Origin of the sequence: Catenisphaera adipataccumulans (assembly GCF_014202755.1) — a bacterium.
Taxonomy (GTDB): domain Bacteria; phylum Bacillota_I; class Bacilli_A; order Erysipelotrichales; family Erysipelotrichaceae; genus Catenisphaera; species Catenisphaera adipataccumulans.
In genome coordinates, this window is sequence record NZ_JACHHK010000003.1 from 287,463 (window position 1) to 339,782 (window position 52,320).

A 52,320-nucleotide genomic window follows, 5' to 3' on the forward strand; every position below is an offset into this window, starting at 1 on the left:
ACCGCGATCGGAATGATCAGTGCCACGAAGAAGGCCAGCTGCCGGTGGATCGTAAACATGACCGCAAATACGCAGATAACATACGATACGTTCCAGACCAGATCCATCAGACGCCACGCAAACATTTCACCGATCTTGCCCGTATCGCTCATGACCCGGGCATGGATCGATCCGACATTGTGCTGGTTAAAATACGTAAAGGACAAGGTCTGCAGATGATGAAAAGCCGTATCGCGCAGATCGCAGTCCAGGCACATCTCGATGCGTCCGCATTGAAACAAACAATAATAATTGTCCAGTTCCTGCAGGATCATCAAGCCAATATACGCACCAATGAACATCGGCATCGTATCCAGCGTCTGTCCGGCAATAAAATGATCCAGCGCGTAGCTGGTAAACAGCGGATAAAACGAATCCGCTACGCTGCTCAGGGTTCCGAGCACGACCATCAGAATCAATGTGCGCCGGTAAGGAATCAAAAAATGACGGATCTTTTTCATTGCTTCTCCTCCCCGCGCATCTGCAGCGCCGCACTTTTCGCATAAAGACCGCCTTGCCGGATCAATTCTTCATGCGTTCCCTGCTCCACGATCCGGCCATGATCCAAAACATAGATCCGGTCAGCATGCATCAAGGTGGCCACCCGATGCGAAATGTAGATCCGGGTCGCGCTTTGTGGTTCTGCACGCAGACGTCTGCGGATGGCTTCATCCGTTTCGGCATCCAGCGCCGAAAAAGAGTCATCGAAAATCATGATCGGCGTCCGACGAATAAGCATCTGCGCAATGGCTGTCCGTTGTTTCTGACCGCCGGACAGCGTGATTCCCCTTTGACCTACATAAGTTTCATAACCTTGCGGAAAGGTTTCCACCGTATGTGTCAGACCAGCCATCGCTGTCACATGATCTATTGCACTGGTCTGATCAGCTGCCAGCAGGATATTGTCTTTCAGCGTGCCGGAAAACAAATAGGGCTCCTGACTGACGATGCCGACATGATCACGCAGCCAGCTGCGTTCAATCTCCGACAACGGTGTGCCGCCGATCGTGATCGTACCTCGATCTGGTTCATAGAACCGATCCAGAAGCATGGCCAATGTAGACTTGCCCGAACCGGTCGCCCCGAAAATTCCGATCGTCGCACCGGCAGGGATCACCATGGACACATCTTCCAGTACCATTTGTTTCCGATAAGCAAATGATACATGGTTGAAAGAAATCGTCTGGTTCATATTCGGTTTCGCAGTGCCGGTTTCTGGTTCGGTCGGCGCTTCCATGATCTCACGCAGACGGCCCAAAGAAATACCGGCCTTGCTTAATTCTGCAATGATCCGTCCCAAGCCGCGCACCGGCATTGCCAGCAGGGCATTATAAGAAATGAATGCGGTAAATTCACCGGCAGTCAGTGATCCGTTGACGCAGAAAATGATACCAGCACTCATGACGATCAGATCCCGCAGCGTCGCGATCACATTGCCCGAGACCCAGAAGGATGCCATGATCTTCATCAAATGGACCCACAGATTGGTATAACCATGATTCTGTTTTTTGAATCGCTCTTGTTCATACGCTTCTTTGCCGAAAGCCCGCACCACCCGAACACCGGTCAGGTTCTCCTGGACAATGGCTGATAATTTGCCTTCCTCCCGGTCGACAGTCTCAAATGACTCGCCGATCCGACGGTGAAAATAAATTGAACCGCCGACCATCACCGGAATATAGGCTGCGGCGATCAGCGCCAGCACCGGATGAATGGAAATCATAAAATACAACGAGAAAGCGATCATCAGTAATATCTGGAACAACTTCGTCATCTGCTCCGAAACAAACACTTTGATCGTTTCCACATCCGAAGTACAACGCTGCAGCAAATCGCCGCTGCGATGCGCAGAACGCCAGGCGGCAGTTGTCCGGGTCAGGTGTTCAAACAGCAGATCGCGCATCCGCCGGGTCAGTGCTTCGGCCCCCTTGGCATTCAGATACTGAAACGCATAACGAAAGGCTGCGGCCGCCATTGCCATCACGACTACCAAAGCAGCCATGGCAGAATAGTTTTTCGCAACGGACAGGCTGCGGATATACCGCATCAGCCCGGAAGAGGCCGATGCTGGTGTGCCGACCAGCGCATCGACAAAATACTGTATAATTTTTGGATTGATCAGATCGAAAAAAGCCACGAAGCAGGCACAGATCATACCGGCAATAAAAAAGCGCTTTGAGCCAGACAGAAAACGGATCATCAAATGTCGATTTTTGATTCGTTCATTTTGTTTATCCATAGCTTATACCATATCACAAAATGATCCGCAGATTCTATAATTATGATATTCTATTCGTATGAAACAAATCACGATCGGTCTGGTCGCCCATGTGGATGCAGGGAAAACGACCACCATTGAAAGTATATTATACGAAGCCGGGGCCATTCGTCATTTCGGCCGGGTGGATCATCAGGACGCCTTTTTAGACTACAATGAACAAGAGCGCAGCCGCGGCATCACGATCTACGCCAAAGAAGCCCGCTTTACCTGGCACGATGCCGAAGTCTGCCTGATCGATACCCCGGGTCATATTGATTTCTCCAGTGAAATGGAACGTACGCTTCAAGTACTGGATGCGGCCATTCTGATCATCAACGGACAGGACGGCGTCCAAAGCCATACCCGTACGATCTGGGACTGTCTGCAGCACTACCACATTCCAACCTATGTGTTCGTCAATAAAATGGACATTTCCTATCAAACACCCGCCCAGCTGATGGCCGATCTGCAGAAAGAATGCAGCGAAAACTGCATTCACTGGAATCAGGAAGACACATGGGAAAACTGTGCCACCATCAACGATGAAATGTTGGAGGCATTCGTTGAAAACGGGACCATTGATGAACCGTCCATCCGTCAAGCTATCCGCAGCCGGGAATTGTTTCCGGTTTGTTTCGGCAGTGCCTTAAAACGCGAAGGCATCAAAGAACTGATCGACCTGGCCGTCCGTTACACTGAACCGCCGGCGGCCAAAGAAACATTTGGAGCCAAAGTATTTCTGGTGACCGAGGATGAACAAGGCCATCCGCTGACTCATATCAAGATGACCGGCGGCACCCTGAAAGTCAAAGAAACGATCGATGAACAGAAAGTCGATCAGATCCGGCTGTATCATGGCACTTCCTATACCGCCGTCGAAGCAGTACAGGCAGGGATGATCTGTGCATTAAAAGGTTTAAAAGATACCTATCCAGGACAAGGATTAGGCAGTGAACCGGACAGCGAGGCCCCGGTTCTGCAGGCGTACATGAGCTACCAAATGATGCTTCCGGAAACGGTCGATCCGCTGCAGATGATGAACGTGCTCGAACCGATCGCCAGAGAAGATCCCCAGCTGCAGATCGAATACGATGAACGCCGCCATCAGATTTCGGTCCGCATCATGGGTGAGATGCAGATGCAGGTGCTGCAGAAAACGATCGCCGATCAATGCGGGGTGACCGTTGGTTTTCAAGCCGGTAAAGTCGTGCTGAAAGAAACCATTGCCGAGCCTGTATACGGCGTCGGTCATTTCGAGCCGCTGCGTCATTATGCCGAGGTGCTGCTGAAGATCGAGCCGCTGCCGCGCGGAGCCGGCATCAAGGTGGACAACCGCTGCCCGATGGAACACCTGGCATACAATTGGCAAAGCGCAATTGTACGCCAGTTAACGGAACGCACACAAATTGGTGTACTGACCGGCAGTGCGCTGACCGATGTGAAATTCACGCTGCTTGGCGGCAAGGCCAATGTCAAGCATACCTCCGGCGGCGATTTCCGGCAGGCAACAAGCCGTGCGGTACGGCAGGGATTGATGAAAGCACAGAATATTCTGCTTGAGCCGTACTATCAGTTTACGATCACTGTGCCGAATGCCGTATTAAGCAATGTGCTCTATGATCTGGATCAACGCGGCGCACAGGTGGACGTTGCCCAAAGCGACAGCCAAATGATCATTACCGGCACCGGTCCGGTCCGTCAGCTGGCCAATTATCAAATGCGTCTGACTGCCATCACCAAAGGCCAAGGCACATTTACCTGCACCCTGGCCGGTTACGAAGAAAGTCCGGATGCCGAAGCATTGATCCAAGCGGCGGAATATGATCCGGAAAGCGACCGCCGTCATCCAACTGGTTCGGTGTTCTGTACCCATGGATCCTCGTTTTCTGTACCGTATGATGAAGTCGAGAATTACATGCACCTGCAATGGGACCATTCAACATCGTCCGGTTCTTATCATGCCGTGCGTTATACGATCAGCGAAGAAGAAGCCAAACGCGTATTCAGCCAGGTCTCCGGCCGTAACCGCAGTGAAAAAAAGATAGACCGCCGGCCAAAGAAAAAAATCGATCTGGAGGCCCAGCCGATCCGTTCACAAACCGTCAAACCGACCTGTATCGTGGTCGACGGCTACAATCAGATTTTTTCCTGGGACAGCTTGAGAGAACTGGCCCGCAAAGATTATGATGCCGCCAGAGACCGTCTGATCCAGGTATTGGTGGATTATCAGGCCTTTCATAATTACCGGATGATCCTTGTATTTGATGCCTATCGGGTGCCGGGCAGCCAGCCGCACGATCAGACCTTGGAAAATACGACCATCGTTTATACCCGCCATGGCCAGACAGCCGACAGTTATATCGAAAAAATCGTCGGCGATCTGCAGAAGGAATACAACGTGATCGTGGCCAGTTCCGACGGCTTGATCCAAAACTCGATCCTGGCGCAGGGAGCCCGACGCATGTCCAGCCGGGAACTGGAACACCAGGCACTGCGGGTCAGTGAACAGGCCAAAGCGTATATAAAATAACGATCGGATATTCATCCGATCGTTTATTCGTTATAGATCAATGCCATGAACACAAGATCCTCATCATATGGATTGGATAAGCCGTGGCTCTGTCCCGGTTCAATGATGCAGCAGTCGCCCGGGCCGACTTTATGCACCGTGCCGTCGGCATCCGTAAAATCACCGTGCCCCGATAAGATGTAATACGGTTCGGTATTGTGAACATGAGTGTGAACGCCGATGCCGGCTTTAGGCGGCATCACTACGCGCGCATACATCGTACCGTGGCCGTACAGCTCTTCTGTTTCCAAAATGTGATAGAACGTCAGTTCGCCGGGGCCGCCTTTCAAGTTCTTTTTAATTTCTTTTCTCTCTTTACGAATCATCTGCTTGTTTCCTTTCTGCTTCGACCTGACGGTCGATATCCATCTGTCCTCTGCGGATCATCTGCCGCATCAGGACCACCATCAGCATCATGATGACCGTTGCGGCAATGATGTCGATCGGCATAGCTGCCGCGGCATCGATCCCCAACGCATCGACGATACCGGTAATGACAAAGAAAAATGAAGCACAAAGCTCATATAAATCAACGGTGTTCATCGTTTGATGCAGCCAGTCCCGGCGCAGAGGTCTCATCTGGCTGCGCAGCCACAAATCGAACAACTGGATCAGCGTAAAAACAAAAACTGCCATGATCATGGCTTGATAATATAAATAAGCCCGCAGCTGGAACGCTGAATATAAGATCACTCCATACATTGCCAGCGCAAGGATCAGCAGATTCCAGCCGATCCGGATAGCGGCCGCCCGCTGACGGTCATGGCTGCCGCGGCGCAGCCTGAGCAAGGCCAGCCGGCAGATACACATCGCGGTATATTCGCAGCCGATCGCGGCGACCCAGATATAATGGTGATGCAGCCCGATATACAAAAATAAAATGGCCAGGATCGGTTCACCGAAGACCCGCAGTACGGCATATAACACTCTTCGGTTCTGACGGTAACGCAGCCCGGCAATTGCTTTGCGCTCGTTCAAAAAACGATACGTAAACTTATGTGCGACTTCGATGACCGTAACAACCGCAAACAGGGCCCAATAAATAAAAACAATGTTACGGACCCATGTTTGTGTTGTCACCATCAGCGCAATCGCACCGATGATTGCCAGACACGTCAGGATCAGATACCCTTGTACGATTTTTATCATACTATAATCATACCATATTCTGCGCGGTTCTTTCCACAGCCCTAATAATCAAGAGCCCTGCGCATCTGATACCATACGGCACCGCCGTGCATCGATAAATCGGTGACTCCTTCATCGATAAATCCAAAACGTGCATAGTACGGGATCATATGCTCTTTGCATGTCAAAACAATGCCGGACCGATGCTGCTTCCGGCAGTCTTCGATGACCGCATTCAGGACCGCTGTCGCATAGCCTTGATTCCGGTATTCCGGCAGCGTGTTGACGCCGAAGATCATTTGCCAGTGGCCTTTTTCATTATGCATTTCGGCATGTTCATACATCGCATCCGTCAAATTCAGATAGTCGGTCACGAAACCGTCCGCAAAACTGACAATGCCCTGTTTTTCCGCCGCCAGCCAAAAATGATTGCCATAGTACTGCACCCGATGAGCGATCTCAGCAGCGCTGGCTGCTTCCGCTTCCGGAAAACAACGTGATTCAATTTGAGCCAGCTGCCATATGTCTCTTTCTGTCGCATGTCTGATGTTCATACTTTTATTGTACACAAAATTAAAAATTATTGAACAAAAAAAATGATCCTTTCGGATCATTTTAACGACTGAAAATACCCTTCTTGGTAGGCCACCAAGCCGGGGATGATCGATTTAATGGAAATATTGGTCGTGTTGACCATCAAATCACACGTCAGTGGATTGCCCCATTCCCGATCGCCGATCAAGTCACGGTAATGTGAGCGATTGCGGTCAGTGGCTTTGATGAATTTCTTGTATTCCCAATCCGTTCGTTCATGCCCGTGATCGCGCCTGCGGCAGCGTTCGATGCGCGCCGCCATTTCGGCATACACAAAAATCCGCAGTGGGTGGTAATCCGCAAGAATGACATCGGCAGCCCGGCCGACGATCACACAATCGGATTTCTCTGCCAGTTCTTTGATGATTTCATTCTGCTGCGCCATGATGTTGTTTTGATAACGGATCGGCTCCAGAGAAAATGAATTTGAGTAAGTGATCGGGTAATAGAAAGAGATCCGCTTTTCGGAAATCCCCTCCAGATATTCTTCCGCCAGTCCGCTCTTTTGTGCCAATGCTTCCACGATTTCCTTATCGTAGTACGCAATATCCAGTGCTTCCGCCAGGCGTTTGCCCAGTTCGCGGCCGCCGCTGCCTAACTCGCGGCTAATGGTAATGATCCGATTCATAAGACCTCCGTAACACGTAATATTAATACAAGCATTGTAACACAATTATAGAAAAAAATACCGCCGATTTTACAGCGGTATTTCATCAATGAATATCTTTGCCTTTAAACTGCAGCCGGGCCAGTGCTCTGGCCATCGCTGCCTGCGAAAGTTTGTATTCCTCGATCGACTGTTTCTGACGCAGACGTTCCCGCGCCCGGTCATACGCTTCCCGCGCCCGGCGGCGGTCCAGCTGCTCCTGCGTCTCACAGGTATCTACGGTCACTTTGGCACTGTTCTCTGAAAACATGACCGTACCCAGCCCGCAGACAACTTCCAGTTCCGAATCATCCGGTTTCCGGATCCGCAGCTCCCCAGGCAATACGGCACTGATCACGGCCGCATGGTCGGCCAGATACTGTGTGCTGCCATTGGGTGTCTGTACGGTCAGACAGACGGCTTGATCATCGTAAAAGACATGATCGCTGGCCAGGACCTTCAAATCAAATGGTTTCATGGTCATGCTTCGGTCTTCGCTTTCTTCAGGACATCATCGATCGTGCCGACATTGAAGAATGCCGTCTCCGGATATTCATCCATTTCACCGTTCAAGATTGCCGCAAATCCCTTGACCGTTTCATCCACCGGTACATACGTTCCCGGAATACCGGTAAATTGTTCAGCGACATGGAACGGCTGCGCCATAAAGTTACGGATCCGGCGCGCCCGGGCAACGATCTTCTGATCCTCTTCAGACAGCTCATCCATACCTAAGATAGCGATGATATCCTGCAGCTCTTTGTATTTCTGCAGATACTGCAGCACTTTCTGTGCGGTCTCATAGTGTTCTTCGCCGACGATGTTCGGATCCAGGATCCGGGAATTGGACTCCAGCGGATCGACTGCCGGATAAATGCCCTGCTCGACGATCTTCCGCGACAGCACCGTGGTCGCATCCAAGTGCTCGAAAGTGGTTGCCGGCGCCGGGTCGGTCAAGTCATCGGCCGGCACATAGACTGCCTGTACCGAGGTGATCGAACCATTCTTGGTCGAGGCGATCCGTTCCTGCAGCTGGCCCATTTCATTGGCCAGGGTCGGCTGATAACCGACTGCCGAAGGCATCCGGCCCAGCAGAGAGGATACCTCACTGCCTGCCTGCACAAAACGGAAGATGTTATCGAAGAACAGCAGCACATCTTTATGTTCCTGATCACGGAAATATTCCGCCATTGTCAGGCCCGTTTCTGCGACCCGCATCCGGGCGCCCGGGCTTTCATTCATCTGACCGAAAACCAGTGCGGTATTGTTTATGACACCGGATTCGGTCATTTCGCTCCATAAATCATTTCCTTCCCGGCTTCGTTCGCCGACACCGGTAAAAATCGAATAGCCGTCGTGTTCTGCGGAAATGTTGCGGATCAGTTCCTGGATCAGCACCGTTTTACCGACACCGGCACCGCCGAACAGGCCGACTTTTCCGCCTTTGGCATAAGGCGCCATCAGGTCGATGACTTTGATACCGGTCTCTAACATTTCCCGTACCGGCGACTGATCGGCAAAAACCGGCGGCTTGCGGTGGATCTCCCACTCTTCAGCATCTGTGATCGGATCTTTGCCGTCGATCGTATCTCCTAATACATTAAACAAACGGCCCAGGTTTTGTTCACCGACCGGCACCTCGATACCGATGCCTTTGGACAAGACCGGCATATCTTTTTGTAAACCTTCGCTGGCCGAAAGCATAATGCAGCGTACGGTATCGTTGCCGACATGTTCGACAACTTCCATGACGGCTTTCTTGCCGTGGTTGTCGACCTGAAGTGCCGTTTTAATGTACGGCAGCGGTTTTTCGTCAAACCGCACATCGACGACCGGCCCCATAACTTGAGTGATTCTTCCGACTTGTATCATTCCGCGAGGCTCCTTTCTTTCTTTTTCTTTTTTGCCAGTTGCTGCTTACGAGCTTTTTCGCCCGCAGCGACTTCCGTGATCTCCTGCGTGATCTTCGCCTGGCGGACACGGTTGTACTGCAGCGAAAGCTGCGCGATCAATTCCTGGCCGTTTTTATTTGCCGCATCCATTGCCTGCATCCTGGCATAGTGCTCGGAACAATAGGACTGGACCAGGGCACTGAAGATATAACCGGATAAGAAATCCGGCACGGCAATATCCAACAGATCGTGCGGGCTTGGCTCAAGCGTGAAATTTTCTTCGTATTTCCCTTTTTCTTGCTGCGCAATGACGACTTCTTTATTCAGCCGGTACAGCGGCAGCAGCTGCATGACGTCTGATGTATAAACGGTACCGGCTTTCATAGCCGTGTACACCAGATATACCTCATCGACTTCCCCATTTTCAAACAGATCCAGCATCCGGCCTGCAATATGGCGGGCGCGCGGAATACTTGGATCCTGAGCAGTATATTGGAAATGCTCATCAATATTGACATGACGATGCATGAAATACTGACGGCCGACTTCACCGGCCACGTACAGGCGCGGATCCTCGCAGCCCTGCATGATCGTTTCCGTCATCTTGATGACATTGTGGTTATACGAACCGGCCAAGCCTTTATCCGCGGTCACACAAATGATCGCACGGCGGGCATGACTGGCATCGGTAAATTCACGGTCATCCAGATACGGGTGTTCAAATTCATCCGGCAGGTTTTGAAGAACTTTGCTTAAGACGGTCTGACTGGCATCGAAATACGGACGGTTGTCCGCCAGTGATTTCTTGGCCTTATTGATTTTTGTGGATGAAATCATGTACATCGCATTCGTGATCTTCATCGTACTTTTGATACTGTTGATGCGATCCCTGATTTCCCGCAAGGCAGCCATCTTACGCTTGGCTCTCCTTAAAGCCGTCTGCCGTCTGTAAAATTTCTTCTTTCAATTCTGGTTCCAGACGTCCGGTCCGCCGGTATTGATCCAGCAGATCTTCGTGTTCCTCATGGAACCATGCGACCATCTTCATCATATACGGACGGACTTCCTTGACCGGCAGTTCCTCCAGTGAAGGATGGTTGGCCAAGATCAACATCAATACTTCATCAACCTGCGATACGGGATGATTCTGCGGCTGTTTCAGCAGTTCCATCAATACCGCACCATGTGACAGCAGTTTTTCCGTCGACTCATCCAGATCGGATGAAAACTGCGTAAATTCTTTCATTTCACGATAACGGGCCAGATCGATCCGCAAGGAACCGGAGGCGGTCTTCATCGCTTTGGTCTGAGCAGCACCGCCGACACGGGAAACCGACAAGCCGACATTGACGGCCGGCCGCTGTCCTTCAAAAAACAAGTCACTTTCCAAAAAGATCTGACCGTCGGTAATGGAAATTACGTTGGTCGGAATATAGGCGCTGACATCACCGTCCTGGGTTTCAATGATCGGCAGAGCTGTGATCGATCCGCCGCCGACCAGACGGCTGCTGCGCTCCAATAAACGCGAATGTAAATAGAAGACATCGCCCGGATAAGCTTCCCGGCCCGGACTGCGGCCCAGCAGCAGCGACAGCGTTCGATAAGCCACCGCATGCTTGCTTAAATCATCGTAAACGATCAAGACATCTTTGCCTTGGCGCATGAAATATTCCGCCAGCGATGTGGCCGAATACGGCGCGATATACTGCAGCGAAGCCGGATCGGCAGCTGTAGAATTGACAACGATCGTATAATCCAGCGCACCGGCTGCCCGTAAGACATTGACAATATTCGCTACGGTACTTGCCTTCTGTGCGATCGAAACATAGATACAAATACAGTTTTGATCCTTCTGGTTCAAAATAGTATCAATGGCAATACTTGTTTTGCCGGTCTGACGGTCACCGATGATCAGCTCACGCTGACCGCGGCCGATCGGGAACATTGAATCAATGGCCAGGATACCGGTTGCCAGCGGTTCGGCCACCGGCTTGCGGGCAATGATGCTTGGCGCCGGTTCTTCGATCGGACGGTACCCGTCGGCATGTATATCCCCGCGGGCATCGATCGGGTTGCCTAACGCATCCACGACCCGGCCCAGGAATTCTTCACCGACCGGCATGCCGGCTTTCTTACCGGTACCGGAAACACGGGTCCCTTCGCCGATGGTGCCTTCGGTATCAAATAAGATCACACCGATCTCATCTTCGCCAATATTCTGCACCATGCCTTTGGTGCCGTTTTCAAAGACCACGACTTCGCCGTACATCACATGATCCAAGCCGCGGATCAACGCAATGCCGTCGCCGACTTCTTCCACCTCGCCGACTTCATTGTGTTTCGCTTCAGCATGAAACCGGTCGATGGCTTCTTTCAGGATAGAGACCAGACTGCCGTCTTCTTCGGCTTTGATCGCATCCGCTTTGGCCTGATCGATCGCATCGACCAGCTGTTCCTGACGGCCGCGGATGCTCCAGTCGAATTCATCACTGCCGACGGTCAGAATGAAACCGCCCTTCACGGATGAATCGATTTCGACATCCAGATCAACATCCTGCGTATGGTATTTTTTTTGAACAAATTGCTTCAGTTGTTCTTCCTGTTCCTCGGTAGGACGAGTAACGCACCGGAGAACGGCGCGCAGACTGTTCGATGTTTCACTCATCGTCTCACCTTCCTATTCATCCATTTCTTTCAGGAATTTATCGTATAATTCTTGATCGCTTTTTTCGTTGGAAATCTTCAACGAAGCATCTTCGATCATCGTGCTGATTTCTTCCTTCGCTTTCTGTTTTTCCTCCATGATCACCAGCTTCGTATCATGACGAGCTTCTTCCAGAATTTCATCCGACTGCTTCTTCGCATCCGCGATGATGGAATCGTAAACTTCGTTCGCCTCACGTTTTGCCTTCCGCACGGCTTCTTTGCGGTTTTGTTCAATTTCGGCCAAACGGGCGTCCGCTTCTTTGTTTTTCGATTGAGCTTCTTCCGTTTTTGTTTTGATATCTTGATAAGTAGCGTCGATTTCTGCGTTCCTTTGGGCAATGACTTTCCGTATGGGTTTAAACAGGAACTTCATCATCAACCAATATAAGACCAGCAGGTTGATGATCGTGCAGATCAGATTGAAGACATCAAAATGCAGCAGATCTACATTTACTGTATCCATTAATCTGTCCTCTATTTACCTAAAATAAAGATAATCAGAAGACCCAGAACGAATCCATAAATGGCGGTTGCTTCCGCCAATGCACTACCCAATAATAAGTTTCTCATGATCTTGCCGTCAGCTTCCGGCTGCTGCGCGATCGCCTTCACTGCGGAGCTGGTCGCAATACCGATACCAATACCGGCGCCAACACAAGCCAGTGCGGCAATACCTACACCCAATGCTGTTGAACTCATATACATTTCCTCCTCTATTCCGTTGCATCTGCAATATACAACGATGTCAAAAATACAAATACGTACGCTTGAATCAAGCCGTCGAATATATCAAAATATAAACTGAAGATTGCAGGGATAATCGCCGGGCAGACCAGCTTGATCATTTCCATGATGACAAAGGCTCCCAACACGTTTCCGAACAATCGCATACATAATGACAGCGGCCGAATGAACACTTCCAGAATATTGATCGGTGTAACGATGGCGATCGGCTGTGCAAAACTCTTCAGCCAGCCTTTGACACCGCGCGCATGCACACCGGCAGCCTCGATCAATACGATGCTCATGATGGCCAGACCGGCCGTAACATTGATATCTTTCGTCGGCGGTTTGAGGCCGATGATCCCGATCAAATTGGCAAAGCCGAGAAACAGCAGCACCGTAGCAATATATCCGCTGTACTGTTTTCCTTTTGCCCCCAACATGCCTTCCGTCAGTGCGTCCAATTTCGTTACGATCACTTCTGCCGCCGCCTGACGACGACTCGGATGCTGTACAGATAAACCATGTCCAAGCCATGCCGCAATCAAAACCATGATCAACATGATGATCCATGTCACGACGACGGATTCAAATATTTTAAAATGAAAAATCGTAAATACCGTCTCGACATTTAATTGACTGACCAGGTCTTGAACAAACTCTTCCACATCCCCACTTCCTTTCCAATAAAAAAACAAAAAAGCGCCAAAAAAAGTTTCCTTTCTTTCCCCGGCACCATTGTCTTTTCTTATGTAATATATTCTTTTTTTATCTACATTTCAAGCTATTTTTATCATAAAAAAAGCCGGATCAGCTATGATCCAGTTTCGTTTCCCGATTCTGCTGCCGCTGACGGCTGAGATACCAGTTACTGGAAGCCGTCCAAACGTTTTTCGTCCAGTTGGAAAACCAGATGCATGAAAACAAATACACGAAGATCGCGATCCGGTTGCCGAACACCGGCACAAGCAGGTGATAGACCGGCAGATCCATATTGATGGCCGGATTCATATTAAACAAATTGATGCCATGATATGGATAAATGATCGCATTCAGCACACCGGCAATCAGGCAGCACGTCAGATAGACCCAGGTGGCCTTGGTGAAATCCTGCGACGGCCGGATCGTCTGCATCCAGATATGGCCGCAGCGCCAGCCCAGATAAATCTGGAAAATATGCCACGAATACGTGTGCGCAATCAGCTGCCACGCAGTATAATGCAGCCCTGTCCCCCCCAGCAGACCGGCGCATCCGCTGACCATCCCGTAGGTCATCATATACCGCAGGATGATGCTTCGATGCTTTTCATTGAGCCAGGGCATGGCCGCCATAAAATACATCGGCAGACTGCACATTTGAAACGGAAAGTGCCACCATGAATAATGACCGCTGATGTATGTTAAAAACAACTGTTTCCAAATCTCGAAACCGATCATGATCAATCCGCAAATTTGTAAGAAACGTACATCCTTCCTTTGCATACCAACATCCTTCCTTTGCATACCAACATAATAAGAAAAAAAATGTCATATTTCAACATACAAAAGCAGGTCATTTGTTGAGTATTTACTCCTTTTGGAAGGATAAATACGCATGATAGGAGCGGTCGCTGCGCCCCTGACAATGCAGATAGCCGCTGTTCATCTCCAGCATCTCTGCTTCATCCCAAGCCGGGACCGACGGCATCTTCAGCCTTTGAAACGGAATGCCCTTCTCCCAGACGATCCGGCGCAGATACGCATCGACCGCGTCCTGGACCGAGATCCCCAGCGGCTCTAAGACATTCGCAGCCGAATGGATCAACGCCGCCGGGACCTCGATACGGCAGGTTTCCATAAGCTCACCTCCGAGCGTTATATACGGTCCGTTGGTGCTTTTGAACAAAATTCCTCACGGGCCGCCGCAACCTGCCGGATATGATCTTCGTCCGTCTGACAGCACCCGCCGACCGCTTTGGCACCGGCTTTCATCCAGATCAGCGCATAATCTTTGAATCGAAGCGCCTGCTTCGCGCCGTACCACTTTTTGGTCAGCGGATCATATTGTTCCCCGCTGTTTGGATATACACTGATCGGCAGCGAGGTTGAGGTTTTCAGTTCTTTGATCAAGGATTCAATATATTTGGGATGTGTGCAGTTGACACCGATCATCCGTAAATGTGGATGTCCTGATGATAGTTCGGCGGCACAATCGGCGATCAAATCGCCTTCATTGATATGTTTTCCGTCCGCGCAGGAAAAACTGATCGCATAATCGGCACCAAGCTGCTCCGCGAGTTCTGCTTCGATCAGCGCTTCCTGCAGCGACGGCTGGGTTTCGATCATCAATACATCCGCACCTGCCTGCCAGAGCAGTTCCATGCGGCGGGCATGAAAGTCCCGGAGGACTTCATCGCTGACGCCATAATGACCGCGGTATTCCGAACCGTCTGCCAGATATGCTCCGTAAGGACCGACAGCGCCCAGGCAGACGGGATAAGCACGCCCGGCAGCCTTGCCCTCCTGCTGCCACCACTCTTCCCGGGCTTCCCGAAAAATAGTGACCGCAGATCGGATCAGCGCTTCCGCTTCTTGTTGGGAGTACCCGCGCTCGATCAGCCGCGGCAGACTGGCCTGATAGCTGTCGGTGATGCCGCAGTCTGCACCAGCCTGAAAATATTGGATATGAACTTGCTTGACCAGGTCCGGCCGGTCGGCCAGTACCTTTGCGGTCCATAAGGTATCGTTTAAATCACAGCCCAGATGTTCCAGACCGGTCGCCATGGAACCATCAATGACCATGACCTGATTCTGCTTTAGTATGGATTCAATCGTGGTGCGTTTCATAACTTGTCTCATCCTTTCCATAAATGACCGGCGCCGGGTGTTCGCCGCGGTCCAATGCCGGTATATATCGATCCCAGAAATCATGGAACAAGCGCATGATTTCTTTTCTCTGCGTATAAATAAAGATCAACGTGATAATAATATAAATGGCCGAAAGAATATCCGTCATCGCCCATAAAGAGTCCGCCTGGATGTTGTAAAAGAGCACGCATGGGATCATATAGTAGACCATGTAGATCCGCGTCGCAATACGGTTGGACCGCGTATCACCGAAGGCGTAATTCACCGATTTTTCACAGCTGTAATACATACCGATGATCGTGGTCCACGCAAAGACGACGATCGCGAGCGACAAGAACCAACCGCCAGCCTGGCCATAGGCCGTTTCAAACGCGACCGTCGTCAGTTCAGCACTGCTCACGTTCGGAAAATCCACATACACATTTGTCAGTAAAATAGACAGTGCCGTTACCGTGCAGACAACGATCGTGTCCAGGAAGACTTCGCCCCATCCCCAGCACGACTGCCGCACCGGGTGATCAGTCTTCGCACTGGCGTGTGCAATGATGCCGTAGCCGGTGCCCGCATCGTTGGAGTAAAGACCGCGGGCCACGCCATAACGGATGGCATCGCGGACGGTCGCGCCCGCAAAACCGCCGATGCCCGCCATCGGTGTAAAAGCTGACTTAAAAATCAGCGCAATCGTTGCCGGCAGGATATCCAAATGCATGATCAGGATCCCCAAACCACCTAAAATATAGACAAAAGCCATGAACGGCACGACCTTTTCCATCACGGACGAGATCCGGTGCAGACCGCCGAAGATCGTCACAAAACAAGTCACACCTAAAACAATGACACTGATCAGCGGATCGATCTGCAGTCCCTCTTGTAAAGAACTGGTCACCGCCTGTGTCTGGACACAGCACGTCCAGGGGCCGAGGATAAAACAAGCCGCCGCCAGCACCACCGCACCGCGTTTCCAGCCTAATGCGTTGCGCATCACAAACGAACGATCACACATATACTCATCGACAGACTTATTGTATTTGACCCGATAACGCTGGCCTAGGATGATCTCACAGGCCTTGGTGGACATGCCGAACAGACCGGAGATCCACATCCAGAAGATCGCCCCCGGGCCGCCGGACACAATGGCGGTCGCCACCCCGCCGATGTTGCCGACACCGATCGTATTGGCCATCGCGGTACAGGCGGCCGCAAAGCCGGAAACGGTACCCGTACCTTCACCGGGCTTGAACATCTTGCCAAAAGTATTGCGGTAGTTAAAGCGAATATTGCGGAAATTGTAGCGGAACCCGAATCGGATCGAAAGGTAGATGCCTGTGCCGATCAGGGCAATGGTCATCGGCGTTCCCCATAAAAAATCCGAAATCTGTGTCAGAATTTTCAAAAGCATAATTTCTCCCTCGTTTCAGTTCATAATTATAACATGCTATAATGAGTCCATGGAATTACCGAAAAGTTATATCCGGCAAATGGAAAATCTATTGCCGGACGAATATGATCGTTATTTTTCATCCCTGCAGGACCCCTCTTATACGGCCATCCGCGTGAATACGTTAAAGATCTCGGTCGAAGAATTCTGCCGTCGTTCACCGTTTGCGCTGAAGCCGGTCCCCTGGACCGCTGACGGTTTTTATGTCGATCCGGATGCACGCCCGGCCAAACATCCGTACTATGCTGCCGGCCTGTATTACATTCAGGAACCCTCGGCCATGCTTCCGGCCCAGCTGCTCCCCGTTAAAAAAGGCGATCATGTGCTGGATACTTGTGCTGCCCCGGGCGGCAAGAGCACGGAACTGGCCTGCAAGCTGCGGGGAACCGGACTGCTGGCAGCCAATGATATCAGCACTTCACGCTGCCAAAGCCTGCTGAAAAATCTGGAATCCTTCGGGACGCGCGATGCGATCATCTGCAGCGAGGATACCAGCCAACTGAAAAAACGATTTCCAAAACAGTTCGATGCGATCTTGGTCGATGCTCCCTGCAGCGGACAAGGCATGTTCCGTAAGGAACACCATCTCATTGACAGTTATCGACAAAAAGGGCCGGCATACTACGCGCCGATCCAGAAACAGATCCTCGATGATGCCGCTGATATGCTGCAGCCGGGCGGCCATCTGGTCTATTCGACCTGTACCTTTGCCCCGGAAGAAAACGAAGAGGTCATCCGTCATGTATTAAAGACGCATCCGGACCTAAAGCTGCTGCCGATCCCGATGACCGAAGGCTTTGTCGGCGGGATCGATATGCCGGAAGCAGTCCGGCTCTATCCACACCGGATCCAGGGAGAAGGTCATTTTGCCGCCTTGCTTCAGAATGCAGGCCAGCCTAAGTCCCATCAGCAGACCGTCAAAAGCGGACCTATCGATGCGGCTGCCCAAGAATTTCTGCGCCGCGTAGATCTGCCGGATCGATATTTTCAAAAGGGCGATAAAATCTTGTGGATGGCAGACCGTCTGCCGGAGCAGAAAGGCTGGCGGGTCTTACGTTCCGGGCTGCTGGCTAGTACGATCAAACGCGGCCGCTTTGAACCGGCACAGGCTCTGGCGCTCGCCTTGAAACCGGAACAATTCGATCAAACGGTTTCTTTTTCGCTTGATGACGAACGGGTCCTTCGTTACCTGCGCGGCGAAACCGTAATGGCTGATACGAAACAAAACGGCTGGACCTTAGTGTGCGTGGAAAATTTCCCGCTGGGTTTTGCGAAAGCTGAATCCGGACGGTTAAAAAATAAGCTTGAAAAAAGCCGGCGTTGGCAATAGCCTAACCGGCTTTTTGAATAGGCACAGGACTGCGTTTTTCAATAAATTTGTGCAGTTGTTCTTTTTGATAATCGTTCAAATCAACTGTTAAAAACGGGATCGTGCCGTCATCAAATGAAAAGATCATCAAATGTTCCGTTTCATCGACAGCTTTTATATCCATATAGCTGCATTTCATAAATGTGCCGCCGATGCGATAATGGATCACTTCCGCAAGACGCACCTGTACTTCAACCTCCTCGCTGCCGTATTCTTTCCGGTAGGTCTTCCGCAGCTGAGAGGCTGAATGACGACGCAGCAAAAACTGTCCGTCCAAATAAAGCATCAGCCCAATGGCCGCGGTCCATACCGCATAAAACAAGCCATTGCCGAAAACCAGGATCACAATGGCGGCTGCCCATGTCAGCAGTGCAGCGATCTTTAGAAAGCGTTCGGTTTTCTTCATCGTTGCGGCAACATACTCATCGATCAGTTCCCTGGTCAGCTTATACTTACATGTAAAATCTCTCTGTGCCATTTACACGCTTCCTTTCAAGACAACATCATCGCGGGTCACCTGCTGATTCAGCATCGGCTTTTCAAAATGAAACCGTTTTTCTTTCCAAAGCAGGATACTGATGGTCATATTATAAATTTTATCCATCTTCGACGTATCGAAAGAAACAATCACATCACCGGCTTTGACCGTATCGCCTACTTTGACGTGGGCGGTCATGCCTCTGCCCTGCAGCTCGACCGTATCGATCCCGACATGGACCAAGATTTCCAAGTCTTCTTCCGTCCGGATGCAGAACGCATGGCACGTCGGATACAGAAGGATGATCGTGCCTGCGCACGGGGCGCATACCTGCTGTTCATACGGTACGATCGCGACACCGTCCCCTAGATTTTTGGCCGCAATGACCTCATCCTGAACATCTGTCACATCGATACAATTCCCTTTACATGGGGAATAAAGCAGAACCGAATGCGGTTCTTTCCGATGCAGCCAATCAAACATATACAATTTCTCCTCACATTCCTATAAGATGATATGACGGTTCCCACAAACTGTCAATTCTCTTGAAACCGATCAAGATCCAGCTGTTTGATCACATGTGCCGGGTTGCCGGCCACGACGGCTCCATCCGGTACATCCTTGGTCACCACCGATCCGGCACCGACGATCGCATGCCGGCCGATTTCCACACCGGGCAGGATGACCGCATTAGCACCGATCCATGCACCTTTGCGGATGATGACCGGTTTACATAATAAAATCTGCCGATCATAGAAATCATGGTTGTTCGAAAGGATCGAGACATTGGCCGCTATTTGGACGTCATCTTCGATCGTTATGGTGCCGCGGGCCATAAACAACGCATTTGCGTTGATGAATACATGAGAACCGATGCAAAGTCGATCAAATGCTGCACCGGCAAACGGCGCAATAATGGTACTGCCTTCGCCCAGGCGGCTGCCCAGCAGCTCTTTGAGCAATGCCGCATATTCTGGCCGGGTCGGCTTCGTCTGCGTCAGACGGAAGACAAGGTCCGCATCATGGGCTGCCTGCTGCCGTTCTTTTTCTGTCGCTTTTCGCATATCATACTTTATTTCTTCACATTCCATGTCGTTCCTCCAACAGAAAAGGAAGAAAGCTATTTGGCTTTCTTCCCGATGGAAAACAGATTCTTGGTGCCGCGCTTCAGGACATCGAAGAAACTCAAGGAGCGGACCATACGGTCAGCGGGGACATAGTTTCGAATAGCACGGAGCATTTTCTTGTTGTCGCGTGCAGAAAACGTGTAGTTGCCGTTTTCTTTGGTCATGATCACGAAGCGGGAGATCTTCCGGCCGCCAAATAAGACGGAGGCGGCGATCAGGTCGATCTCGCTCCACGGAATTTGGACATAATCTTGTACGTTGCGATCATTATAGTATTCGAATGCTTTATCGCCGACCATCGCTTTGCCCACAGAAGTCAGTCCATACAAGGATGACGTCGGCATGGTCAGATCCACTTTGGTATTCTGCGACTGCACAGGCATATCAACACCTCTGTTTCTTTATCTTACAATAATCCGATCACACGACCGACGATACCTACACCAAAAAGGCACAGGATGATGACGATCGGAGATACTTCCTTTTTCAGCAAGTGGCAGATATACAGCGTCAGCAGTAAAGCAGCCAAACCTGGGATCAGTGAATCCAGGTTCTCCTGCAGAGTCGTGACCTTGACCTGATTCAAGGCACTGCTGCCGATGGAATCATACATCGTCAATGCTTCTTTGATGCCTTTGGTACCTTTCGGCAGGTTGCTCCAATCAATATAAGCACCTTCCGACTGCGTTACACGGGATACCACCGGTGTAAAACTGATGCTTACCCAACGCTGAACCAGGGCACCGATGATGAACATACCTAAGATACTTGCACCTTCGGTTACTTTTCCCAGCAGACCGCCGGACAAGTCTTTGGCAATATCGGTTCCGACTTTGTAGCCGAACTCCTGCGTGTACCACAAGAAAGCCACACGGATCACGTTCCATGCGATAAAGAAGATCAACGGTCCGGCGATGCTTCCGCTCATTGCCATAGAAGCACCCAGGGCGCCTAAGATCGGACGGATCGTGAACCAGAATACCGGGTCACCGACACCGGCCAACGGACCCATCATACCGACTTTTACACCTTGGATCGCCTGATCATCGACCGGAGCACCGTTGGCACGCTCTTCTTCCAGTGCCAAGGTAACACCGATGACCGGTGCAGATACATACGGGTGTGTGTTATAGAATTCCAAGTGACGCTTCAAAGCTGCTGCCTGGTCTTCTTTATTGGTGTACAACTTTTTGATGGCCGGGATCATCGCGAAGCACCAGCCACCATTCTGCATACGCTCATAGTTCCAGGATCCCTGAAGGAACTGATGACGGCGCATGACGGCCTTACGGTCTTGTTTTGTTAAGGTAATTTTTTCTGCCATGTTTCATTCCTCCTTCATCCTAGTAATCATTCAAGATATCACCCAACGGATCGCCGGTACCGGTATTTCCGGAACCGCCGCTGTTTTTCGCATTATCTTTCAAGCCTAAGTACAACAGCGCCAGTACGACACCGATCGCGCCCAAAGCGATCAGGGTCAGTTCCTGCAGCGTTGCGAAGACAAAACCTAAAGCGAAGAACGGCCAAGTTTCCTTGGTTGCCATCATGTTGATGATCATCGCATAACCAACAGCAGCGACCATACCGCCGCCAACCGACATACCGCCGGTCAGCCAGTCCGGCATCGCATTCAAGGCATTGGTTACGACCGAAGCCGGAACCAGGCACAATGCCATGGCCGGGATCGCAATACGCAGACCCTGCATCAGGATGGCAATGATCTGCCAACGGTCGATAGCTGCGAAGTTTGCCTTTTCTGCCGCTGCATCCATCGCGTGCACAATCGGGATGGCGATCGTACGGCAGACCATCGTTAAGAACAGACCTGCAACGCTCAGCGGCACAGCTACGGCAATGGATGTATTGATGGCATTGCTGACATCAACATCACCGCCGCTCAAACCTTTTACCATGATGATCGCACTGGCAACAGCGGCCAATGCAGCATCCGGTGCTACGGCAGCACCGATATTTGCCCAGCCCAGGGCAATCATTTGCAGCGAACCACCTAAGATGATTCCTTCTCTTAAGTGTCCGGTTACTAATCCGATCAACGTACATGCGACCAGCGGCTGGTGGAATTCGAACTCATCCAAAATTCCTTCCATGCCGGCCAGCATAGATACGATAAAGACCAGAATAAGTGTAATTGCTGACATTCTTATTCCTCCTATTTACATGCCGAGCTCTTTTTTAGCTTTCTTCAGCAGATCGTCAATATTTTCTTTGCTGTCGCTCGGTACTTTGCGGACATCAAAGGTGATGCCCTTAGCTTTTAATTCTTCTAATGTCTTTACATCATCCGGTCCCATGGCGATGGCGTTGTTGACAACGACTTTACCCTGTGAATGGGCCATTGAACCTAAGTTGACGGTCTTGATGTCGACGCCGCCTTCTACCGCTTTCAGTAAATCCTGCGGTGTCTCAAACAAAAGCATGGCTTTCGTTGCACCAAAACGGACATCTTTGGAAACGTCGATCATTTTCTGGATCGGAACAACGTGCGCTTTTACGCCCGGAGGCGCTGCCTGTTCGATCATGCTTTTACGCAGATCGTCTTTGGCGACCGCGTCGGATACAACGATGATACGATCCGGCTGTACGGCTTTTGTCCATGTGGTCGCAACCTGTCCGTGCAGCAGGCGGGTATCCACACGTGCCAATCCGATCTTGATGTGTCCGTCTCCCAGAACCGTTCCCGGCGGGATGGCGCCCTGCATCTGCGGTGCAGCTCCCGCATTGGCTTTTTCTTCTTTCTTCGGTTCCAAAGAACCTGGCTGCGGTTTGATACCTTCTCTTGCCGATTCGATAATATGCGTGGCAATACTGTGTGCCGTCGCATCTTCCTGCATTCTTGCTGCATAAGCTTCCAGCAGCATCGGCAGATTCAAACCGGTAACGATTGCCCAAGTGTCTTCGTGTCCGTCAATGTATCCGTTGGCTTGGTTGAACGGTGTTCCGCCCCATAAGTCGATCAGGAACAAAACTTGTTCCGGATCATCAAAGGACGCAACCGCATCTTCCATTTTTTTGCGGATATCATCCGGACCTTCACTTGGCATTAAAGTCACAGCAGCGACATTCGGCTGATTGCCGAAGATCATTTCGCCGGACTGTTTGATTCCTTCGGCGAATTTTCCGTGACTTCCGATGATAATTCCTACCATTATTTTTTCTTCCTTTCTCCTCGAGCATCCAAGCAAGTCAAAATAAAAGCCAGCACGGCGGCCATACTTTAACTTACTTATTGTTCGTTATTATCTTAACATCTTTTATTTTGAATTGGAAACGATTTCACTATATTATTTCTGAATTCTCGACATTTTTTCACATAATTTAGCTTATATTTTTCTTCTTTTTTCACATTCATCTCATTATTTCGGATAATTTTATCTGATTTTTTCGTTTTTTTGAACAGATATTGAACTTCATGTTGGATAACGGATTTTCTCATTTTACTTGTCTGCCGCTTCTTCATTTTTTCCCTTATAATAGAAATGAGGTGATCAAATAATGCTCCAAAATATCCTGAAAAAGAAAAACTGCCGGGTGCTGGATCATGTGGAAAACTGGCAGGACGCCGTTCACGCGGCATTAGCACCGCTGCTGGCAGAGGGCGCCTGTGATGAACGATACGAACAAGCCGTCTTCGACAACACTGAAAAATACGGTGCCTACTATGTACTGACCGATGACATGGCACTGATCCATGCATCCAATGAAGCCGATGTATACGATACCCAGATGGCAGTCACTATTTTAAAGAAGCCTGTCCAGTTCACAACGGACGGTCCAGGTATCCGGATCCTGATCGCGTTATGCGCCAAAGACAATTCATCCCACATGGAAGGCATGATGGCCGTAGCAACGATCTTCGGCGATGACGGCAATGTCGGGCCGCTTTTAGAAGCAAAAGACAGCGAATCAATTTATAATGTTTTCATGCAGGCGGCAGAAAAAAATGCGTAACCATGACGGTTTACGCATTTTCTTTTTCCAGTTCTTCCAGGATCTTTGTGCCTGAGCTTGTGCCGATCCGGGTCGCGCCGGCATCGATCATTGCTTTGCATGTCTTCCAGTCTCGGATCCCGCCGCTGGCTTTGACCTCGACCGCATCACCGACCGTATCCTTCATCAAACGAACCGCTCCGACGGTTGCCCCGCCAGTGCCGAATCCAGTACTCGTCTTGACGAAATCCGGCCGCACATCCACGGCGATCTTGCAGACCCACTGAATTTCCGATGGTTCCAGATAACATGTTTCCAGGATCACTTTGATTTTCTTGCCGGCATTGTGCACGATCGTCGTCAAGGTGCGCATTTCGTTTTCGATATACGCATGATCCTGCATCTTCACACGGCCGATATCCAGTACATAATCCACTTCATCGGCGCCCTTTGCGATGGCATCCATCACTTCATACTTTTTCGCATCCAGACCGCCTTGTCCCAGCGGGAAAGCAACGACACTGGTCACATGTACGCCGGTTCCCTTTAACTGTTCATGACAGAACGGCGTCCAGGCACTGCTGACGGCAACGCTGGCGGTATGCATGGCTTTGGCCTCATCACACAGTTTTTGTAAAATATCCTGCGTTGCGAATGCTTTCAAATACGTGTGATCGATCATATGTGCTACGGTTTGTGTTTTCATCCTTATTCTCCTTTTAAAATCTTATGAATTGTTTGATACATCGTTTCTTTATCTTTGCATCGTTCCAGGGCTGCAATATTGTCTTTCTTTGAAAAGACACGCAGAATATCGTTCATCACATGAATGTGCTTGATCTGGTCTTCCGCGCTCAGGCCTAAGATGATCCGTGCTTCCATGCCGTTTTCAAACGGTACCGGATGGCGGAACAGCGTGATTGCCACATCGACTTGTTTCACCCCATTGTCGATGCCGGAGTGTGCCAATACCACTTCATTGGCAATGAACATCTGATGATGGTTTTCCTGCGCCTGTACTACCGATTCAATGTACTGCCGGGTGATCGCATCGTTCATCAGCAGCGGGCGCAGCGCGCGGCGCAGGGCATCTTTCCTGTTGCAAGGTTCGTCGACGATCTGCAGATGGGTCGGTGTCAGAAAATGCAGCAGGCCCAGACCGTAATCACGGATCGGCGGCTGGCTCATCTGACCGTTGGAGAAAGCCGTGCGCAGATCCTTCTCTAGATCCGGCATTTTCGCTTCATCCACATATCGGCTGACGATCTTTAAGATCGTATCCATCTGGATCTGCGTGCTTGGTTCCAGTTCCATGCACTTGCGCAGAATGCTGACCCGGTCTTGTTCCGACAAGATCGGATGCACCAGCAGAAAATCTTTCTCACCGGGCAGATCGACCGTAGAAATGACAACATCATAATTATGATCCGGCCGGTATTGATTCAAGGAAATATTCTTGATCTCGGTCGCCTGCGGCACCATACTGCGGACTTCATTTTTCAGCATATTGCCGGCTCCGATGCCGTTGGGACAGATGATCAAGATCCGGTACGAATGTTTCGAGGACTCCAGCGGCGTCATGAAAGCGCCGAAATGAAGGGCAATGTACGCCACTTCTGTATCGTTGATCGTCATGCCCATTTCCGCTTCCACATTTTCCACCGCACGCTTGGTCAAATCAAACAATTCCCCATATTCCTTTTTGATCGTCTCCAACATCGGGTTGCCCCACTGCACGCCGTATCGGATCCGATAGAGCGAAGATTTTAAATGCGTCGCGATCGCGTTGATCAACTCCTCTTTGTCGTCAAATTCCACACCGGAAAGGGTTTCAAACGATTTTACCATGCTGCGGGCATATTCATAGGCCTTGGATTCGTCCTGCTTCAGGACATGCAGCGGCACTACCTGCAGACGGGAGCCTAACAGGTGCAGTGAAATATAAATTGTTTCCTGATCGGATAACGACGGAAAATATTTTCGGACCAACTGATATTCTTTCGTGCTGATAATTTCTTTGCGGTCCATATCCGAGAAATCGATCACATCGCTGCGGTACTCGATCGTGGACAAAAACGTTGCTAAGCCCGGCAGAACACCGCTGACGTATTCACAGTCCAGCTCTTCTTCGATCTTCTTGAAATTCGAGAGCGCTCTTTGAATACGCTGGTTCTGACTTTCAGAAAAGATCAAGGTCGAGAAATATTTCCAGACCTGCGGATAATAATAGAAGAACATCGCCCGCTTGCGGATCGGATCGCCGAAGATCCGATAACCAGTCTTGATCCGGTATTCCAATGTCAGCTGATTGGTTTCGACAACATCGGCCACCAGTTTCAAGTCTTTGACGATCGTATTCCGGCTGACATCGCACGTTTCCATAAAATCCTCAATATATAAATTCCGGCTGCGGATCACGATCATACATAAAATGATGCTCCGTCTTTCTTCCGGCGTATAGGAAACCTGTTTGTCGGCGCCGCGTTCAAACAGACTCTTGCGGATCATGGCTGCCTGATCCGCATGAATGGCAATGCCTTTGCCGCGTTTCTGTTCCAAGGCGGACAGCGAACGGGATCTCAGCCAGTCATCGATTTTATTGATGTCATAGTAAATGCTGCGCCGGCTGACATCCAACTGTTCAGATAAGTCGCCGATCTGCACATAACCATTCGCATTGACCAGGATCTTCAGGATTTCCTGACAGCGCCGGTCTAAATCAAATGTAATCGGCATACGTCCCTCCTATTCCTGCATGATTTTTTTGATTTTTCGATAATACGGTGTTCCTTTTAAATTCTTGCGGGCCTGCTGCAGTACCTTGAGGCCTTCCTGCTTCCGGCCGGCGTTCAGCAGCTGCACCCCTTCCAGATACTGCAGGAGACCTTTTTTAGAGCCTGTCGTTTCTTCCTCCTGCAGCAGACGCTCAATATACTCAATGTCTTCGCTTTTCTTTTCGATCAATACGCGGTATAAGACTTGATCAAATTCAAATTCATCAACGTTCTTCGTTGATTTCAACGTATCGAGCAGTTCTTTGCACATCGGCTGATCTTCGCGGTCAAGAAAATAATAGTATACCGCATCGGCAATGGCCGTCTTCTTTTTCGCTGAGACCGTGCTGTTCAGGATCTTATGCGTGTATTCCTTCACTTCTGCTTTCCGGTCCAGACCTAGATACAGCCGGATCAGATTTTTATTTTGTTCGTATTCGCCGAACAATGTACGGTACCGGCGGGATTTCAAAGTTTTTTCGGCTTCATCGTATTGCTCCGCTTCCATCGCCTTGGTGAAATGGTTCCATGTAAAGGAACGCAGCGCAAAGGGAATGGCCGCAGCGATCAATACAACTATGATCAGCAGTAAGACAATCATCGTTTTCCTCCTAACAATATTAAAATAGCATCTTTTGCCGACAGTCCGATACCAATTCCTTTCATTTTATTGTGCAATATGTGAAACCAGGCATTGCACAATTGCACATTGAAGACGAAATCAATTGGTCTGGATTTGTATGTGCTTCCTTTGCATAATGAAAGTACGAAAGGAGATCGCTATGATCGATACGATTTTAAAAGAGAAACATTGTGTGATCAAAGATTCCGTCCGTGACTGGAAAGAAGCCATTCACGTCGCTCTGGAGCCTTTGATCCAAGACGGATGCTGCACGGAAGAGTATGAAAAAGCCGTCTTCAAGAATACGGAGGAATACGGTGCTTACTACGTATTGACGGATGACATGGCTTTGATCCATGCTTCCAATGAAGCCGGGGTCAATGACACCCAGCTGGCCGTGACTGTATTGAAAAAACCGGTGCACTTCACCGAGGACGGACCCGATGTACGGATCTTGATCGCCCTTTGTGCCAAAGACAGCACTTCTCATATGGAGGGCATGATGGCCATTGCCAACATTTTTGGTGATGACGGCAATGTACAGCCGATCCTCGATGCGAAGTCCGGAAAAGAAATTTATGATGTGTTTCTCAACGCATCGGAATCATAGCGAGTCCAGAGGAGGAGAAATAGTATATGAGTTTTATCATCAACATTTTGTCGACTCCGGCAATGCTGGTCGGTATCCTGGCCTGCATCGGTTTGATCCTGCAGAGAAAACCGGTCGAAGAAGTCGTCAAAGGAACGGTTAAATGTATTGTCGGATTCCTGGTCCTGAGCGCCGGATCAAGTTTCCTGCAGTCCGGATCTCTGCTGGCATTTGGAGACGTGTTCAACTATGCATTCAATATGCAGGGTGTCGTACCAAACAACGAAGCCGTCGTTTCGCTGGCATTGAATGATTTCGGCCGTGACACGGCTTACATCATGGCCTTGGGCATGATCCTGAACATCGTATTGGCTCGTTTCTCGAGATTGAAATACATCTTCCTGACCGGCCATCATACCTTGTACATGTCCTGCATGCTCGCCGTTATCCTGAGCGTCGGCGGACTGAAAGGCGGCGCACTTTGGATCGCCGGTGCGTGCTTGTTAGCGTTCATTTCGGCAGCCAGCCCGGCTTACTTGGAGCCGACCATGAAAAAAGTCGTTGAAACCGATGAATTGGCATTGGGTCACTTCGGCGGTGCTGGTTATTGGTTCTCTGCACAGTGTGCAAAATTATTCAAAAACAGTGCGGATCAGTCGACCGAAGACATCAACTTCCCGCAGCGTCTGACATTCCTGCGTGATACGACGGTTTCCATCGGTCTGACCATGGTCGTCTTCTTCCTGATCGTTACTGGTATTGCGGTATCGAAAGGAATCTTAGCTGCGGATCCGGATGTGATCCTGAAATCCTATCCGAACTTAGGCGGTTTATTGAACGTCGATGCCGAAACGCAGACGAACTGGGCTGTATGGGCCATTACTTGCGGTTTGAGTTTCTCCGGCGGTGTTTACATTATCTTAAGCGGTGTTCGTCTGATCGTCAGCGAGATCGTTCCGGCTTTCCGTGGTATCGCCGAAAAACTGGTTCCGGGTGCTGTACCGGCCATCGACTGCCCGGTCGTTTACCCGTATGCTCCGAATGCCGTATTGATCGGATTCTTGGTATCCTTTGTCGGCGGTATCGTCGGTCTGTTCGTTCTGGTTCTGTGGAACCAAGCAATCAGTCCGGTCGCATTGATCCTGCCAGGTGTCGTTCCGCATTTCTTCTGCGGTGCAACGGCTGGTGTCTTCGGTAATGCCGAAGGCGGTATGAAAGGATGCATCTTCGGTGCGTTCATGCATGGTCTGCTGATCACATTCCTGCCGGCGATCTGTATGCCGGTCATGGGTGCTCTGAACGTTGCGAACTGTACGTTCTCGGATGCCGACTTCTCCTGGATGGGCATCGTATTCGGAAACCTCGCACAGGTTGTGACCGGAAATGGATTATTGATCATTTGTCTGCTAGTATTCTTCGCACCAATCGTATACAATTATGTTGCACCAAAGCCGAAAAAAGCGGCTGAATAATCAGAAAAGAGGGACATTCAAATGGCAACAATTAAAAAAATCATGTGCTGCTGCGGTTCCGGGCTGGGAAGCTCGATGATGGTTCAGATGAACATTGAAAAAGCTTTGAAGAATCTGGGAATCGAAGGCGTCACAGCGGAACATACTTCACTTTCTGAAGTCACTCCTAAGAGTGCCGACTTGTTCGTTGTCGGAAAAGATATTGCTCCGCAGTTGGCTTCCTATCCGCGCGTTGTTGTTCTGGACAAGATCATGTCCATGAAAGAGCTGACCGCCAAATTAGAGCAGGCTTTTGCCAAGACGGAAGACGAATTCCATATTCAATAATCAGTCAGCAGGTCCGACCGGCCTGCTTTCTGTGCATTGTGCATTATGAAAGAAATTCATACAATTGTCTGCTGCTGCAGTTCCGGTCTAGGAAGCTCGATGATGGTACAGATGAATGTCGAGCGGGTCCTGCAGACTTTGCAGCGGACCGACATTCAAGTCGTTCACTTATCGCTTTCAGATGTCGGAATTTGGTCAGCGCAGCGAAATTCTGTTTTGTTTGTGGTCGGTACGGATATTGCTCCGGCATTGTCGCAAGTACCGAAAATGGTGGTCATGAAAGAGCTCATCAACTACGATGAGCTCGAAGACAAACTGAGCCGTGCGCTTAGTTGTGAAAAAGATTCCTTTCGAATCGAATAAGGCCTTTGATAAGGCCTTTTTTTGCGCAGAAAGTTGAATTGTCCTGGTCTGGTTTTACATCCTTTTTCTGCAAATAATATAGGTAAGAAAAAGGAGATCAATATGGAACAGGAAACAAACAAACAACTGCATGTTCTGGCTGCCAAGATCCGGCGGGATATCCTTGCCATGCTTCTGCACCGCGGCTACGGACATTTGGGCGGCTCACTTTCTTTGGTTGAATACATGAGCGTCCTTTATGGAAAACAACTGCACTATGATCCGAAAGATCCGCAGAAAGAAGACCGGGACCGGGTCGTCTTATCAAAAGGTCATGCCGGTCCGGTATGGTATTCGGCATTAGCCGAGTCCGGTTTCTTTGACCGCGATGTGCTCTATACATTAAATGACGGCGGTACGATCCTGCCTTCTCACCCGGATCGTCTCAAGACCCCCGGTGTTGATATGACCACAGGCTCACTGGGGCAGGGCACAAGTTCTGCGGCCGGCATTGCGATGGGTCTGAAGATGAGATGCTCCGATCGGTACACCTATTTGATCGTCGGCGACGGCGAACTGAACGAAGGCCAGTGCTGGGAAGCCTTCCAATTCATCGCCAACTACAAGCTCGACCACTGTATCGTAGCCATAGATGACAATAAACGTCAGCTGGACGGTTATACAAAAGACATCATGTACCCATTTTCTTATGCCGACAAAATGAAAGCTTTCGGCTTCAACGTCATCGTGGTCAAAGGCGATGACATGGAAGCCATCGATGCGGCCATCGACCAGGCAAAAGCGACCGTCGGACAGCCGACCTGCCTCGTGCTGGATACGGTCAAAGGACAGGGCGTGCCGTACTTTGAAGAAATGAGATCCAATCATTCCGTCAAATTCAATAACGATGCCAATATCAACGCAGCCAAAGAAGCGATCGCCCAATTGGATGCCTATATCGCAAAGGAGGAATCGAAATGACCTATACCTTAACTGAAGACCGCACAAAAAAAGGCAGCGAACTGCGCACGGTCATCATGACTGCCATTCAGGATATGATGGAAACCAATGAAAATATCGTGATGCTTGAAGCGGATCTCGGCGGTGCCAGTAAATCGACCATCGTCCAGGAATCGCATCCAGACCGCTATATCCAGTGCGGTATTTCAGAAGCGAACATGGTCGGGGTGGCTGCCGGCTTATCGACGGTCGGTTTCATTCCCTACCTGCATACCTTTGCGCCGTTTTTTACCCGCCGCGCCCTCGATCAGATTTATCTGTCCGGTGCCTATGCGCACAATACATTAAACATCTACGGCTCGGATCCGGGCTTTACGGTAGCGGCCAACGGCGGCACCCATACTTCCTTCGGTGATGCGGCTTGCATGCGCGAGATCCCGGATGTCGTGATCGTCGATCCGTGCGATGCCGTTCAGATGGACTGGTGTGTCCGTCAGTTTGCCACGATGAAAGGCGTCCATTATTTCCGCGGCAACCGCAAAGCTGTACGCAATGTCTACGAACCAGGCTCGACATTTGAATTGGGCAAGGCCAACGTTCTACGTCCGGGCAGCGATGTGCTGATCGTTGCGATGGGACAGCTGGTCAGCGAAGCCTTAGATGCAGCTGAGCAGCTGGACAAAGAAGGAATTTCTGCAGAAGTCGTGGATATGTTCACGCTGAAACCATTCGATGCGGAATGTATCCTGCGTGAAAGTGCCGGTAAAAAAGCGGTCGTCACATTTGAGAATCATTCGATCTACGGCGGATTGGGTTCCGCCGCGGCAGAAGTCATGGCTCAGCACAACGTCGGTATTCCGCTGAAGATCCACGGCGTCAACGACTGCTTCGGACAGGTCGGTACGGCGGATTATCTGCAGAAGGTCTTCGGCCTGCGGGCAGAGGATCTCATGAATAGTGTCCGTGAGGTATTAAAATAGTCTTCTCTCTTTGACCGCTCCGGCGGTCTTTTTGCATAAAAAAATGCGTGATCTTCACGCATCTGTTCATTAAAAGAACATTCCCAACGCATCGCCGAACAGCAGACCGACCAAGATCCCGGTCGTATAGCTTTCGAAATAATTGTATTTAGCGCCAAAGTAGCCGGCAATGACGCCAAGCACACAGCCGACGACAATATGCGATACTTTCTTCTTTTTCGCATTCGACAATAAAATAAAAGAGATACCGATCAAGATCCACGGCAGCGCTCCGATCCAAAAGTCTTTCATAGATTTCCTCCGATATGAGCATTATACACTTTTCCGGACAAAATCAAAATATGAGTGTGGTATACTTTTGCCATGAACTCAATTATATTTTTTGATCTGGACGGTACATTGACAGAATCCGGTCTCGGCATCACCCGCTGTGTGCAGTATGCCTTGGAAAAACTCGGCCGGCCGGAGCCTAGTTTAGAGAAGCTGCGCGTTTTTATCGGACCGCCGCTGATCGACATGTTCCAAAAATACGCCCATTTGAATGAAGCCGATGCCAAGCGCGGTGTACACTATTACCGCGAGCGCTACAACACCATCGGCATCTTTGAAAATCAACTTTATCCGGGGATCCGGGAACTGCTTCAGGCACTGGATGAGGCCGGCTGTATATTGGCGATCACATCAGCAAAACCCGAACCCTATGTCCGGCAGATTGCCGATTATTTTACGATCACACCATATTTCGATGAAATCGTAGGCAGTACGATGCAGGAAACCCGCACCAAGAAACCGGAAGTGATCGTCGAAGCGATGCGCCGTCTGCATCTGTCCGATCCGGAAGCTGTCACAATGGTCGGTGACCGGGCCGATGATATCCAGGGAGCCAAGACGGTCGGGACCCGATCGGTCGGCGTATTATATGGTTACGGCACACCAGCTGAGCTTCATGAAGCGGACGCTCTGGTGATGACCCCTGCCGATTTAAAGCAATTCCTGCTTGAAAAGAATCTGAAAGACGACTAATATGGAATCCGCAAAGGAGTCCTATGAAAAAATTTGCTTCAGAAATTGACATGTTACATGGGCCGCTGGCCGGCAAGCTAGTTCAGTTTGCGATCCCGCTGGCCCTGACCAATATCCTGCAGCAGTTATTTAATTCTGCCGATCTGGCTGTGATCGGTCAGTTTGAAAATGCTGCAGCCATGGCAGCAGTCGGCAGCAATGCCTCTGTGATCAACTTACTGGTCAGCTTATTCAGCGGTCTGGCTTTAGGAGCCAATGTCGTCATCGCGATGCTCATCGGTCAGGACCGCACGGAAAAAATCAATGAAGCTGTCCATACGGCAATCACTGTTGCGTTAGTCAGCGGCTGGATCGTCTGCGGCCTGGGGGAAGTGCTCGCACCGTACATCCTGCGCTGGATGCAGACGCCGCCGGAAGTCCGGCAGCTGGCCGTTCTCTATCTGCGCATCTTCTTTGTGGGGATCCCTTTTTTATTGACTTACGACTGCGGCGCTTCCGTCCTGCGTGCCAAAGGAGATTCCGCCCGCCCATTGTTCGTGCTCTTGATTTCCGGAACGATCAATGTCGTGCTGAACATCTTCTTTGTCGCAGTCTGTCATTTAAGCGTGGCCGGTGTCGCCATCGCGACCGTGACCGCAAATTTGGTCAGCGCGGTCATTGTGCTGTATTTTCTCATGCATGAGCAGGAGGCATTCCGTTTTTCTTTCCGGAAGCTAGGGATCCGCGGGAATTATCTGCGGCGGATCATTGCAATCGGCGCCCCTGCCGGACTGCAGGGCATGGTCTTTTCGCTTTCCAATGTGGTCATCCAGTCGGGCATCAACAGTTTCGGTTCTGCCTGCATTGCCGGCAATACGGCAGCCCAGAACTTTGAATTCATGTGCTATTTTCTGATCTTTGGCTTTGCGCAAGCAGCCACGACCTTTACCAGCCAGAACTTTGCGGCCGGCAATATGGATCGCTGCCGGAAGATCTACCGGCTTTCTCTGCTGCTTGGATGCGGTTTCACGTTCCTTTTAAGTCTGTTTTTCTACTGCGGCAAAGAAACGCTGATCCGGTTTTTCACCAACGATCCCGCTGTCATTTCTTATGCTTATATCCGTTTAGCCTACATCAGCAATTTTGAGCTGCTGACGGGTACATATGAGATCCCAGGCGGCTGTATGCGCGGTATGGGACGTTCACTGACACCGGCATTGATCACGATGATCTGCTGCTGCGCCTTGCGGCTGGTCTGGATCGCGACCTACTTTCAGGCTCATCATTCCATAGAAACGCTGCTGCTCATCTATGTCCTTTCCTGGATCGTGGCTGGCGTGATCATGCATCTTGCGTATTTTCATTTTCGAAGATCAGAATTTTATCATCTTTCTGTCTGATTTGGTTCCGTTTCAGAACCATTTTTCATAATATGTATACCAGCTTAATATTTTTTCATGCAGGAAAGCACTATATATGTTAAAATTATATTATTAAGACTCTAATATATTGAAAGGGATGATCAAGTCAATGATCGAATTTAAGCATGTTGTTAAGTCTTACGGCGATAAAGTGATCCTCCATGATTTAAACTTTACCATCGAAGACGGTCAATTCGTTTGTCTGATCGGCAAGTCCGGATGCGGAAAAACCACAACCTTAAAATCCATCAACCAGCTGATCCCCATTGACAGCGGAAAGATCCTGATTGACGGCAACGATGTCAGCCAGGCCAATAAGGCCGAGCTGCGCCGGCATATCGGTTATGTCATCCAGCAGATCGGTCTGTTCCCAAATATGACCGTTGCCGAAAATATTCAAGTCGTACCGCGTCTACTGAAATATGATGACCAACAGTGTCAGGAAATCACGGATCGGATGCTCGGTCTGGTGCATATGGAATCCTATGCCGATGCCTATCCTTCCGAGTTGTCCGGCGGTCAGCAGCAGCGGATCGGTGTCCTGCGGGCCCTGGCTGCCAATCCCCCGATCGTTTTGATGGACGAACCGTTCGGTGCGCTGGATCCGCTGACCCGCGATGATCTGCAGGATGAGATCAAAAACATCCAGCAGCAGCTGAATAAAACCATCGTCTTTGTCACACATGATATGAACGAAGCGCTGAAACTGGCAGACGTGATCATTTTCATGGACCAGGGACAAATCGTACAGATGGGAACCCCGGAAGAATTTCTGCGCAATCCGGCCAACGATCTGGTCCGGGAATTTCTGGGGAAACACATTGTTGATCAAACGACCCCGACCAAGGTCGAAGATTTTATGCGGACCAATCCGATTACGGTCAAGCGCACCCGCGGTATTCATGAGTGTGCGGAATTGATGGCACGCCGCTCCATTGACTCGCTGATCGTTGTTGATAATCAAAAACATTATATTGGTACGGTCACGGTTGCGGATATCATGCATTATGGCCGCACCGTTCAGACCATTGAACCGCTGATCCAAAACACCGCGCGGACGGTACAAATCGGTGAGGATGCCAAGGACAGTTTCGAGTACCTGCTTTCAACCAACGCCGATTATGTGATCGTTTTACACCCGGATCAAACCATTGCGGGCATCATCACGAAAACCAGTGTTGCCCAGTCCGTGGCGAAAAATCTGTGGGGTGAAGAAGAATGAGCGCGCTCTGGAGCACCTATGGGGATATGCTGCTGGCGGCCATTCGTACGCATTTGTACTATGTGGTCATCTCCGTCGCGATCGGTTTTGTGATCGGTGCCCTTCTGGGCATTTTGCTTTCCCGTGTGCCGCAGATCTCTAAAATCGTGATGCCGATCTTATCGGTCTTCCAAACCATTCCAGGTCTGGCTTTTATCGGTATCATGTATATGTGGATCGGCATGCGCCCGCTGACGGTCATCATCGCCCTTGCCACGTATGCGATCTTCCCGGTCTTAAAAAATACCTATACTGGCATCCTGGAGGTGCCGGATCAATATGTCGAGGCCGCCCGCGGCTGCGGCATGACCCGCTTTCAGATCCTTTGGAAAGTTGAGCTGCCTTTGGCATCTGCTTCCATTTATGCCGGTCTGCGGATGTCGACCATTTATACCGTTTCCTGGGCCGTGCTGGCAGCCATGATCGGTTTAGGCGGCTTGGGTGACTTCATTTATCAAGGCACCACATCAAATAATAATACGTTGATCCTGCTCGGAGCGATCCCAGCTGCGATCCTGGCACTGCTGCTTGGTGCGCTGATCGACTGGTTCCAGCGCCGGCATACACCGCGCGGCATGCGTAAGGAGGTACGCCGATGAATTGGTCAGTCATAGTCGATCATTTATTCATTGTTCTGACGGCTTCGGTGTTATCGGTCGTCATCGGGATCCCGCTGGGCATCATTGCTTATCTATTCCCAAAATCCCGCAGCATCATCCTGCATTTGGTCGATATTTTCCAGACCATCCCGGCATTGGCCCTTCTGGGCATGATCATGGTGCTGATCGGTGCCGGTAAGACAACCGTCATCATCGGTATCCTGCTCTATTCCCTGCTGCCGATCGTGCGCAATACGTATCTGGGTTTATCAGAAATTGAACCAGGGATCCGGGAAGCGGCACGCGGCGTAGGCATGACCCGGATGGAGCGGATCACCAAAGTCGAGTTCCCGCTGGCTTTCCCGTCGATCTTCACCGGCATCCGGCTGGCTTTGATCAATGCGATCGGTACTGCGGTCTTTGCGGCATATGTCGGCGGCGGCGGTATCGGCGGCATCATGAATCAGGCGATCCGGACCCGCAATATGACCGACCTGCTGCAGGCGACCGGTGCTTTGATGGTCATGGCCGTCGTGCTGGATCTGATCATGAGTTTCTGCGAAAACCGGGTCCGGCAGTCACATAACAGCACCCGTCGGATCTTAGCTTCACTGGCTGTGTTGGTTGGTTTGTGTTTCGTGACCATACCAGGTGAAATGAGCGTCATGGGTTCTTCGGAAGGATTGGTCATGTATGACGGTGATTATACAGAGGTGCGGATCATGGACCGCATCGCCAAAGAGATGATCGAAGATCAGACCGATCTGACCGTAACGATCAAGGATCAAATGACCCAGGTCAACCAATATAAATCACTGATCGGCGATGATCACACATGCGATATGATGCTTTCCTATGACGGTACGCTGCTGACCACGTTCCTGCATAAGGACCCGACCGATGTGCCGGAAGGCGAAACCTTGTACCATTATGCCAACCGCATCGCCAACAAGCGCAATGATATTTCTCTGGTCGGCAAGCTGGGCTTTAATAACACGTATGCGATCGCGGTCACGCAGGCGGTCGCTGATAAATATAACTTGAAGACTATTTCCGATCTGGCAGCTGTATCGGATCAGCTGACTTTCGGTGCGGAACACGATTTCTTCACCGAGGAAGGCAGCATGAAATATGAACCGTTCTGCGAATTTTACGGCATGCATTTTAAAGAAGCAAAATCGGTCGACGTCAGTTTAAAATACGATGCGATCGAGGACGGCGAATTTGAAGTCACGGAAGTCTTTGCGACTGATGGTCTGAACTTGAAGGCCAACCTGGTGATCCTCGAGGATGACCAGCACTTCTTCCCGGAATACAACGGTTCCTTCCTGATCCGCAACGATGTCTACGAACGGTTCAAAGACGAGGCACCGAACTTAAAGAGCGTCCTCAAACAGCTCGACGGACAGATTTCTACCGAAGACATGGAACAGATGACGTATCAAGTCGATGTCAAAGGCAAAGATGTCGATGAGGTCGCACATCAATTCCTTGTCGATAACGATCTATTAAAAAACTGAGGATCACTCCTCAGTTTTTTTCAGCACACAAAGCAAGTGTTCACTTTCTACATCATAGTAAAGCCGGCACTTCGTTTCATATACTTTGACAATATCGGCATATTGATCGCTGCCGACCCATTCTTTCAAATGATTGACACAGCCATCCAGCGCTTCCGGATGATACGCCAATGTATGATCGTTTTCAAACACAGCCGTATAAAGGATTTCCGCCTCCACCAGATCCTGGAAAATGTGACTGCCGAAAGACAGTTCGGGATTATAACCGACATTGGAGACCGCGATCTCGCAGACCGCGCTGAATTCACTGATATCCGCAAAAGCAGTCGGCACGCCCAATTCCGGCGATGATGTTCCGACCCGTCCGGGCACCATGAGCATCATCTTTCTGCCCTGCCCGCGGTATTTCCAGTTAATGGCCCCGATGCATTTAGCAATCTCGGACTTTTCTGCATACGGCATCTCATAGTACGCTTTGGCATCCACAGCCACGATCGTATCCAGATCCATGGTGCGGGACAGACCCATCGAGGCACCCTTGCTTTCCAGCAGAACGGTTTCGTCCGATGCCGGCGCCGGAATGATGACCTTTCCGGTGTCTTCATAAACTTGCAGCGGGCGGCACTGCAGCAAGTTGATGACATATTCTCCGCTCTCGGCCAAGTTGATCGTAAATTCCGTGTCGACCGGATACTGGTAGACAGACTGGATGTCCGCAAGCATCTGTTTCATATCGGTCATCAAGGCTCGGTTTTTCACCAAACCATGACACGATATGAAACGCACCTGCCGTCTCATTCCCAATTCCCTTAGATTCCGTTCGGCTTCCGTATCATGTTCGAGCAGCTGATTCTGCAGATAGAACGGCAGCTTGTTTTCAATATTTCGCTGACTGACCGATGCCAGACATTTCTCCGTCTTATTGATGGCGGCCACTTTACGCTGAGAATAACGATGGCGTTCCGCTACTGTCGTATAAGCTGTCGCTTCCGGCTGATCCAGATTGACCAGCCGCGGATAAGAGCCTTCCGTGCGGTCGACCGCGCCGGTGCCCAGTCCCATGACCAATCGAAGCATACCAGCTGATGGATCCTGGTTTTTTAAAAACCGATACGGACTGTAGGAATAGCCGACACCCGCCGCGCACGGCATATAATATTCTTCATAATGGGAGCCGGAGACCCTTTGGATCAATAAAGCCATCTGTTCGTCCCGCTGATCCAGACCACGACGTTTACGATAATCCAGAGCGGATAAGCTCATCGTGCTGGCATAGACCGTACGGATGGCTTGTTCCAGTTCGTGCAGGCGCTCGGTCATCGTGCCGGCATTCGCGCAGAAGACGGATTCATACTTGCCCGCAAAGGCATTGCCGAATCCATCCTCTAAAATACTGCTGGAGCGCACGATGATCGGATCGCGGCCATAGTATTCCAGTAAGCGCACAAACCGCTGTTCCATTTCCGGCGCAAAGGAACCAGATGACAGGCGGTCGGCAAAATCATCTGCCAGCGCAAAGTATTCCTGCTGCTGCCGCTGCCGGATGCGCAGATCCCAAAAATTATTATCGACAATATACGAATAGTACACGTCAGAACCAATATAATACGAATCATGCGGTTCCAGACGGGCATACAGATCCGGATCATTGTTTTCGATGATCTTCCGGGCCAGCAGCAGGCCGGCAGCCTTGCCGCCGATCATGCCGGTGCCGATCATATGGTCGCGCACATCGAAAAAGTCTTCCGGTGTAAACTGGCTTTGGATCATGGCACGCATTTTTTTATCGCGGCTCATCATGATCTTACACATTTCTGAACATGCTTCGTCAATATTTTTACCGGCGGCATAATCCTGTTTGGCATCGTCGAAAAACCGGTCCCAGGCATCTTTATTTTGTTCCACAGCGCGGGACTGGCTGCGGTTCATGATCGTATAGAACCGGGAAGCCTGCACGCCGTCGAGGATCGGACGGAAGGTCTGCCGTTCCGGAATGAAAATGTGCGGCAGGAACATGGTGTCGGAATATCGGTTCCAGACTTTCTCCGGCCGGACATAAACATGATCCGCATCCGAATACACATCCAGAAACAGCTGGGTCGTATCGCGAATCTTGGCGATGGCCCGGAAAGAATGTTTGCCGCGGATCAACGGAAAGAAGGCGACGGTGTTCAGACTGAACAAATACGGACAAGTTACCTTAAAGAAGTTGCCCATCATCAAGTCCGTGGACCAGGCGGTCTGCAGCTCAGAAAGGCAGTCGAATACATAAAAAGCGTCCCATCCTTCCTGTTCAATGATATTGTGGATCTTGACCGTAAAGGATTCAAAATGGTGGGTCAGTTCGATCGGTACGATCTTTACACCAGGCTGCGGATCAACCAGCGGCGGATGACTGGCAAAACGAAAATATATGATATTCCGTCTGTCCTTCACAGCCTGCCGGATATACGCATCGGTAAAAAGACGGAACTCCCGTAGATCGGAGACCTGCCACACGACATTATCTCCCAGGCGAATATGGTCAAGACAGGCATCCATCTCAGGAATGCCGGAACAAATCGGATCAAAAGCAGCCATAGAAACACCTCCTGTTTGTTTCTATTTTAGCAGATAACGCGGCGGTACGCATTCGGTCAGCCAAGTTCCGCCAGTGCAGTGATAAAACACATAACCGTCTTTCTGCATAGCTTGGGCATCAATGGTGTAGACAAAAGGTTTCCCATGACGGGCACCGACCTGGATCGCTGTTTTGACATCGGCCGATAAATGCACATAAAGGCGCTGCATCGGCAGCAGGCCTTCCTGTTCGATCGACGGCACAAAACGTTCGGCAGTGCCATGATATAAATAGGCCGGCGGATCCGCCGGTTCAAGATCCAGATCGACCGGGATCGAATGGCCGTATACAGCCCGGATCTTCGTGCGGTCTTCATTAAAGGCATATCGCTGCTTCTCATCTTCCGCAACGATTTTTTCCAATGTGCGGCGATCCAGCGGCCGGCTCTTATTGACACCGCGGATCAGTGCATCCACATCCGCCCAGCCGTGTTCATCAACGACGATCCCGATGATTTCCGGATGATGGCGCAGGATCAAAGAAATGAATTTACTCGTAGATTTGTTTGACATACATCCATTATACAAAAAAAACAACATCGGGAGTTATCTCCCCATGCTTCCTACTGTATGCATCAAATTTTCCGCATCGGTTTCCGGCATCGTGTCCCATCCGCATTGATCTTCGGCATGTTCCGTGATGGCGCTTAACACAAAGATCATCAACAGAACGGACCCAACGGTGAGCACGGTCTTCTTGATCACTGCCCAGAGTTTCTTCATTCCTCTCTTCCTTTCTTTGTCTTCATTACACAACGATTTTATCGATGAAACATCAAGAACTTGTAAAAGATACGTAAAAAAAGCACATCCTATGATGCGCTCTTACTGAAAGCCTTTATTGTTCGTATCAGATCATCAATCTCGGCCAGGATTTTTTCGATCCTTTTTGCGGCAAGTTCTCCGCTGCCGTTCAACTGAATGTGATTGCGCTTTCGATCAAACAAAGGTACACCGAATACTTCTTCGGCTTTCTGCATCGCACGAGAAACAGACGGCTGTGAAATATGGAATCCCCGTGCCACGCCGCTGAGTGTTCCAATTCTGGAAAACGCCACAAGATACTGCATTTCTTCATAAGTCAGCATCGAACCCCTCCTTTTTATCAAATTTTCATCTTTGATTTTATGTATTTATTATAAAACGTAAACTTTGTTTGTAAATGAGGAATTTTGAAAGCTTGATTTCGTTTTTATAATAGTGAGCCGGATGTATTAAAGTTGAAATAATCATTTCTTTGCGATAAATTGTAGAAAAAGAAAGGAAACCCTGCCATGACGCGAAATTTACAAGAAAGTGTAAATAAAACGACAGAAGACTATTTGGAAGCAATTTTAATGATCCAGGAAAGACAAGGTTATGTGCGCTCGGTTGACGTAGCCGCACAATTGGGGGTTTCCAAACCCAGCGTGACGTACACGACCAAACGGCTGAAAGAACAGGATTATTTAAAAAATGATCAGGGCGGCATGCTTGTGCTGACCGAAAAAGGGATGGCGGTTGCCGATGCGACGTATACACGTCATAAAAAATTATCTGAATTTTTCATTCGTTTAGGCGTCAAACCGGAAACGGCTTTAAAAGATGCCTGCAAGATCGAACACGATCTCAGCGATGAGACCTTCGATGCGATCTGCCGGCATGCGGAAAATAATAAAAAATAAACACGGGAAACCGTGTTTTTTATGTGCAGTGGCGGAAATCCGGGTCGGTCAGGATCCGCGCGAAGATCAATCCCAGCGGAATACACAACAGGATGATGACCGCAGTCATCAGACTGGACATCGCTTCATCGATCGACTGTGTTCCCAGACCATAGAATCCACGATACAAATAGAGCCCAGGCACCATGATGACGATCGAAGGCACCGTGACCGCGATCCGCGGATACCCGTATCGATTATGCAGCGCATAGGCCAGCAAGCCGGCCGTCATGGCTCCGATAAAGGCGCCCAGTGCTGCCGGGCAGTCCGCATAATTGACCAGGACCAGACGCAAAGTATTGCTGAGGGAGCCAATGATGGCAGCCAGTGCACAAAGCCGCATCGGACTGTTGAACATCATCGAGAATCCGAAGACCCCGCCGAAACTGAACACCAGCCAAAGCATCACTTTCCACTGCGGTGCGATCGTCATCGGCAGAAAACTGCCCGGTTCCAGTCCCAGAAAGTACGCCATGATCCAGCCGGTAATGCAGGCGACCGTCACCGTCATGATAAAGAATGACATTCGCTCTAACCCCGAATGCATATCCGATTTGGCGAAATCAAAGCCGCTGGTAATAAACGGAAAGCCCGGAATAATAAACAACATCGAACAAATATAACCAATTTCATGCTGCGTCGATAGATCAAAAACATGCTCCAGGCACCGCAGACTTAATGTATAACACAGGCAGGCAATCGAAACTGAAACCATGATGCACAAAAACTGTGTCAGCTTACGGCGCTGCATATGTGCCCGGATGTCGTTGCCGATGCCGGCGCCGATCAGGGCCCCGAACATTTCTGCCGGGCCGCCGCCTAATAAAAAGGTAAAGGAAGCACAGGCCACAGCGGAAGCCAGTCCCAGCTGCAGCGGAGAATACAATCCCGGCATCTGATCAATGGCATCCAGCGTTTCATGGATCTGAACACTGTTGGCCTGCAGATAACGGCTGCTGAATTGTTCGACAAACTGTGTTAAAGCATGCAGCTTATTGGTGTTGACACCGTTATTGGTCAGGCTCAGGGTCTGTGAAAAACACTGTTGGTCATCAAAACAGGTATAATTCAGGGTCGTAAAACCGATCTCCATCGTACAGGTCACATCCAGCGCTTTGGCCAGCATGTTCATTGCGCGGCGGACACGCCAAGCTGCTGTACCGCAGGACAAAAGCATCAATCCGACCCGGCCGATCAGGATGGATTTTTCTTCCAGATTGGCTTCGGAAATTGGTGTATTTTTAAATTTTTTGGCATAATTGTGCCATTGAATGACCATATGGTTGCGTTCGATCGTGGTGTTCATGATTTTCCTTCCTTCTGCGGCCATTATAAACTGACCCATATAAAAAGACAAACCAGATTTCATCCAAAAGGAGTACAATAAATATAAAGAACAATCCCGATCTTGGAGGTGAATGATATGTTATATGAGGGTGAGTTTCAGTCTGTAAACAAGAGGGACAACGTACAGTATTGGCTTTATGTGCCGGCCGCACAGCCAAAAGGTGTCATTCAGCTGGTGCACGGTTTCGGCGAACATGCCCGCCGTTATCTGCTCATGATCGCCGCTTATGTGAAAGCCGGCTACATCGTAGCCGCCGATGATCATGTCGGTCACGGCAAGACCGCCATCGTCAATAATAGCTGGGGCGACTGGGGCGATGCCGGATTTGAGACCATGGTCAACGATGAATATGAATTGATGAAGATCGCGAAAGCAAAATTCCCGGATGTGCCATATTATATGTTCGGACACAGTATGGGATCGGTCATCACGCGGGAATTCATCGCCCGTTACGGCAATGAACTGAAAGCCGCTGCCCTGTGCGGCACGTGCGGTTCTTTCCCGACCAAGGAAGCCGAGGCAATGTTGGAAAAAGACGTTGCCGAAGGCAAAGGCAAGGAAACCGATGTACAGGCTGCCGGTACAGCCATGGGCTGGATGGGCGAACGCTGCGGTGAAATCAAGCTTGGCAACGAGTGGATCTGCCATGATCACGACGTTCAGGTCGATCATGCCAATGATCCGTTTGATGCGTTCACCCGGCCGACGACGAATCAGTCGCTGCTGTATTTCATGCAGATGATCGATGATGTCACTGGCGTTCAGTGGGCCAAAAAAGTGCCGAAAGCCCTGCCGCTTTACAGCATCGCCGGCGATCAGGATCCGTTCGGCAACTACGGCCAGGGCGTCTATGAAGTCAGCAACTGGCTTTATGATACCGGTCATCAGATCACGACCAAAGTCTATTCGGGCTATCGTCATGAGATCCACAACTACAAAGATATCCAGGATGAAGTTGTCGACGGCATCATTCAGTTCTTTGAACAGGCATGACGCAAGGAGCACCGCGGTGCTCCTTTTTAGTTGACATTTATAGGTTTTTTCACTATAAATGAATCATGAGGAGAGTCATATGAATTTATCCGTTATTACTGATCAAGTCGATCAAGATATCGAAAAGGCCCTGCCGCTGATCCAGGCACATGGTTATTCTTATGTGGAACTGCATAACGTGTTCGGCAAAACGATCGAGACGATCGATAAAGATGAATGTGCCTGTCTGAAAACACTGCTTCAAAAGTATCAATTAAAAGTTTCCTGCATCGCTTCGACGGTGTTTTTTCTCTGCCCGCTTTATCCAAACGACGTGGTATCTTCGTTTGATCCGACATTCAAGGCAGTCACCGGAAATCTGGATACGCATTTATCGTACTTGCTGAAAGCCTGCCGGATCGCGAAAACACTGGATTGTGATGTCGTGCGCGTCTTCCCGTTTCGATTCCCGGACAACCGCCGGCCGCCTTACGGCACCGTCGAGGACGTCAGCCAGATCTTACGGGCAATGAGCCGGGCGCTGCAGATCGCGCAGGCCGAGGATGTGACCCTGGTGCTGGAAAACTGTCCGCATTCGCATTTGCCGAAAGGCTTCATGACGGCGGAAATTGTTCAATTCATCAACAACCCTCATTTACAGCTGCTTTGGGATCCGGGCAATTCTTATCGGGCGATCCGGGAGAACCTGCCGCAGCCGGAGATCCGCTCGATCTACGATGAATGGGATGCGATCAAGTCTTATGTCCGGCATGTCCATATCAAGGATTATCATTATGATCCGCATTTTGAAAAGCCCTATCGCCATGTGCCGCTGGGGCAAGGCGATCTCAATTACAAAGTTTTAATGAATAAGATGCGTGATTTTCCCTACTGTGTATCGCTGGAAGCCGAAGTCGATCAGGCCGGTACGCTGGCATCGATGCAGGTGCTGAAAACACTTTGGGAGGCAGATCGATGAAATGGTTTCGTACCGCTCTGACCGGCATCTTATGCATATTGTTTACGGTATGCATCTTGCCGGTCTCAGCCGCTGAACCGGTCAAATTAGAAGACCCGGTCTGGTACTATGATCACCAATCGTATACATTGTATTACGGATTTTCATTAAAGAACGAGATGAAAAATAAGGCAGAACGGAACGTCGGTTATCGCGTGAAAGCAGTGGATGAAGCCGGCAATGAAGTTGCGTCCGTCAACGGGACGATCAAACGTATCGAGAAAAACGGCGACCGTGTTTACTATGCGGCACAAATTTCCTGTACCGGACAGCCCGCGCAGGTCAAGATCCGCACCGATGGGGCAAAGCCTGTATCTTCAGCGAATCGAAAGAAAACGAAACAAATGTATCCGGTGCACAATGTGAAAGAAACCGTCGATACGCAATATGCGTTGGTTTCCGGCTTTAATAATATCATCGTCACCGGAACGATCGAAAACAAGACCGATCAAGCGCTGCAGGATGCGCGGATCGTGGCAGTATTTAAAAAAGATGGTAAGATCGTAGACATGATTTATGACAAGGTCGAATCAGTGGACGCGCACAGCACATTGGATATTACCCTGACACAATACCGGTCCGTGGCCGAGCATGACAGTGTGAAATGTTATATTACGCAATAAAAAGATGCGGATTTCCCGCATCTTTTTCTATGATTTAGTTTTAGGAGAGATGAATCATTTTAGTCATCAATTTGGATGACTGTGCCGACTTTAATGTCCGGCATTGGTTTTGCTTCAACATACAGCGTACCGGCTAATTCCGGATTGGTCTGTCCGTCGAAACGGATCGTGCAGTGGCCTAATCCGCTCAAGGTCAGCGGAACTTCGCTGCCGACTGCGGTGATCTTATATTCCTGATCATCGAACTTCAGTGTCTGGCCTGGCTGAATCGTGCCGTTAATTGGAGTAACATCGACGGAGTAACAATAGTCTTTTAATTCGTCCGGCGCACTGTCGCCGAAAATGATCAGGAAATTCGCACCCTCGAATTCGGAAATGCCCGATCCGATAGCTTTTACTTTGTTTTGATAAATCATGTGTACCTCCTCATTTGTTTCCTCCCGACACGATGTGCGGAGGAGAAAATATGTTCTTTACTTATTATTAATATAAACCAAAGCTTGCGAAGTAAGCAATCAGAACTCGGATCCATCCAGTCAGGAAACGTGAATACATGACCGAAAGGACGCCGACTTCAATGGTCTCCGGCTCAGCTTCTGCCAGTCCCAAACCAACTGGGATAAAGTCGCAGGCACCCTGGCAGTTGATAGCGAACAAGGCAGGCAGTGCCAGCTGCGGAGCGATGTTGCCTTTACCAATTTCAGCACCAATCAAGGTTCCGACGATCTGTGCGATTACAGCACCAGGTCCTAATAAGGCAGACAGACCTGGGATGGAGCAGATCACACCTAAGGCAACCAATCCAACGATATTTCCAGCCAACGGTGTCAGTAAGTGAGCAAATGCATCACCGAATCCGGATCCGTTGATGATACCGATCAAGAGGGAAACAAAACCCATGAACGGCAGCAATGTGACGATGCAGGTTTGAATGGCGTCACGGCCGGCTTGATAGAATGTATTGACAACTTTGCCGACGCCCAGACCTAAGCTGGTCATGAAGGATTTCTTTTCCTGTGCAGCCAATGTTTCGGAAACTTTCTGATCTGCATTGAATTTCGGTGCATCGGATTTCGCTGGTTCCGATTCAGCGGTCTTAGCAGCCTCGGCAGCTTCGCTTTCGTCCGCTAAGGAAATTTGTTTTGAGGTAACGGCCGATACATAGATATCTTCGGTGATATACTGTGCCATCGGACCGGATTTACCTGTCGGCATGACGTTGACCGTCGGGATGCCCTTTTTCGGGTAGATGCCGCAGCGCAGCGTACCGCCGCAGTCGATGATGACCATGGCGATCTGCTCTTCCGGTGCAGATCCGTGGAAACCGTCGACCGGGGTCATACCGCTCAGTTCAACGATTTTATCCAAACATTCCGGTGCAGTTCCGCCGCCGGTAATGTACATGACAATGTGTTTTTCTTCCGTCGGCGTAATGATCAGCGGTCCGCCGAATCCGGAAGGTCCTCGTTCAATTTTAATGGCTCTATATTCAGGCATACTTTATTTCTCCTCCATCATATTATTCTTTAAAATCGCGGCTCAATTTAATGTGCTGCTGCTTTTCAACATATCGCGTCGTAAACTCTGTTGACCATCCGGAAATGAAGTTGGCAACCAGGCCGACTAACAAATAACGGACAGCTAACGGTGTCGTATCCAGTCCCAGCTGCGATACACCATTGGCAATACCTAACCAAACGAACAGTTCCGATGCGTTGATGTGCGGGAACAAACCGTTGTTGGTGTGGCAATGGTACGTTGCCGAAGCGTAGAACGCCGGCTTGTAGAATTCCGGCATGAATTTTCCCATCGACAGGGCTACCGGGTTTCCTAACATAAATGCGGAAATAAACGGCAGGACTGCGTAGCGCAGAACTGGATTCTTGGTGCAGGAACGGGCAATTTTATTGACCGAATCCTGGCCAGCCAAAGCGATGATCGCATTCATCAGGATCAACAGCATCAATACAGTTGGAATGATACCAGTGACCCAGCTTACAAATTGTTCACCACCGAGGGTGAAAAGGTTCATAAACCCTTTCGCTATATTAACAATGACATCCATAATGTAACCTTTCTATGCTCTTTCTGACGAGCTTCTGTTGACAGCACGGCCTACCGCATTTTCGACCTTGCGGACCGGTGACGGAACATCCTGCAGCTCTTCGCCGTTCATAAATTTCCGGTACGTCAGAGCACCGTCGGCAATGGCCTTGCGTAAATTACGATGTCCTTTCGGACCGTCGTCTTCCGTCAAGTCTCCGACATAACGGCCTTCAAATCCCGGCATATCTTTGACGCGGGCCAGGAAGGTCGTTCCTTCGATCTTCTTGCTTTGGACGATCGTGCCGTCTTCATCAATCTGGAACATCACGATCGCACCGGCATGGAAGCCGCCGGATTTTCGTCCGACCACGACTTTGCCTTGTTTTCGTAACTTGACAAATTCGTTGTTGAAATTTTTCATCTGATAACTGCTTAATACAAACTGCAGAATAAATGCAGCGGCCAGAACTAACGCAAATGCAATCATATTGTTCCTCCTTAGTTTCTTTTATATAAAACCCTTAATAAGTTCGGGTATGAGTCTGCCGAAATGATCCGATCCATCAATTCTGGATCGTTGAGGATCGCCAATATTTCATCGTAGATCCGAATCAATAAATCATCCTCTGTATTTTCTTCCGGCAGTGCCAACAAGAATATGAGCTGTATATCCATATTTTGATATTTAACTGGCTCCGGCAGAACGCCGATCGCCAGCAGCAGGTGTTCTCCTGTTAAATTAAATGTATGCGGAATAGCGGCTTTATTTCCCAGCACCATCGTGCCCTGCGCTTCACGCTCTGCTAAACGTTCCTCGAAATCCTCATCCAAGTATCCTTTCTGCTGCAAGGACTGAATCATCGTATGCATCGCTTCTTCGTAGGTTTTATCCTCCAGAACGAAGAAGAAGTCCTCTTTCAGGATCGAAGTCATCACAAACCAGTTATCATCGATGAGTTCGTTTCCCTGCGGCTGCAGATAACGGATCTTGGCTATGCGATTTCGCAGTTCGTTTTCATTGAACACTTCCCGGATCCGGATGACCGGCACCTGACACCGGAACGGCAGATCCGTCGTGCTGAGCACGAGATCGTATGTATTTAGTACGCTTGGCCTCATATCGTCATCCGTGAACAGATCGACGACCGTCGAACTGTCGATGATCTTACGAAGCTGGGCGTAAACCAGACGAGCCGTCACTTTGCCCGATGCGCTGACGATCGCAATACGCTGCTCTTTTTCATCGTTGTCGCTTAAGAAAACGCTGAAATAAGACGTCAGATAGCCAAGTTCCTCGTTGTTGACCTTGACGTGATAGCGGCGTTCGATGATGCCGGCGGCAATATCGGCCATCTTACTGGCAATCGGATATTTCTGCCGGACCGCATCGGCCATCATATTTTCAATACGCACGTTGTATTTCAGACGATTGATCATGAACATCAAATGATACATGAATTCTTCTGTGTAATCGTCTAGATTGACATCCAGATCAAACTGCATCTCGATCGCGTCGATGATTTCCTTGAGCAGCGGCCGCATGGTTTCATCCAATTCAAACTGCTGCATCTTTTCAGTATCATCCGGTGTGCGCATGCCGATGATCGGCAGGAAAACAAAGATCTTTTCTTCCAGCGGGAATTCTACATGCATCATGTTGCCCAGCCGGTTGATCAGATGATCGATGAATTCAAATTCCTTACGGGATGTCAAGTTATAGAATGTCTCCGGCAGCCGCCCGATGTAATGACCGGTCATGAATCGGTCGAGCATCAAGGTCAGATAGCTGTTGAACAGTTCTTCCACTTTCCAGTCCAGATCTTTTTGGGAAAAGCAACTTTCCACAATATCCAGAATGTCATCATCCTGCGGATATTCGCGGTAGATTTCATCGTAATTGTTTTCCATCACATAACGGCGGATATCAAGTTCCGATCCTTGAAGCATCAAGCCCTTGCTGGTCTTGCCGATGATCGACAGGTTGTAAGGCTCGATCTCGGTCCGCAGCCGGTTCAGATCTTTGACCATCGTGCTGCGTCCAATGTTCATTTCGTAAGCTAAGTCATCGGTGAGCAGCGGGTTGAACGCCCGCATCAGCTTGCCGAAAATGTAATCCCGGCGATGTTTCGCTGAATTCATGGAATCATCTTCCGTCACGATATGTGAGAATGCGGTCTGAAATTGAACGGGATCAAAGATCCGCAGACTGCATCGGCCTTGATCCACTTCGATGACGCCACTGTCTTCCAACATTTCATTTAATGTTTTAATATCATTGCGGACCGTCCGGGTACTGACACCCAGCTGGTCTGCCAACAGATATATATCAGTGACAGAAGACTTCCTCATCAAAATCAGAATGTTTGCGATCCGGTTTTCACCGAAAATATTTACCATCTTCTGTCATCTCCTTCTTGTCTATCCGCGGGATTTACCGCCTGAAATATTGATCGTCGTACCAGTGATGTAGCTTGCACGATCCGACACAAGGAATGCACACAGATTGCCGACTTCATCCAGTTTGCCGTCCCGTCCTAACGGAATGACTTTACTGTAATCGGTCGATAATTCTTCCGGCTTGACACCGCGCGTATAAGCCAGCGCTTCATTGTAAGCCGGTGTACGCAATCCGGTCGCTTCCATGATGCCCGGAGCAACGGCTACCACTCGTACATTGTATTTTCCTAATTCCTTTGCCCAGCTGCGTGTGAAACTGTCGCAGGCACCTTTGGTCGCCGAATAAGCCGACTGGCCTTGGCTGCCTTCCTTGCCCGATTCACTGGACATATTCAAGATCACGCCATGTCCCTGTTTCACAAACTCGCGGGCAGCTGCCTGTGCACATAGGAACAAACCTTTGACATTGACAGCGAACATCTTATCAAGCGTTTTTACATCCAGTTCGTATTCCGGACGCTCGCCTTTGACATCCACCAACAAACGCGGCAAGTTGATTCCGGCATTGTTGACCAATGCATCAACATGTCCGAATTTTTCTTTGACAGCGCTCATCATTTCATTGACGCTGTCCGGATCCGTAACATTGCACTTTACACAGTACGCACCTTCGAGATCGTCTCCGGTCTCTACGTTCAGATCCACAACGGCAACATCTGCACCCGCTGCCAGCAGCGTTTCAACAACATGCTTTCCAATGCCGGAAGCCCCGCCGGTCACGATAACAGTTTTACCATCTAAACCTAACCATTCAGTCATCTTTCTTCCTCCTGACTTTTTACACCCTTAGTCTACAAAGGAAGTTGTTTTTCTTTAATTTCATGTTTTTCGAGCCGGTTGAAAACGCTTTCGACGGGCTTTTTCACACGCCGTGAAATTTTATAGATTAACGATACAGAATTATCATAACACGATTTCAACCTGAAATAAGACGGATGTCATCTGCTTTTTTTACATATATATTTATGGATCGAAGCAGCGGCTTTTTTGCCGGCGCCCATGGCACTGATGACCGTGGCTGCACCGGTGACCGCATCCCCGCCGGCATAGATGCCTTCTCTTGTCGTCTGTTCGTTTTCATCCACGACCAGGCAGCCGCGCCGGTTGGTCTCCAGTCCTTCCGTCGTGGAACGGATCAGCGGGTTCGGGCTCGTTCCGATGGCCATGATCATGCAGTCGGCATCGATCACGAATTCACTGCCTTCGATCGGCATCGGACGCCGACGGCCGGATTCATCCGGTTCGCCCAGTTCCATCCGGATGCACTTGACCTGTTTGACCCAGCCGTTCTCATCCCCGATCACTTCTACCGGGTTATTCAGCAGGTCAAAGACGATGCCTTCCTCCTTGGCATGTTCGACTTCTTCTTTCCGGGCCGGCAGTTCTTCCATGCTCCGGCGGTACACGATATGCACCTCTGCGCCCAGTCTTCGCGCACAGCGGGCCGCATCCATGGCAACGTTGCCGCCGCCCACTACGACGCATTTCTTCGGATGGTAGATCGGTGTATCCGATCCTTCTTTATACGCTTTCATCAGATTGATCCGGGTCAGGAACTCATTCACGGAGAACACACCTTTCAGGTTCTCGCCCGGCAGGTTCATGAAGCGCGGCAGACCGGCTCCGGGACCGATGAACACGGCTTCATACCCTTCATCCATGATCGCATCGATCGAATCGGTGCGTCCGACCACGAAGTTCGTGATGATCTTGACGCCCATCTCTTTCAGATGATTAATTTCATTCTGTACGATCTCTTTCGGCAGACGGAACTGCGGAATGCCGTACATTAATACACCGCCGGCTTCGTGCAGCGCTTCAAAGATCGTGACCTCATAGCCTTTCTTGGCCAGATCGCCGGCCGCGGTCAGTCCGGACGGACCGGCGCCGACAACGGC

Annotated in this window: 58 protein-coding genes (1 of these 58 cut by a window edge); 18 read left to right on the top strand and 40 right to left on the bottom strand. The window is 49.9% G+C overall.

The window, feature by feature from the left end; translation table 11 throughout:
- Positions 1-500 carry the start of an ABC transporter ATP-binding protein gene (locus tag HNQ47_RS05470; protein WP_183328353.1) on the bottom strand. The gene continues 1,279 nt to the left of window position 1, outside the view, so 500 of the gene's 1,779 nt are visible here — the first part of the coding sequence; it begins with the start codon at positions 498-500; its stop codon lies beyond the left edge, outside the window.
- Positions 497-2,278 carry an ABC transporter ATP-binding protein gene (locus HNQ47_RS05475; RefSeq protein WP_183328355.1) on the bottom strand — a complete coding sequence of 594 codons (1,782 nt, stop codon included), beginning with the start codon at positions 2,276-2,278 and terminating at the stop codon, positions 497-499. The genes HNQ47_RS05470 and HNQ47_RS05475 overlap by 4 nt, the downstream gene beginning before the upstream one ends.
- Before the next feature lie 58 nt (positions 2,279-2,336).
- Here HNQ47_RS05475 and HNQ47_RS05480 point away from each other — a divergent pair, with 58 nt between their 5' ends.
- A complete protein-coding gene (locus HNQ47_RS05480; protein WP_183328357.1) occupies positions 2,337-4,829 on the top strand; it encodes a translation factor GTPase family protein in 2,493 nt (830 codons plus the stop codon).
- 23 nt (positions 4,830-4,852) lie between these two features.
- Here the strand turns inward: HNQ47_RS05480 and HNQ47_RS05485 are convergent, their stop codons facing one another.
- From HNQ47_RS05485 to HNQ47_RS05555, 15 genes are all read right to left on the bottom strand, one after another.
- Complete coding sequence (locus HNQ47_RS05485) at positions 4,853-5,194, bottom strand: cupin domain-containing protein (RefSeq protein ID WP_183328359.1); 342 nt, start codon at positions 5,192-5,194, stop codon at positions 4,853-4,855.
- Positions 5,184-6,017: a hypothetical protein gene (locus HNQ47_RS05490; RefSeq protein WP_183328361.1), complete on the bottom strand. Its 834-nt coding sequence runs from the start codon at positions 6,015-6,017 to the stop codon at positions 5,184-5,186. The genes HNQ47_RS05485 and HNQ47_RS05490 overlap by 11 nt, the downstream gene beginning before the upstream one ends.
- A gap of 41 nt (positions 6,018-6,058) precedes the next feature.
- The gene (locus HNQ47_RS05495; RefSeq protein WP_183328363.1) at positions 6,059-6,550 is read right to left on the bottom strand and encodes a GNAT family N-acetyltransferase; all 492 of its coding nucleotides are present in this window, start codon (positions 6,548-6,550) and stop codon (positions 6,059-6,061) included.
- Between the two features lie 56 nt (positions 6,551-6,606).
- Positions 6,607-7,218: a cytidylate kinase-like family protein gene (locus HNQ47_RS05500; protein ID WP_183328365.1), complete on the bottom strand. Its 612-nt coding sequence runs from the start codon at positions 7,216-7,218 to the stop codon at positions 6,607-6,609.
- An 85-nt stretch (positions 7,219-7,303) separates the two neighbouring features.
- Positions 7,304-7,714 carry a FoF1 ATP synthase subunit delta/epsilon gene (locus tag HNQ47_RS05505; protein ID WP_183328367.1) on the bottom strand — a complete coding sequence of 137 codons (411 nt, stop codon included), beginning with the start codon at positions 7,712-7,714 and terminating at the stop codon, positions 7,304-7,306.
- Between the two features lie 2 nt (positions 7,715-7,716).
- Positions 7,717-9,108, bottom strand: a complete 1,392-nt coding sequence (gene atpD / locus HNQ47_RS05510; RefSeq protein WP_221248038.1) for a F0F1 ATP synthase subunit beta — start codon at positions 9,106-9,108, stop codon at positions 7,717-7,719.
- Positions 9,105-10,040, bottom strand: coding sequence for an ATP synthase F1 subunit gamma (gene atpG, locus HNQ47_RS05515; protein ID WP_183328369.1), 936 nt, complete (start codon positions 10,038-10,040; stop codon positions 9,105-9,107). The genes atpD and atpG overlap by 4 nt, the downstream gene beginning before the upstream one ends.
- A gap of 1 nt (position 10,041) precedes the next feature.
- Positions 10,042-11,793, bottom strand: a complete 1,752-nt coding sequence (gene atpA / locus HNQ47_RS05520) for a F0F1 ATP synthase subunit alpha (protein WP_183328370.1) — start codon at positions 11,791-11,793, stop codon at positions 10,042-10,044.
- 12 nt (positions 11,794-11,805) lie between these two features.
- Positions 11,806-12,297, bottom strand: coding sequence for a F0F1 ATP synthase subunit B (locus HNQ47_RS05525; RefSeq protein WP_183328372.1), 492 nt, complete (start codon positions 12,295-12,297; stop codon positions 11,806-11,808).
- A gap of 11 nt (positions 12,298-12,308) precedes the next feature.
- The gene (atpE, locus tag HNQ47_RS05530) at positions 12,309-12,533 is read right to left on the bottom strand and encodes an ATP synthase F0 subunit C (RefSeq protein ID WP_183328374.1); all 225 of its coding nucleotides are present in this window, start codon (positions 12,531-12,533) and stop codon (positions 12,309-12,311) included.
- Between the two features lie 14 nt (positions 12,534-12,547).
- Positions 12,548-13,225, bottom strand: coding sequence for a F0F1 ATP synthase subunit A (locus HNQ47_RS05535; RefSeq protein ID WP_183328376.1), 678 nt, complete (start codon positions 13,223-13,225; stop codon positions 12,548-12,550).
- A 142-nt stretch (positions 13,226-13,367) separates the two neighbouring features.
- Complete coding sequence (locus HNQ47_RS05540; protein WP_183328378.1) at positions 13,368-14,039, bottom strand: TMEM164 family acyltransferase; 672 nt, start codon at positions 14,037-14,039, stop codon at positions 13,368-13,370.
- 85 nt (positions 14,040-14,124) lie between these two features.
- Positions 14,125-14,394, bottom strand: a complete 270-nt coding sequence (locus tag HNQ47_RS05545; protein WP_183328380.1) for a type II toxin-antitoxin system RelB/DinJ family antitoxin — start codon at positions 14,392-14,394, stop codon at positions 14,125-14,127.
- Between the two features lie 17 nt (positions 14,395-14,411).
- On the bottom strand, positions 14,412-15,383 hold the full coding sequence (mmuM, locus tag HNQ47_RS05550; RefSeq protein WP_183328382.1) for a homocysteine S-methyltransferase: 972 nt from the start codon (positions 15,381-15,383) through the stop codon (positions 14,412-14,414).
- Complete coding sequence (locus tag HNQ47_RS05555) at positions 15,364-16,803, bottom strand: alanine/glycine:cation symporter family protein (RefSeq protein WP_183328384.1); 1,440 nt, start codon at positions 16,801-16,803, stop codon at positions 15,364-15,366. Before HNQ47_RS05555 ends, mmuM begins: the two co-directional genes overlap by 20 nt.
- 49 nt (positions 16,804-16,852) lie before the next feature.
- On the opposite strand from HNQ47_RS05555, the gene HNQ47_RS05560 reads away from it, so the two are divergent.
- On the top strand, positions 16,853-18,172 hold the full coding sequence (locus HNQ47_RS05560; protein ID WP_183328386.1) for an RsmB/NOP family class I SAM-dependent RNA methyltransferase: 1,320 nt from the start codon (positions 16,853-16,855) through the stop codon (positions 18,170-18,172).
- A 1-nt stretch (position 18,173) separates the two neighbouring features.
- On the opposite strand, the gene HNQ47_RS05565 is transcribed toward HNQ47_RS05560, so the two are convergent.
- From HNQ47_RS05565 to HNQ47_RS05595, 7 genes are read right to left on the bottom strand one after another with little or no spacing between them, the layout of a single operon-like run.
- Complete coding sequence (locus tag HNQ47_RS05565) at positions 18,174-18,689, bottom strand: hypothetical protein (RefSeq protein WP_183328387.1); 516 nt, start codon at positions 18,687-18,689, stop codon at positions 18,174-18,176.
- Positions 18,690-19,172: a PTS sugar transporter subunit IIA gene (locus HNQ47_RS05570; RefSeq protein ID WP_183328389.1), complete on the bottom strand. Its 483-nt coding sequence runs from the start codon at positions 19,170-19,172 to the stop codon at positions 18,690-18,692. It abuts the gene before it with no gap.
- Between the two features lie 53 nt (positions 19,173-19,225).
- Positions 19,226-19,780, bottom strand: coding sequence for an acyltransferase (locus tag HNQ47_RS05575; RefSeq protein ID WP_221248044.1), 555 nt, complete (start codon positions 19,778-19,780; stop codon positions 19,226-19,228).
- 29 nt (positions 19,781-19,809) lie between these two features.
- Positions 19,810-20,199 carry a DUF956 family protein gene (locus tag HNQ47_RS05580; protein WP_183328391.1) on the bottom strand — a complete coding sequence of 130 codons (390 nt, stop codon included), beginning with the start codon at positions 20,197-20,199 and terminating at the stop codon, positions 19,810-19,812.
- 23 nt (positions 20,200-20,222) lie between these two features.
- Entirely contained in the window at positions 20,223-21,140 is a 918-nt protein-coding gene (locus tag HNQ47_RS05585) for a PTS system mannose/fructose/sorbose family transporter subunit IID (protein WP_183328393.1), read from the bottom strand.
- 19 nt (positions 21,141-21,159) lie between these two features.
- Complete coding sequence (locus HNQ47_RS05590; protein ID WP_183328395.1) at positions 21,160-21,978, bottom strand: PTS mannose/fructose/sorbose transporter subunit IIC; 819 nt, start codon at positions 21,976-21,978, stop codon at positions 21,160-21,162.
- A 15-nt stretch (positions 21,979-21,993) separates the two neighbouring features.
- A complete protein-coding gene (locus HNQ47_RS05595) occupies positions 21,994-22,986 on the bottom strand; it encodes a mannose/fructose/sorbose PTS transporter subunit IIA (protein WP_183328397.1) in 993 nt (330 codons plus the stop codon).
- Between the two features lie 346 nt (positions 22,987-23,332).
- Between HNQ47_RS05595 and HNQ47_RS05600 the strand changes: the two genes are divergently transcribed.
- Positions 23,333-23,788 carry a PTS sugar transporter subunit IIA gene (locus HNQ47_RS05600; RefSeq protein WP_183328399.1) on the top strand — a complete coding sequence of 152 codons (456 nt, stop codon included), beginning with the start codon at positions 23,333-23,335 and terminating at the stop codon, positions 23,786-23,788.
- A 10-nt stretch (positions 23,789-23,798) separates the two neighbouring features.
- Here the strand turns inward: HNQ47_RS05600 and deoC are convergent, their stop codons facing one another.
- Genes deoC through HNQ47_RS05615 form a run of 3 tightly spaced genes read right to left on the bottom strand, consistent with a single transcriptional unit; the run spans position 23,799 to position 27,142 of the window.
- A complete protein-coding gene (gene deoC / locus HNQ47_RS05605) occupies positions 23,799-24,473 on the bottom strand; it encodes a deoxyribose-phosphate aldolase (protein WP_183328401.1) in 675 nt (224 codons plus the stop codon).
- A gap of 2 nt (positions 24,474-24,475) precedes the next feature.
- On the bottom strand, positions 24,476-26,503 hold the full coding sequence (locus HNQ47_RS05610; RefSeq protein ID WP_183328402.1) for a BglG family transcription antiterminator: 2,028 nt from the start codon (positions 26,501-26,503) through the stop codon (positions 24,476-24,478).
- A 9-nt stretch (positions 26,504-26,512) separates the two neighbouring features.
- Entirely contained in the window at positions 26,513-27,142 is a 630-nt protein-coding gene (locus HNQ47_RS05615) for a hypothetical protein (protein WP_183328403.1), read from the bottom strand.
- Positions 27,143-27,323: 181 nt separating this feature from the next.
- Between HNQ47_RS05615 and HNQ47_RS05620 the strand changes: the two genes are divergently transcribed.
- The 6 genes from HNQ47_RS05620 (at position 27,324) to HNQ47_RS05645 (ending at position 31,833) form a co-directional block, all read left to right on the top strand.
- Complete coding sequence (locus HNQ47_RS05620) at positions 27,324-27,773, top strand: PTS sugar transporter subunit IIA (RefSeq protein WP_246346071.1); 450 nt, start codon at positions 27,324-27,326, stop codon at positions 27,771-27,773.
- Between the two features lie 26 nt (positions 27,774-27,799).
- Positions 27,800-29,224 carry a PTS ascorbate transporter subunit IIC gene (gene ulaA, locus HNQ47_RS05625; protein ID WP_183328404.1) on the top strand — a complete coding sequence of 475 codons (1,425 nt, stop codon included), beginning with the start codon at positions 27,800-27,802 and terminating at the stop codon, positions 29,222-29,224.
- A gap of 21 nt (positions 29,225-29,245) precedes the next feature.
- Positions 29,246-29,551: a PTS sugar transporter subunit IIB gene (locus HNQ47_RS05630; protein ID WP_183328405.1), complete on the top strand. Its 306-nt coding sequence runs from the start codon at positions 29,246-29,248 to the stop codon at positions 29,549-29,551.
- 45 nt (positions 29,552-29,596) lie between these two features.
- Positions 29,597-29,914 carry a PTS sugar transporter subunit IIB gene (locus HNQ47_RS05635; protein WP_183328406.1) on the top strand — a complete coding sequence of 106 codons (318 nt, stop codon included), beginning with the start codon at positions 29,597-29,599 and terminating at the stop codon, positions 29,912-29,914.
- Between the two features lie 102 nt (positions 29,915-30,016).
- Entirely contained in the window at positions 30,017-30,874 is an 858-nt protein-coding gene (locus HNQ47_RS05640; protein ID WP_183328407.1) for a transketolase, read from the top strand.
- Positions 30,871-31,833 carry a transketolase family protein gene (locus HNQ47_RS05645; protein ID WP_183328408.1) on the top strand — a complete coding sequence of 321 codons (963 nt, stop codon included), beginning with the start codon at positions 30,871-30,873 and terminating at the stop codon, positions 31,831-31,833. The genes HNQ47_RS05640 and HNQ47_RS05645 overlap by 4 nt, the downstream gene beginning before the upstream one ends.
- 69 nt (positions 31,834-31,902) lie before the next feature.
- Here HNQ47_RS05645 and HNQ47_RS05650 read toward each other — a convergent pair whose 3' ends face one another.
- On the bottom strand, positions 31,903-32,124 hold the full coding sequence (locus tag HNQ47_RS05650; protein ID WP_183328410.1) for a hypothetical protein: 222 nt from the start codon (positions 32,122-32,124) through the stop codon (positions 31,903-31,905).
- A gap of 72 nt (positions 32,125-32,196) precedes the next feature.
- On the opposite strand from HNQ47_RS05650, the gene HNQ47_RS05655 reads away from it, so the two are divergent.
- The 5 genes from HNQ47_RS05655 to HNQ47_RS05675 all read left to right on the top strand — a co-directional run bounded on the left by HNQ47_RS05655 (position 32,197) and on the right by HNQ47_RS05675 (position 37,636).
- Positions 32,197-32,856 (top strand): HAD hydrolase-like protein, encoded by a 660-nt coding sequence (locus HNQ47_RS05655; RefSeq protein WP_183328411.1) that lies wholly within the window; start codon positions 32,197-32,199, stop codon positions 32,854-32,856.
- Between the two features lie 23 nt (positions 32,857-32,879).
- On the top strand, positions 32,880-34,235 hold the full coding sequence (locus tag HNQ47_RS05660; RefSeq protein WP_183328413.1) for an MATE family efflux transporter: 1,356 nt from the start codon (positions 32,880-32,882) through the stop codon (positions 34,233-34,235).
- Positions 34,236-34,365: 130 nt separating this feature from the next.
- Positions 34,366-35,478, top strand: coding sequence for a betaine/proline/choline family ABC transporter ATP-binding protein (locus tag HNQ47_RS05665; protein WP_183328415.1), 1,113 nt, complete (start codon positions 34,366-34,368; stop codon positions 35,476-35,478).
- Entirely contained in the window at positions 35,475-36,116 is a 642-nt protein-coding gene (locus HNQ47_RS05670; protein WP_183328416.1) for an ABC transporter permease, read from the top strand. The genes HNQ47_RS05665 and HNQ47_RS05670 overlap by 4 nt, the downstream gene beginning before the upstream one ends.
- The gene (locus HNQ47_RS05675) at positions 36,113-37,636 is read left to right on the top strand and encodes a glycine betaine ABC transporter substrate-binding protein (RefSeq protein WP_183328417.1); all 1,524 of its coding nucleotides are present in this window, start codon (positions 36,113-36,115) and stop codon (positions 37,634-37,636) included. Before HNQ47_RS05670 ends, HNQ47_RS05675 begins: the two co-directional genes overlap by 4 nt.
- Positions 37,637-37,639: 3 nt before the next feature.
- On the opposite strand, the gene HNQ47_RS05680 is transcribed toward HNQ47_RS05675, so the two are convergent.
- The 4 genes from HNQ47_RS05680 to HNQ47_RS05695 all read right to left on the bottom strand — a co-directional run bounded on the left by HNQ47_RS05680 (position 37,640) and on the right by HNQ47_RS05695 (position 41,343).
- Entirely contained in the window at positions 37,640-40,216 is a 2,577-nt protein-coding gene (locus HNQ47_RS05680; protein ID WP_183328418.1) for a PEP/pyruvate-binding domain-containing protein, read from the bottom strand.
- Between the two features lie 21 nt (positions 40,217-40,237).
- A complete protein-coding gene (locus tag HNQ47_RS05685; RefSeq protein ID WP_183328419.1) occupies positions 40,238-40,768 on the bottom strand; it encodes an RNA 2'-phosphotransferase in 531 nt (176 codons plus the stop codon).
- A gap of 33 nt (positions 40,769-40,801) precedes the next feature.
- Positions 40,802-40,978, bottom strand: coding sequence for a hypothetical protein (locus HNQ47_RS05690; protein ID WP_183328420.1), 177 nt, complete (start codon positions 40,976-40,978; stop codon positions 40,802-40,804).
- Between the two features lie 89 nt (positions 40,979-41,067).
- Positions 41,068-41,343, bottom strand: a complete 276-nt coding sequence (locus HNQ47_RS05695) for a LysR family transcriptional regulator (RefSeq protein ID WP_183328421.1) — start codon at positions 41,341-41,343, stop codon at positions 41,068-41,070.
- A 186-nt stretch (positions 41,344-41,529) separates the two neighbouring features.
- Between HNQ47_RS05695 and HNQ47_RS05700 the strand changes: the two genes are divergently transcribed.
- Entirely contained in the window at positions 41,530-41,919 is a 390-nt protein-coding gene (locus HNQ47_RS05700; protein WP_183328422.1) for a metal-dependent transcriptional regulator, read from the top strand.
- Positions 41,920-41,938: 19 nt separating this feature from the next.
- On the opposite strand, the gene HNQ47_RS05705 is transcribed toward HNQ47_RS05700, so the two are convergent.
- A complete protein-coding gene (locus tag HNQ47_RS05705; RefSeq protein ID WP_183328423.1) occupies positions 41,939-43,264 on the bottom strand; it encodes a threonine/serine exporter family protein in 1,326 nt (441 codons plus the stop codon).
- A 117-nt stretch (positions 43,265-43,381) separates the two neighbouring features.
- On the opposite strand from HNQ47_RS05705, the gene HNQ47_RS05710 reads away from it, so the two are divergent.
- The 3 genes from HNQ47_RS05710 to HNQ47_RS05720 all read left to right on the top strand — a co-directional run bounded on the left by HNQ47_RS05710 (position 43,382) and on the right by HNQ47_RS05720 (position 45,919).
- Positions 43,382-44,299, top strand: coding sequence for an alpha/beta fold hydrolase (locus HNQ47_RS05710; protein WP_183328424.1), 918 nt, complete (start codon positions 43,382-43,384; stop codon positions 44,297-44,299).
- Between the two features lie 79 nt (positions 44,300-44,378).
- On the top strand, positions 44,379-45,257 hold the full coding sequence (locus tag HNQ47_RS05715) for a sugar phosphate isomerase/epimerase family protein (protein WP_183328425.1): 879 nt from the start codon (positions 44,379-44,381) through the stop codon (positions 45,255-45,257).
- Positions 45,254-45,919: a hypothetical protein gene (locus HNQ47_RS05720; RefSeq protein WP_183328426.1), complete on the top strand. Its 666-nt coding sequence runs from the start codon at positions 45,254-45,256 to the stop codon at positions 45,917-45,919. The genes HNQ47_RS05715 and HNQ47_RS05720 overlap by 4 nt, the downstream gene beginning before the upstream one ends.
- Positions 45,920-45,978: 59 nt before the next feature.
- On the opposite strand, the gene HNQ47_RS05725 is transcribed toward HNQ47_RS05720, so the two are convergent.
- From HNQ47_RS05725 to HNQ47_RS05755, 7 genes are all read right to left on the bottom strand, one after another.
- A complete protein-coding gene (locus HNQ47_RS05725; protein ID WP_183328427.1) occupies positions 45,979-46,335 on the bottom strand; it encodes a PTS glucitol/sorbitol transporter subunit IIA in 357 nt (118 codons plus the stop codon).
- A 67-nt stretch (positions 46,336-46,402) separates the two neighbouring features.
- Entirely contained in the window at positions 46,403-47,416 is a 1,014-nt protein-coding gene (gene srlE, locus HNQ47_RS05730) for a PTS glucitol/sorbitol transporter subunit IIB (RefSeq protein WP_183328428.1), read from the bottom strand.
- Positions 47,417-47,438: 22 nt separating this feature from the next.
- Positions 47,439-47,984, bottom strand: a complete 546-nt coding sequence (gene srlA / locus HNQ47_RS05735; RefSeq protein ID WP_183328429.1) for a PTS glucitol/sorbitol transporter subunit IIC — start codon at positions 47,982-47,984, stop codon at positions 47,439-47,441.
- A 12-nt stretch (positions 47,985-47,996) separates the two neighbouring features.
- Positions 47,997-48,452, bottom strand: coding sequence for a transcriptional regulator GutM (locus HNQ47_RS05740; protein WP_183328430.1), 456 nt, complete (start codon positions 48,450-48,452; stop codon positions 47,997-47,999).
- Positions 48,453-48,463: 11 nt separating this feature from the next.
- Positions 48,464-50,362 (bottom strand): BglG family transcription antiterminator, encoded by a 1,899-nt coding sequence (locus HNQ47_RS05745; protein WP_183328431.1) that lies wholly within the window; start codon positions 50,360-50,362, stop codon positions 48,464-48,466.
- 21 nt (positions 50,363-50,383) lie between these two features.
- The gene (locus HNQ47_RS05750) at positions 50,384-51,181 is read right to left on the bottom strand and encodes an SDR family oxidoreductase (protein WP_183328432.1); all 798 of its coding nucleotides are present in this window, start codon (positions 51,179-51,181) and stop codon (positions 50,384-50,386) included.
- Positions 51,182-51,360: 179 nt separating this feature from the next.
- Positions 51,361-52,320: FAD-dependent oxidoreductase (locus HNQ47_RS05755; protein ID WP_183328433.1), on the bottom strand; the 960-nt coding region annotated here is incomplete at its 5' end.

What these genes read in the sequence shown, in the direction of transcription:
- HNQ47_RS05475 (WP_183328355.1), bottom strand. Translation starts at nt 2,278, where the DNA reads ATGGATAAACAAAATGAACGAATCAAAAATCGACATTTGATGATCCGT.
- HNQ47_RS05480 (WP_183328357.1), top strand. Translation starts at nt 2,337, where the DNA reads ATGAAACAAATCACGATCGGTCTGGTCGCCCATGTGGATGCAGGGAAA.
- HNQ47_RS05485 (WP_183328359.1), bottom strand. Translation starts at nt 5,194, where the DNA reads ATGATTCGTAAAGAGAGAAAAGAAATTAAAAAGAACTTGAAAGGCGGC.
- HNQ47_RS05490 (WP_183328361.1), bottom strand. Translation starts at nt 6,017, where the DNA reads ATGATAAAAATCGTACAAGGGTATCTGATCCTGACGTGTCTGGCAATC.
- HNQ47_RS05495 (WP_183328363.1), bottom strand. Translation starts at nt 6,550, where the DNA reads ATGAACATCAGACATGCGACAGAAAGAGACATATGGCAGCTGGCTCAA.
- HNQ47_RS05500 (WP_183328365.1), bottom strand. Translation starts at nt 7,218, where the DNA reads ATGAATCGGATCATTACCATTAGCCGCGAGTTAGGCAGCGGCGGCCGC.
- HNQ47_RS05505 (WP_183328367.1), bottom strand. Translation starts at nt 7,714, where the DNA reads ATGAAACCATTTGATTTGAAGGTCCTGGCCAGCGATCATGTCTTTTAC.
- atpD (WP_221248038.1), bottom strand. Translation starts at nt 9,108, where the DNA reads ATGATACAAGTCGGAAGAATCACTCAAGTTATGGGGCCGGTCGTCGAT.
- atpG (WP_183328369.1), bottom strand. Translation starts at nt 10,040, where the DNA reads ATGGCTGCCTTGCGGGAAATCAGGGATCGCATCAACAGTATCAAAAGT.
- atpA (WP_183328370.1), bottom strand. Translation starts at nt 11,793, where the DNA reads ATGAGTGAAACATCGAACAGTCTGCGCGCCGTTCTCCGGTGCGTTACT.
- HNQ47_RS05525 (WP_183328372.1), bottom strand. Translation starts at nt 12,297, where the DNA reads ATGGATACAGTAAATGTAGATCTGCTGCATTTTGATGTCTTCAATCTG.
- atpE (WP_183328374.1), bottom strand. Translation starts at nt 12,533, where the DNA reads ATGAGTTCAACAGCATTGGGTGTAGGTATTGCCGCACTGGCTTGTGTT.
- HNQ47_RS05540 (WP_183328378.1), bottom strand. Translation starts at nt 14,039, where the DNA reads ATGCAAAGGAAGGATGTACGTTTCTTACAAATTTGCGGATTGATCATG.
- HNQ47_RS05545 (WP_183328380.1), bottom strand. Translation starts at nt 14,394, where the DNA reads ATGGAAACCTGCCGTATCGAGGTCCCGGCGGCGTTGATCCATTCGGCT.
- mmuM (WP_183328382.1), bottom strand. Translation starts at nt 15,383, where the DNA reads ATGAAACGCACCACGATTGAATCCATACTAAAGCAGAATCAGGTCATG.
- HNQ47_RS05555 (WP_183328384.1), bottom strand. Translation starts at nt 16,803, where the DNA reads ATGCTTTTGAAAATTCTGACACAGATTTCGGATTTTTTATGGGGAACG.
- HNQ47_RS05560 (WP_183328386.1), top strand. Translation starts at nt 16,853, where the DNA reads ATGGAATTACCGAAAAGTTATATCCGGCAAATGGAAAATCTATTGCCG.
- HNQ47_RS05565 (WP_183328387.1), bottom strand. Translation starts at nt 18,689, where the DNA reads ATGGCACAGAGAGATTTTACATGTAAGTATAAGCTGACCAGGGAACTG.
- HNQ47_RS05570 (WP_183328389.1), bottom strand. Translation starts at nt 19,172, where the DNA reads ATGTTTGATTGGCTGCATCGGAAAGAACCGCATTCGGTTCTGCTTTAT.
- HNQ47_RS05575 (WP_221248044.1), bottom strand. Translation starts at nt 19,780, where the DNA reads ATGGAATGTGAAGAAATAAAGTATGATATGCGAAAAGCGACAGAAAAA.
- HNQ47_RS05580 (WP_183328391.1), bottom strand. Translation starts at nt 20,199, where the DNA reads ATGCCTGTGCAGTCGCAGAATACCAAAGTGGATCTGACCATGCCGACG.
- HNQ47_RS05585 (WP_183328393.1), bottom strand. Translation starts at nt 21,140, where the DNA reads ATGGCAGAAAAAATTACCTTAACAAAACAAGACCGTAAGGCCGTCATG.
- HNQ47_RS05590 (WP_183328395.1), bottom strand. Translation starts at nt 21,978, where the DNA reads ATGTCAGCAATTACACTTATTCTGGTCTTTATCGTATCTATGCTGGCC.
- HNQ47_RS05595 (WP_183328397.1), bottom strand. Translation starts at nt 22,986, where the DNA reads ATGGTAGGAATTATCATCGGAAGTCACGGAAAATTCGCCGAAGGAATC.
- HNQ47_RS05600 (WP_183328399.1), top strand. Translation starts at nt 23,333, where the DNA reads ATGCTCCAAAATATCCTGAAAAAGAAAAACTGCCGGGTGCTGGATCAT.
- deoC (WP_183328401.1), bottom strand. Translation starts at nt 24,473, where the DNA reads ATGAAAACACAAACCGTAGCACATATGATCGATCACACGTATTTGAAA.
- HNQ47_RS05610 (WP_183328402.1), bottom strand. Translation starts at nt 26,503, where the DNA reads ATGCCGATTACATTTGATTTAGACCGGCGCTGTCAGGAAATCCTGAAG.
- HNQ47_RS05615 (WP_183328403.1), bottom strand. Translation starts at nt 27,142, where the DNA reads ATGATTGTCTTACTGCTGATCATAGTTGTATTGATCGCTGCGGCCATT.
- HNQ47_RS05620 (WP_246346071.1), top strand. Translation starts at nt 27,324, where the DNA reads ATGATCGATACGATTTTAAAAGAGAAACATTGTGTGATCAAAGATTCC.
- ulaA (WP_183328404.1), top strand. Translation starts at nt 27,800, where the DNA reads ATGAGTTTTATCATCAACATTTTGTCGACTCCGGCAATGCTGGTCGGT.
- HNQ47_RS05630 (WP_183328405.1), top strand. Translation starts at nt 29,246, where the DNA reads ATGGCAACAATTAAAAAAATCATGTGCTGCTGCGGTTCCGGGCTGGGA.
- HNQ47_RS05635 (WP_183328406.1), top strand. Translation starts at nt 29,597, where the DNA reads ATGAAAGAAATTCATACAATTGTCTGCTGCTGCAGTTCCGGTCTAGGA.
- HNQ47_RS05640 (WP_183328407.1), top strand. Translation starts at nt 30,017, where the DNA reads ATGGAACAGGAAACAAACAAACAACTGCATGTTCTGGCTGCCAAGATC.
- HNQ47_RS05645 (WP_183328408.1), top strand. Translation starts at nt 30,871, where the DNA reads ATGACCTATACCTTAACTGAAGACCGCACAAAAAAAGGCAGCGAACTG.
- HNQ47_RS05650 (WP_183328410.1), bottom strand. Translation starts at nt 32,124, where the DNA reads ATGAAAGACTTTTGGATCGGAGCGCTGCCGTGGATCTTGATCGGTATC.
- HNQ47_RS05655 (WP_183328411.1), top strand. Translation starts at nt 32,197, where the DNA reads ATGAACTCAATTATATTTTTTGATCTGGACGGTACATTGACAGAATCC.
- HNQ47_RS05660 (WP_183328413.1), top strand. Translation starts at nt 32,880, where the DNA reads ATGAAAAAATTTGCTTCAGAAATTGACATGTTACATGGGCCGCTGGCC.
- HNQ47_RS05665 (WP_183328415.1), top strand. Translation starts at nt 34,366, where the DNA reads ATGATCGAATTTAAGCATGTTGTTAAGTCTTACGGCGATAAAGTGATC.
- HNQ47_RS05670 (WP_183328416.1), top strand. Translation starts at nt 35,475, where the DNA reads ATGAGCGCGCTCTGGAGCACCTATGGGGATATGCTGCTGGCGGCCATT.
- HNQ47_RS05675 (WP_183328417.1), top strand. Translation starts at nt 36,113, where the DNA reads ATGAATTGGTCAGTCATAGTCGATCATTTATTCATTGTTCTGACGGCT.
- HNQ47_RS05680 (WP_183328418.1), bottom strand. Translation starts at nt 40,216, where the DNA reads ATGGCTGCTTTTGATCCGATTTGTTCCGGCATTCCTGAGATGGATGCC.
- HNQ47_RS05685 (WP_183328419.1), bottom strand. Translation starts at nt 40,768, where the DNA reads ATGTCAAACAAATCTACGAGTAAATTCATTTCTTTGATCCTGCGCCAT.
- HNQ47_RS05690 (WP_183328420.1), bottom strand. Translation starts at nt 40,978, where the DNA reads ATGAAGAAACTCTGGGCAGTGATCAAGAAGACCGTGCTCACCGTTGGG.
- HNQ47_RS05695 (WP_183328421.1), bottom strand. Translation starts at nt 41,343, where the DNA reads ATGCTGACTTATGAAGAAATGCAGTATCTTGTGGCGTTTTCCAGAATT.
- HNQ47_RS05700 (WP_183328422.1), top strand. Translation starts at nt 41,530, where the DNA reads ATGACGCGAAATTTACAAGAAAGTGTAAATAAAACGACAGAAGACTAT.
- HNQ47_RS05705 (WP_183328423.1), bottom strand. Translation starts at nt 43,264, where the DNA reads ATGAACACCACGATCGAACGCAACCATATGGTCATTCAATGGCACAAT.
- HNQ47_RS05710 (WP_183328424.1), top strand. Translation starts at nt 43,382, where the DNA reads ATGTTATATGAGGGTGAGTTTCAGTCTGTAAACAAGAGGGACAACGTA.
- HNQ47_RS05715 (WP_183328425.1), top strand. Translation starts at nt 44,379, where the DNA reads ATGAATTTATCCGTTATTACTGATCAAGTCGATCAAGATATCGAAAAG.
- HNQ47_RS05720 (WP_183328426.1), top strand. Translation starts at nt 45,254, where the DNA reads ATGAAATGGTTTCGTACCGCTCTGACCGGCATCTTATGCATATTGTTT.
- HNQ47_RS05725 (WP_183328427.1), bottom strand. Translation starts at nt 46,335, where the DNA reads ATGATTTATCAAAACAAAGTAAAAGCTATCGGATCGGGCATTTCCGAA.
- srlE (WP_183328428.1), bottom strand. Translation starts at nt 47,416, where the DNA reads ATGCCTGAATATAGAGCCATTAAAATTGAACGAGGACCTTCCGGATTC.
- srlA (WP_183328429.1), bottom strand. Translation starts at nt 47,984, where the DNA reads ATGGATGTCATTGTTAATATAGCGAAAGGGTTTATGAACCTTTTCACC.
- HNQ47_RS05740 (WP_183328430.1), bottom strand. Translation starts at nt 48,452, where the DNA reads ATGATTGCATTTGCGTTAGTTCTGGCCGCTGCATTTATTCTGCAGTTT.
- HNQ47_RS05745 (WP_183328431.1), bottom strand. Translation starts at nt 50,362, where the DNA reads ATGGTAAATATTTTCGGTGAAAACCGGATCGCAAACATTCTGATTTTG.
- HNQ47_RS05750 (WP_183328432.1), bottom strand. Translation starts at nt 51,181, where the DNA reads ATGACTGAATGGTTAGGTTTAGATGGTAAAACTGTTATCGTGACCGGC.